Origin of the sequence: Vibrio penaeicida, assembly GCF_030689305.1 — a bacterium.
Lineage (GTDB): Bacteria > Pseudomonadota > Gammaproteobacteria > Enterobacterales > Vibrionaceae > Vibrio > Vibrio penaeicida_B.
The window spans coordinates 1-57,671 of sequence record NZ_JAUYVM010000024.1 but is presented as its reverse complement, the minus strand read 5'-3'; the positions used below and the strand labels follow the sequence as shown (position 1 = coordinate 57,671).

General features: G+C 45.7%; 51 protein-coding genes and 1 pseudogene (1 of these 52 running past the window's edge). 22 read left to right on the top strand and 30 right to left on the bottom strand.

From position 1 onward, the window contains the following. From choV to gap, 21 genes are all read right to left on the bottom strand, one after another. Positions 1-562 carry the 5' portion of a choline ABC transporter ATP-binding protein gene (gene choV, locus Q8W40_RS25345; RefSeq protein ID WP_305401239.1) on the bottom strand. The gene continues 659 nt to the left of window position 1, outside the view, so only the first 562 of its 1,221 coding nucleotides appear in the window; its start codon is at positions 560-562; the stop codon falls past the left edge of the window. 2 nt (positions 563-564) lie between these two features. Beyond that, the gene (gene choW, locus Q8W40_RS25340; protein WP_305401238.1) at positions 565-1,407 is read right to left on the bottom strand and encodes a choline ABC transporter permease subunit; all 843 of its coding nucleotides are present in this window, start codon (positions 1,405-1,407) and stop codon (positions 565-567) included. A 101-nt stretch (positions 1,408-1,508) separates the two neighbouring features. Continuing rightward, positions 1,509-2,447: a choline ABC transporter substrate-binding protein gene (locus tag Q8W40_RS25335; protein WP_305401237.1), complete on the bottom strand. Its 939-nt coding sequence runs from the start codon at positions 2,445-2,447 to the stop codon at positions 1,509-1,511. A 44-nt stretch (positions 2,448-2,491) separates the two neighbouring features. Then, positions 2,492-4,192 (bottom strand): choline dehydrogenase, encoded by a 1,701-nt coding sequence (gene betA / locus Q8W40_RS25330; RefSeq protein ID WP_305401260.1) that lies wholly within the window; start codon positions 4,190-4,192, stop codon positions 2,492-2,494. A 25-nt stretch (positions 4,193-4,217) separates the two neighbouring features. Continuing rightward, positions 4,218-5,678, bottom strand: coding sequence for a betaine-aldehyde dehydrogenase (betB, locus tag Q8W40_RS25325; RefSeq protein ID WP_305401236.1), 1,461 nt, complete (start codon positions 5,676-5,678; stop codon positions 4,218-4,220). A gap of 19 nt (positions 5,679-5,697) precedes the next feature. Then, a complete protein-coding gene (gene betI / locus Q8W40_RS25320; RefSeq protein WP_305401235.1) occupies positions 5,698-6,306 on the bottom strand; it encodes a transcriptional regulator BetI in 609 nt (202 codons plus the stop codon). A gap of 586 nt (positions 6,307-6,892) precedes the next feature. Then, positions 6,893-7,252, bottom strand: coding sequence for a hypothetical protein (locus Q8W40_RS25315; protein WP_305401234.1), 360 nt, complete (start codon positions 7,250-7,252; stop codon positions 6,893-6,895). A gap of 220 nt (positions 7,253-7,472) precedes the next feature. Beyond that, entirely contained in the window at positions 7,473-8,426 is a 954-nt protein-coding gene (locus Q8W40_RS25310) for a ChaN family lipoprotein (protein WP_305401233.1), read from the bottom strand. 380 nt (positions 8,427-8,806) lie between these two features. After that, a complete protein-coding gene (fhuB, locus tag Q8W40_RS25305) occupies positions 8,807-10,813 on the bottom strand; it encodes a Fe(3+)-hydroxamate ABC transporter permease FhuB (protein ID WP_305401231.1) in 2,007 nt (668 codons plus the stop codon). Beyond that, positions 10,813-11,724, bottom strand: a complete 912-nt coding sequence (locus tag Q8W40_RS25300) for an iron-siderophore ABC transporter substrate-binding protein (RefSeq protein WP_305401229.1) — start codon at positions 11,722-11,724, stop codon at positions 10,813-10,815. The genes fhuB and Q8W40_RS25300 overlap by 1 nt, the downstream gene beginning before the upstream one ends. Beyond that, on the bottom strand, positions 11,718-12,485 hold the full coding sequence (locus Q8W40_RS25295) for an ABC transporter ATP-binding protein (protein ID WP_305401228.1): 768 nt from the start codon (positions 12,483-12,485) through the stop codon (positions 11,718-11,720). Before Q8W40_RS25295 ends, Q8W40_RS25300 begins: the two co-directional genes overlap by 7 nt. Positions 12,486-12,497: 12 nt before the next feature. Next, positions 12,498-13,214 carry a siderophore ferric iron reductase gene (locus Q8W40_RS25290; RefSeq protein ID WP_305401226.1) on the bottom strand — a complete coding sequence of 239 codons (717 nt, stop codon included), beginning with the start codon at positions 13,212-13,214 and terminating at the stop codon, positions 12,498-12,500. 87 nt (positions 13,215-13,301) lie between these two features. Then, positions 13,302-15,440: a TonB-dependent siderophore receptor gene (locus tag Q8W40_RS25285; protein WP_305401225.1), complete on the bottom strand. Its 2,139-nt coding sequence runs from the start codon at positions 15,438-15,440 to the stop codon at positions 13,302-13,304. A 272-nt stretch (positions 15,441-15,712) separates the two neighbouring features. Then, entirely contained in the window at positions 15,713-16,606 is an 894-nt protein-coding gene (locus Q8W40_RS25280) for an AraC family transcriptional regulator (protein WP_305401223.1), read from the bottom strand. Between the two features lie 80 nt (positions 16,607-16,686). Beyond that, positions 16,687-17,505: a 23S rRNA (guanine(745)-N(1))-methyltransferase gene (gene rlmA / locus Q8W40_RS25275; protein WP_305401222.1), complete on the bottom strand. Its 819-nt coding sequence runs from the start codon at positions 17,503-17,505 to the stop codon at positions 16,687-16,689. A 79-nt stretch (positions 17,506-17,584) separates the two neighbouring features. After that, positions 17,585-17,917 (bottom strand): hypothetical protein, encoded by a 333-nt coding sequence (locus Q8W40_RS25270; protein WP_305401221.1) that lies wholly within the window; start codon positions 17,915-17,917, stop codon positions 17,585-17,587. A gap of 86 nt (positions 17,918-18,003) precedes the next feature. Then, positions 18,004-19,017: a DUF2860 family protein gene (locus tag Q8W40_RS25265; protein ID WP_305401219.1), complete on the bottom strand. Its 1,014-nt coding sequence runs from the start codon at positions 19,015-19,017 to the stop codon at positions 18,004-18,006. 78 nt (positions 19,018-19,095) lie between these two features. After that, a complete protein-coding gene (locus Q8W40_RS25260; protein WP_305401218.1) occupies positions 19,096-20,733 on the bottom strand; it encodes an ATP-binding protein in 1,638 nt (545 codons plus the stop codon). Positions 20,734-20,743: 10 nt separating this feature from the next. Then, positions 20,744-21,454, bottom strand: a complete 711-nt coding sequence (locus Q8W40_RS25255) for a response regulator transcription factor (protein ID WP_305401259.1) — start codon at positions 21,452-21,454, stop codon at positions 20,744-20,746. A 328-nt stretch (positions 21,455-21,782) separates the two neighbouring features. Next, positions 21,783-22,670 (bottom strand): D-hexose-6-phosphate mutarotase, encoded by an 888-nt coding sequence (locus Q8W40_RS25250; RefSeq protein ID WP_305401216.1) that lies wholly within the window; start codon positions 22,668-22,670, stop codon positions 21,783-21,785. A gap of 270 nt (positions 22,671-22,940) precedes the next feature. Further along, positions 22,941-23,936, bottom strand: coding sequence for a type I glyceraldehyde-3-phosphate dehydrogenase (gap, locus tag Q8W40_RS25245; RefSeq protein WP_101112635.1), 996 nt, complete (start codon positions 23,934-23,936; stop codon positions 22,941-22,943). 302 nt (positions 23,937-24,238) lie between these two features. On the opposite strand from gap, the gene msrB (Q8W40_RS25240) reads away from it, so the two are divergent. Next, positions 24,239-24,694 (top strand): peptide-methionine (R)-S-oxide reductase MsrB, encoded by a 456-nt coding sequence (gene msrB, locus Q8W40_RS25240; RefSeq protein ID WP_101112634.1) that lies wholly within the window; start codon positions 24,239-24,241, stop codon positions 24,692-24,694. 38 nt (positions 24,695-24,732) lie between these two features. On the opposite strand, the gene Q8W40_RS25235 is transcribed toward msrB (Q8W40_RS25240), so the two are convergent. After that, positions 24,733-25,563 carry a DUF2989 domain-containing protein gene (locus tag Q8W40_RS25235; protein ID WP_305401214.1) on the bottom strand — a complete coding sequence of 277 codons (831 nt, stop codon included), beginning with the start codon at positions 25,561-25,563 and terminating at the stop codon, positions 24,733-24,735. Between the two features lie 111 nt (positions 25,564-25,674). Between Q8W40_RS25235 and Q8W40_RS25230 the strand changes: the two genes are divergently transcribed. Further along, the gene (locus Q8W40_RS25230; RefSeq protein ID WP_101112632.1) at positions 25,675-25,959 is read left to right on the top strand and encodes a YeaC family protein; all 285 of its coding nucleotides are present in this window, start codon (positions 25,675-25,677) and stop codon (positions 25,957-25,959) included. Positions 25,960-26,067: 108 nt separating this feature from the next. Here Q8W40_RS25230 and ansA read toward each other — a convergent pair whose 3' ends face one another. Both ansA and sppA read right to left on the bottom strand, forming a co-directional pair. Further along, complete coding sequence (gene ansA, locus Q8W40_RS25225) at positions 26,068-27,081, bottom strand: asparaginase (protein WP_305401212.1); 1,014 nt, start codon at positions 27,079-27,081, stop codon at positions 26,068-26,070. 538 nt (positions 27,082-27,619) lie between these two features. Further along, a complete protein-coding gene (gene sppA, locus Q8W40_RS25220) occupies positions 27,620-29,470 on the bottom strand; it encodes a signal peptide peptidase SppA (RefSeq protein ID WP_305401211.1) in 1,851 nt (616 codons plus the stop codon). A 170-nt stretch (positions 29,471-29,640) separates the two neighbouring features. Here sppA and Q8W40_RS25215 point away from each other — a divergent pair, with 170 nt between their 5' ends. From Q8W40_RS25215 to Q8W40_RS25190, 6 genes are all read left to right on the top strand, one after another. Further along, positions 29,641-31,644, top strand: coding sequence for an NADPH-dependent 2,4-dienoyl-CoA reductase (locus tag Q8W40_RS25215; RefSeq protein ID WP_305401210.1), 2,004 nt, complete (start codon positions 29,641-29,643; stop codon positions 31,642-31,644). 83 nt (positions 31,645-31,727) lie between these two features. After that, entirely contained in the window at positions 31,728-32,276 is a 549-nt protein-coding gene (locus Q8W40_RS25210) for an NAD(P)H nitroreductase (RefSeq protein ID WP_101112629.1), read from the top strand. A 114-nt stretch (positions 32,277-32,390) separates the two neighbouring features. Continuing rightward, a complete protein-coding gene (locus Q8W40_RS25205; RefSeq protein WP_305401209.1) occupies positions 32,391-34,370 on the top strand; it encodes a DNA topoisomerase III in 1,980 nt (659 codons plus the stop codon). 170 nt (positions 34,371-34,540) lie between these two features. Beyond that, positions 34,541-36,070, top strand: a complete 1,530-nt coding sequence (norR, locus tag Q8W40_RS25200; RefSeq protein WP_305401207.1) for a nitric oxide reductase transcriptional regulator NorR — start codon at positions 34,541-34,543, stop codon at positions 36,068-36,070. 242 nt (positions 36,071-36,312) lie between these two features. After that, entirely contained in the window at positions 36,313-37,974 is a 1,662-nt protein-coding gene (gene hcp / locus Q8W40_RS25195) for a hydroxylamine reductase (protein ID WP_305401206.1), read from the top strand. Positions 37,975-38,050: 76 nt separating this feature from the next. Next, entirely contained in the window at positions 38,051-39,094 is a 1,044-nt protein-coding gene (locus tag Q8W40_RS25190; protein ID WP_305401204.1) for a hybrid-cluster NAD(P)-dependent oxidoreductase, read from the top strand. A 111-nt stretch (positions 39,095-39,205) separates the two neighbouring features. On the opposite strand, the gene Q8W40_RS25185 is transcribed toward Q8W40_RS25190, so the two are convergent. Further along, positions 39,206-40,102 carry a LysR family transcriptional regulator gene (locus Q8W40_RS25185; RefSeq protein WP_305401203.1) on the bottom strand — a complete coding sequence of 299 codons (897 nt, stop codon included), beginning with the start codon at positions 40,100-40,102 and terminating at the stop codon, positions 39,206-39,208. A gap of 141 nt (positions 40,103-40,243) precedes the next feature. Between Q8W40_RS25185 and accD the strand changes: the two genes are divergently transcribed. The 8 genes from accD (at position 40,244) to Q8W40_RS25145 (ending at position 48,871) form a co-directional block, all read left to right on the top strand. Continuing rightward, on the top strand, positions 40,244-41,131 hold the full coding sequence (accD, locus tag Q8W40_RS25180; RefSeq protein ID WP_305401202.1) for an acetyl-CoA carboxylase, carboxyltransferase subunit beta: 888 nt from the start codon (positions 40,244-40,246) through the stop codon (positions 41,129-41,131). 146 nt (positions 41,132-41,277) lie between these two features. Beyond that, positions 41,278-42,411 (top strand): peptide-methionine (R)-S-oxide reductase MsrB, encoded by a 1,134-nt coding sequence (gene msrB, locus Q8W40_RS25175; protein WP_305401200.1) that lies wholly within the window; start codon positions 41,278-41,280, stop codon positions 42,409-42,411. A 222-nt stretch (positions 42,412-42,633) separates the two neighbouring features. Further along, positions 42,634-43,551, top strand: a complete 918-nt coding sequence (locus Q8W40_RS25170) for an NAD(P)-dependent oxidoreductase (RefSeq protein ID WP_305401198.1) — start codon at positions 42,634-42,636, stop codon at positions 43,549-43,551. Next, entirely contained in the window at positions 43,548-45,086 is a 1,539-nt protein-coding gene (locus Q8W40_RS25165; RefSeq protein ID WP_305401196.1) for an aldehyde dehydrogenase family protein, read from the top strand. The genes Q8W40_RS25170 and Q8W40_RS25165 overlap by 4 nt, the downstream gene beginning before the upstream one ends. A 15-nt stretch (positions 45,087-45,101) precedes the next feature. Further along, the gene (gene epsC, locus Q8W40_RS25160; RefSeq protein ID WP_305401195.1) at positions 45,102-45,866 is read left to right on the top strand and encodes a serine O-acetyltransferase EpsC; all 765 of its coding nucleotides are present in this window, start codon (positions 45,102-45,104) and stop codon (positions 45,864-45,866) included. Beyond that, a complete protein-coding gene (locus Q8W40_RS25155; protein WP_305401193.1) occupies positions 45,866-46,759 on the top strand; it encodes a VOC family protein in 894 nt (297 codons plus the stop codon). The genes epsC and Q8W40_RS25155 overlap by 1 nt, the downstream gene beginning before the upstream one ends. A gap of 2 nt (positions 46,760-46,761) precedes the next feature. Then, positions 46,762-47,967, top strand: coding sequence for a M20 aminoacylase family protein (locus Q8W40_RS25150; RefSeq protein WP_305401191.1), 1,206 nt, complete (start codon positions 46,762-46,764; stop codon positions 47,965-47,967). A 4-nt stretch (positions 47,968-47,971) separates the two neighbouring features. Beyond that, a complete protein-coding gene (locus Q8W40_RS25145; RefSeq protein WP_305401189.1) occupies positions 47,972-48,871 on the top strand; it encodes a LysR family transcriptional regulator in 900 nt (299 codons plus the stop codon). A gap of 1 nt (position 48,872) precedes the next feature. On the opposite strand, the gene Q8W40_RS25140 is transcribed toward Q8W40_RS25145, so the two are convergent. Beyond that, on the bottom strand, positions 48,873-49,604 hold the full coding sequence (locus Q8W40_RS25140) for an SDR family oxidoreductase (protein ID WP_305401187.1): 732 nt from the start codon (positions 49,602-49,604) through the stop codon (positions 48,873-48,875). Between the two features lie 314 nt (positions 49,605-49,918). Between Q8W40_RS25140 and Q8W40_RS25135 the strand changes: the two genes are divergently transcribed. The 3 genes from Q8W40_RS25135 to Q8W40_RS25125 all read left to right on the top strand — a co-directional run bounded on the left by Q8W40_RS25135 (position 49,919) and on the right by Q8W40_RS25125 (position 52,226). Further along, positions 49,919-50,845 (top strand): histone deacetylase family protein, encoded by a 927-nt coding sequence (locus Q8W40_RS25135; protein ID WP_305401185.1) that lies wholly within the window; start codon positions 49,919-49,921, stop codon positions 50,843-50,845. Further along, on the top strand, positions 50,845-51,333 hold the full coding sequence (locus tag Q8W40_RS25130) for an NUDIX domain-containing protein (RefSeq protein WP_305401183.1): 489 nt from the start codon (positions 50,845-50,847) through the stop codon (positions 51,331-51,333). Before Q8W40_RS25135 ends, Q8W40_RS25130 begins: the two co-directional genes overlap by 1 nt. Before the next feature lie 137 nt (positions 51,334-51,470). After that, the gene (locus Q8W40_RS25125) at positions 51,471-52,226 is read left to right on the top strand and encodes an IclR family transcriptional regulator (RefSeq protein WP_305401181.1); all 756 of its coding nucleotides are present in this window, start codon (positions 51,471-51,473) and stop codon (positions 52,224-52,226) included. On the opposite strand, the gene serC is transcribed toward Q8W40_RS25125, so the two are convergent. Further along, complete coding sequence (gene serC, locus Q8W40_RS25120) at positions 52,198-53,340, bottom strand: 3-phosphoserine/phosphohydroxythreonine transaminase (RefSeq protein ID WP_305401180.1); 1,143 nt, start codon at positions 53,338-53,340, stop codon at positions 52,198-52,200. The two genes, Q8W40_RS25125 and serC, sit on opposite strands and share 29 nt — an antisense overlap. A gap of 200 nt (positions 53,341-53,540) precedes the next feature. Here serC and Q8W40_RS25115 point away from each other — a divergent pair, with 200 nt between their 5' ends. Both Q8W40_RS25115 and Q8W40_RS25110 read left to right on the top strand, forming a co-directional pair. Next, on the top strand, positions 53,541-53,783 hold the full coding sequence (locus Q8W40_RS25115) for a hypothetical protein (protein WP_305401179.1): 243 nt from the start codon (positions 53,541-53,543) through the stop codon (positions 53,781-53,783). Positions 53,784-53,825: 42 nt separating this feature from the next. Next, entirely contained in the window at positions 53,826-54,515 is a 690-nt protein-coding gene (locus Q8W40_RS25110) for an MOSC domain-containing protein (RefSeq protein WP_305401177.1), read from the top strand. A gap of 71 nt (positions 54,516-54,586) precedes the next feature. On the opposite strand, the gene Q8W40_RS25105 is transcribed toward Q8W40_RS25110, so the two are convergent. Beyond that, the gene (locus Q8W40_RS25105) at positions 54,587-55,321 is read right to left on the bottom strand and encodes a glutamine amidotransferase-related protein (protein ID WP_305401175.1); all 735 of its coding nucleotides are present in this window, start codon (positions 55,319-55,321) and stop codon (positions 54,587-54,589) included. A gap of 74 nt (positions 55,322-55,395) precedes the next feature. Here Q8W40_RS25105 and Q8W40_RS25100 point away from each other — a divergent pair, with 74 nt between their 5' ends. Next, a complete protein-coding gene (locus Q8W40_RS25100; RefSeq protein ID WP_370693432.1) occupies positions 55,396-56,235 on the top strand; it encodes an AraC family transcriptional regulator in 840 nt (279 codons plus the stop codon). Positions 56,236-56,257: 22 nt separating this feature from the next. On the opposite strand, the gene Q8W40_RS25095 is transcribed toward Q8W40_RS25100, so the two are convergent. Together Q8W40_RS25095 and Q8W40_RS25090 are read right to left on the bottom strand one after the other, a co-directional pair. Beyond that, positions 56,258-56,674 carry a hypothetical protein gene (locus Q8W40_RS25095; protein WP_305401258.1) on the bottom strand — a complete coding sequence of 139 codons (417 nt, stop codon included), beginning with the start codon at positions 56,672-56,674 and terminating at the stop codon, positions 56,258-56,260. Positions 56,675-56,728: 54 nt separating this feature from the next. After that, positions 56,729-57,463 (bottom strand): annotated as a pseudogene (locus tag Q8W40_RS25090) (NUDIX domain-containing protein); the annotation flags it as partial. Between the last annotated feature and the right edge of the window lie 208 nt (positions 57,464-57,671).

Below are 57,671 nucleotides of genomic sequence, written 5' to 3'. Positions count from 1 at the left end.
TGTCGGTATCCATAGCGAATGCTCTCGCGAGCCCAACGCGTTGCTGCATACCGCCAGAAAGTTCATGCGGGTACTTACTTTCCCAATCCGCCAGTTCTACCATTTCAAGTTGTTCTCTGGCTTTTGCTCGGCGCTGCGCTTTTGACATGCCTTGCATTTCGAGCCCAAACGCAACGTTGTCGAGAACCGTTAACCAAGGCATTAAGGCAAACTTTTGGAATACCATCGACACGCGGTGAGTACGAAGCCGCTGCAACGTATTTTCATCGCAGGACGATAGCTCCACTTGATTACCTTCGTCTTTAACTTGAAGCGAACCGCGAGTAATGCTGTTCAAGCCATTCACTGCTCGCAACAGACTGGATTTACCAGATCCAGATAACCCCATAAGAACGCAAATCTCGCCTTCCTTTACGCTCATCGTTACGTTATCGACGCCCACGACTTGCTGGGTCTGATCGATGATCTCTTGGCGCGTTCTACCTTCATCCAGTAAATCCAAGGCAAGTTGAGGCTTATCACCAAAGACAACATCAAGGTTTTGAATCTTAATCGCATCCATGATTACACTTCCTTTTGATTCGGTGATTTGCACAGTCGATCAAGAATGATGGCGACAAGCACAATGGCGAGGCCTGCTTCAAAACCTTGAGAAATATTCACGGTGTTGAGCGCTCGTACCACGGGTTTCCCTAAGCCATCCGCGCCGACCAGCGCAGCGATAACCACCATTGAAAGCGATAACATAATGCACTGAGTGATGCCTGCCATAATGCTTGGTAGTGCTGCTGGCAGCTCGACTTTGAAAAGCAGCTTCATTTTGCTGGCACCAAATGCCTTTCCAGCCTCGATAAGTTCTTCTGGAACCTTTGTAATACCTAGGTACGTTAGGCGAATTGGGGCTGCAATAGCAAAGATAATGGTAGAAATAAGCCCCGGAACAATGCCCAAACCAAACAATACCAGCGTCGGAATCAGGTAAACAAACGTTGGGACAGTTTGCATGAGATCCAATATGGGTCGAAGCAGGGTATAGAGCCATGGTCGGTGTGCTGCCATTACGCCCACTGGAATACCAATTAATACGGAAATCGTTGTCGCAGCAAATACCAAGACAAAGGTTTCCAGCATTTCTTGCCAGTAGCCTAGATTAAGAATGGTTAGCAAGGCCCCGATGATAAATATCACTAGGGGAATACTTCGGTGTAGATACCACGCCATTGCAGCGGTTAGCACAATGGGAATAGCGGGAGGCATCCACTTAAAGATGTCGACAACAAAAAGGATGACGGTTTCAAGAAGGATTGAAATGGCATCAAAAAAGCCAGCACCGTTCATGGTGAGCCAATCAACGCCTGTTTCCATCCACTCACCAACAGGAATTTTGTTGTTAGTTATAAAGTCCACAATAAAACCTTGTTTAAGGATAAAACCCAAGTTAAGAATAAAATCTAAGTTAATAGAGGAAATTAACGCTAATAGGGGGTGCGAACACCCCCAAAATAATATTATGCGTTTGAATTAACGTGGCTATTTACGGCTTTAGCAGCATCGCTACCGGAAAGGGTTTTTACGCCTTTAAGCCAAGCTTCAACTTGTTTTGGGTTCTCTTTCAGCCATTGAAGTGCTGCTTTTGAAGGTTTGACATTCTGGTTAAGAATCGCTTCCATCAATGCATTTTCCATTTCGAGGCTGAACGCTAGGTTCTGCAGAAGTTGACCGACGTTCTTACACTCATTTAGGTAGTTTGCACGCACATTGGTGTAGACATTTGCTCCACCATAGTTAGGACCGAAGAAATCATCACCACCGTCGAGGTATTCCATATCGACGTTGCTGTTCATTGGGTGAGGAGCCCAACCTAAGTAGACGATCCACTGGTTGCGGCGTACAGACCTTGCCACTTGAGAAACCATGCCCGCTTCGCTTGATTCAACGAGGCTGAAGTCTTTCAACCCAAATGCATTGCTATCAATCATCGATTGAATAAGGCGGTTTCCATCATTACCGGGTTCAATGCCGTAAATGCGATCTTTAAATTTGTCAGCGTGTTTTGCTAAATCGGCAAAATTCTTTACGCCCGCATCGTAAACGTATTTAGGAACGGCAAGGGTGTATTTTGCCCCTTCTAAGTTGGCACGAACAGTTTCGACTGTGCCAGCTTCACGGTATTTAGCGATATCTCCCTCCATGGTTGGCATCCAGTTGCCAAGGAAGATATCGATATCACCGTTCGCCATTGAGGAATACGTAACAGGCACAGACAGCAGATCGATTTTGGTTTTATAACCCAGACCTTTCAGAAGTTCAGACGTGACAGCCGTGGTTGCGGTAATGTCTGTCCAGCCCACATCTGAAAAACGTACTGTCTCACATTGGTTGGCATAGGCATTAGCCGCTATCGTGCTAAGTGCAAGTGTCGACAGGGTTTTTGTCATCATAGACATAGTAATTTCCTTGTAATAGTTATAAAGGTCAGCAGACCCTAACTTTAATCAATAGACTTTACGTCTCTTTTTGGTGTCTCTGTTCTTTGGTTCTCTTCCCAATTTGGCGCTATCCAAACGGGTAAATCTTTTCTTGCTAATAATGGGTTGCCCAAAATAATGTCGGCTGCTCTTTCGGCTACCATAATGGTGGGCGCATTCAGGTTGCCGTTTGGAATGGTTGGGAAAATGGAAGAGTCAACTACGCGCAGTCCTTGAATTCCACGCACGCGGCAGGCTTCATCTAATACCGCCATTACATCGTCATCGGCACCCATTTTACAGCTGCATGAAGGGTGATAAGCACTCTCGACATTCTGTTTTACCCATTCATCAATCGCTTCGTCGCTGGTGATGGAAAGCCCTGGTTGAATTTCTTCACCGCGGTAATCATCCATCGCAGGTTGAGACAGAATCTCCCGAGTCAATCGAATGCAGTCTCGCCAGTCTTGCTGATCTTGTGAGGTTGAAATGTAGTTAAACTCGATTTTAGGCTTGTCGAGAGGGTTACTAGATACAATGGCAACGCTGCCACGGCTTTCGGGTTTATTAGGGCCTACATGTACTTGAAAACCGTGATCTTCGAATGCGGCTTGTCCGTCGTAACGCATGGCAGCGGGTAAAAAATGGTATTGAATGTTTGGCCATTTCAACCCTTTTCGTGATCGGATAAACGCGCAAGATTCGAAGTGGTTAGTTGCGCCTAACCCCTTGCGAGTCAAAATCCACTCTGCGCCGATCAACCCTTTGCTTACCAGTCCGAGTTTACTGTTAAGCGTGATGGGTTCTTTACACCGATATTGGAAATAAACCTCTAGATGGTCTTGCAGATTTTCTCCCACACCGGGTAATTCGTGTTTCAGTTCCACACCGGCTTGTTCAAGCACGTGAGATGGACCGATTCCCGACAGCTGCAATAATTGAACGGAGCCGATTGAGCCGGCGCTCGAAATGACTTCTTTGTTCACATAGCATTTGGTTCGCTTGCCTGAACGTTCGAATTCAATACCAATGGCTTTTTTATCTTCCAGCAGAATGTTATGAACGACGACCCCCTTTAACAGTGTTAGGTTTGAGCGTTTAAGCGCACGCCTAAGGTAGGCGTTGGAAGTCGAAGCTCGTACGCCTTTGTCTACCGTCATGTGCATGGGGCCAAAGCCCTCTTGCTGATAACCGTTGTAATCCGAAGTTTCTGGGTAGCCTGCGTCTTTTCCGGCTTCTATAAAGGCTTGATACAACGGGTTCAGAGCCATGTCGTTGCCGTTGCATGTTCCAACGGGACCCTTTCCACCACGGTATTCGTCCGCACCGCCCGACCAAGACTCTGCGCGTTGGAAGTAGGGCAAGCAAGAGGGGTAATCCCACCCTTTAGCGCCTTGTTCTTCCCATTCATTAAAGTCACAAGCGTGACCGCGGACATATACCATACCGTTGATAGAGGAGCTTCCACCTAAAACTCGTCCCCTTGGGCAATGAAGCTTTCTACCATCAAGCCCTTTCTCTTCTACGGTTTCGAATTGCCAGGCGTATTTTTCCGTGTTCATCGGATAAGAAAGAGCTGTGGGCATTTGAATAAAGATACTTTTATCCGTGCCACCTGCTTCAAGCAGCAGAACCTGATGTTCACCGCTTTCAGAGAGCCTATCTGCCAACACACAACCCGCTGAACCGGCACCAACGATAATATAATCGTAGCGTTGCTCCATTTCTTTATCTCCGTTTGGTTGCCGTTTAAGCGTATGGGCTTTCATAATCGCCAAGTTCAATCAACACACTTTTGGTCTGAGTGTAATGACGTAACGTTTCCGGCCCGTTCTCGCGGCCAATACCGGAATGTTTGTAGCCTCCAACTGGCATTTCTGCTGGTGAATCACCCCAAGTGTTTACCCAGCAAATGCCCGCTTGAAGCTGGTGGATGACTCTGTGCGCTCGGGATAGGTCTTGAGTAAATACACCGGCGGCTAGCCCGTAAGTGGTGTCGTTGGCTCTTTTGATAACGTCTTGTTCGTCTGAGAACTTCAGCACTGACATAACTGGGCCAAAAATTTCACTTTGAACGTGTGGCATACCATCTTCACAATCCACAAATACTGTGGGTGCAACAAAGTTACCGTTTTCCAACCCGTTTTCGGTAACCTGATAACCGCCAGTGAGTAGCGTGGCACCACTTTGTTTTGCCGCTTCAATTGCGCTTAACACTTTGCCCAAATGTTCTTTGGAAATCAGAGCACCGATTTGAGTCTGCATTTCGGTTGGGTCACCGACGATCAGTTTTTCAGTTCTTTCTTTTAGCTGGCTAATGAATGCATCGTAAATGGCTTCATGAACGTAAACGCGTGTTCCATGGGTGCAAACCTCACCCTGCGTGTAGAAATTGGCAACCATAGCAGCAGAAACCGCGCCATCGATCTTGGCATCATCAAAGATCACCATTGGTGACTTACCACCCAGTTCCATGGTGACTTGTTTTAAGGTCTTCGCGCTGTCTGCCATGACTTGTTTTCCAGTTCCGGATTCGCCAGTGAAGGAGACTTTGGCAATGTCTGGATGCGCGGTAAGCATTTGGCCGACTCGGTGATCACCTTGCACGACATTAAAGACACCGTCTGGAAGCCCAGCTTGAGTAAAGATTTCAGCCAGCTTTAACACGGATAACGGTGTTTCTTCTGAAGGCTTAAAGATCATTGCGTTTCCAGCAGCCAGAGCAGGAGCAGATTTCCACATAGCAATTTGAATAGGGTAGTTCCATGCTCCAATGCCCGCACAGATGCCTAAAGGCTCGCGACGTGTATAGAAGAATTGGTTTTCACTCAAGGGTTGTTGCTCACCCTGCATACCGGGTGCTAGGCCTGCGAAGTACTCAATCACATCAGCGCCAGTCACAATATCAACATCAATGGCTTCTTGGATGGGTTTACCCGTGTCCGATACTTCCAATTTAGCCAGTTCGTCATTTTGTTCACGTAACAGAGCCACCGCTTTCAGTAAGATCCGGCTGCGCTCGGTTGGAGACATGGCGGACCAAACGCTAAATCCTTGCTTAGCAGATTTAATGGCACGTTCTAGATCTTGTTGGCTAGCCTGACCAATCTCAGCCAATGGCTGTCCTGTCGCTGGGTTATGGGTTGTGAAGCTTTCTTGCGAAGTTGCGTCACATGCGTGACCGTCGATATAAAGTGATTTCATATTCATTTAAAAGTACTGGCTGTCGTTATTTTGTGTTTAGTTGCTGCGTATAGAAAGTCAGTTGTTTGTCTAAGTAATCATTGATTATGAGGCGTGCTTTTTCCGCATCAATCCCTTTAGGGTTCAATGTTCCTCTTATCCAAACACCGTCGATTAAAGCGGCAATACCGTGGGCAATAATTTCTGCCTGTTCCTTCTCAAATAAAGCTTTTAGCTCAATTTTCAAATGCGAGAGAAGGCGTTTTTCGTTTACATGTTGAAGTCGTTTTAGTTCTGGGTCGTGGACTGAATAAGACCAAAATGCTAACCAAGTCTTTGCGACTTTGTTTTCTGCTTGGTAGCCCACAAAGTTGCCATCAATAATGGCGTTGATACGTTGTTGATGAGCGTCTTTAGGCAACTGACTTAATTGTTCAGTAATTGTTGAAGAGAGCTGACGAAGAATCTCTTTCATGGTTTCTTTCAGAAGACCATGTTTACCGCCAAAGTAGTGGTTAATGATCCCACTCGATACACCAGCTTCTTTGCTGATCAGTGAAATGCTTGCAGCATGCAACCCAACTCGATCGATAACGGTCATCGTTGCTTGAACAAGCTGTGGTTTCCTGATTTCTGGCATCCCAACCTTGGGCATGACGGCTTCCTTATTTTTAATTGAACGATCAATTAATAAAAATAATGCCCTAAAAATGCTTAGTACTCAAAACATTTTTTCAAAAACTATCTCTCAAGATTTGGCTAAGAACTGGGGGATTTGAACTTTTTCTGTCTGAGAAATGTTAATTTCCTCACCTTGGGTTACATAGCGGTAAGTGAAATAAACTTTAATTAACTTGCTGTATTTTAAGTTTATTTTGAGATTTTATCTAAGGGCGAGCTCAAGCTTGTAACGAAAGAGCACATATTTAGTACTGTTTAATTACATCGCTCATTTCGGTGGGAATATTTTTTTAGTTTTTAGCTAAATACTTTGCGTATTCAATAAGAATGATAAATGCAAAGTGGTCTAATGAAAGTGAGTGAGCATACTTCGGTATGTTTGTAGGTGCTAAGATAGGTTGTCTAATAGTCTGAGTGGGAAATAGGCAGCCGCAAAAGAATGCCATAACGCAAGAAGCTAGCATTATGGTTGTTGGGCGAAAGTTTCGCGTATTTAGTTAAGCACGTAAGCTATAAGAAGAAGGCAATATCGGTAAAGGCTAACTTATACTGGCTTTAAGCTATACCAACAGTGCCAAGATTCCGCCTATGGTTGCCGCTGCGGACAAATATTGCCCCGCGGAATAGGAAGTATCATCTTCTTCTTTAAACTTGTCAGGGTGATCCATTCCTAATGCTCCATGAGCAAAGGATTCGACTTTGTCACCCACACCTTTATCTTCTGGATTTGCCGCGGCATCTTTTTCAATTTGCTGAAGTGCGGCAAGTAAGGCTTTGCCCTCATTGGACAACGTGACTTTGTTCTGCTCGACTTTGACAGCTGAACCGGGAACGGCATCTTCTACCGCTTTTGATTTTGCGCTGTTTGTCGCTGTGGCTGTAGGGGTAACCCTAACTGGCTCCGCTCCAATCGAAGTCATATTGTTCTCCTCAATATGGTCTGAATACTTTATCGGCAGATCTGCAAATAACTTTGACTATTTTTTTCTGCCTAGTCTGATTATTTTTCCTACCCAATCTGATAGTTTTTTAAGCAAGAATCAGTCCATATACTCAAACCACCTCAAGATGCAGGATTCAGAGATCTACCTTCTGTCCCATTTCATCGTCAAAGAAATAAAGTTCAGAACAAATTGAGGGTTACTCTTTTTCGCAGTTTAAGTCTGAGTTTCGCTTACCTAGTTGATGGTAAGCTTTCATTCTATTTTCTTGTTTTATGTACCTTGGTGGCAGCTCTGCAACCAACACTTGATAGCCTTTTTTGTTTGCAGTGATTTCCGTTACCGGCTCGATAATGGCAATGTTGAGATCTGGGTTTCTACGTTGGATAGACGCAGCAGTTCCAAGCCCGTCCGACACATGAAATTTACCAGCGGTGAGCAAGACTTTTTTATCGGAATTCTTGTTTAGATAGTGAACAATACTTTCCGCCATTGTTTCGTCCCAAGTAACTTGCGCAGCGTATTGGTTAGCGGTTTGTTCTGGTTTTCCGTGGTGCATGGAAGCCATGAATTTTTGTTTGTAGGGTGAATCGCTGGTGTCTATGTTTTCCGCAATAAATCCACGTTCTTCCTTGCTTAGGCTTTGAGTCCACTCGAGTCCTTTTCTACCGATGCACTTAACGGTTTTCTTCGGCGCGTTTGCGGCTATAACATCCAGTTTATTCAAACGTGCATACTCAATCAGAGGGCGATAATCACTGGTGTAATTTGGCCATGCATTACCCTGTTGAATTAGGGTTTGTTCACCTATTTCTCCGTTCAAATAGTCGTTAATAAGACCTTGCTTGTCTCTAGAAAACTGTTCCATCGCAAGTGTGGTTGATAACCCTGATTGGTTCATGGTCGCGAACAAATCCGTTTGAAATTTATGAGTACCAGCATGGCTGTGCCACTCACCGACTAAAATTACATCTGCGTTCTTTAACTCTTTGACTAATTGCTGCAAGGGCAACGCAGTTTCGGAGGAATAGATTTTATAATCGTAAAAGTTGGAAAAAATCGCCGATGTTGGCGAAGTTACGGTTGATTGCGAAGTAGTAACGGCAGAGCAGCCTGCCAAAAGAAGCATGGGTAAAGGAATTATTTTTTTCATAGTCATCTCCGAAAGAGCGGGCAGTGTAGACCAGCCCTTATCATTATTCAACGAGTGAGAATGATTTTCATTAAGGGCTGGTAAGGTGACCCATTCTGATTCGTTTATACCTAGGGTCTGTTGATTTTTCGCGGTTAAATTTTGTTCGAGTTCTATGCATTTTAATCGCGGCGCAAGGTGTGTGGCCTAGTCATTCTAAGTAAATACCTTGCAACAAAGAGTAAAGTGCATAGAAGCGAACCCTTCGTGCAGCATTTGTGGTCTATTTCTACTACGTTATCGCCTATTGATGTAGAGCGACTACACCGAATAAGCTCTGCCTTGTATAAATAACCCACAAATTGCTGTAAAAATCATCTCGAAAGATCAACAGACCCTAATCACCGAGTTGCAAAGCGGTTTAAGTTACTTCTCATCAGAAGCAATAGGAAATAAGCGCCACCAATGATAGAAACGACAATGCCAGCAGAGACTTGTCCCGGATAGACCACATTTTGCCCAAGCCAGTCAGCGAACATCAGCAGCGAAGCGCCTGTGAAGCCTGCGACCCACATTTGATCTTTTGCGCGCTTTGCTCCCAGCATAACCGCGACATGTGGAGCGAGTAAGCCAATAAACGATACCGGCCCCATCGTCGCCGTTACGGCAGAGCAAAGCATCGCAACCAAAATCAGCAGTAGCTTAAACTTAGCCGGAACATTTAACCCTCTTGCTTGCGCAAAACCTCGTCCTCCTGAGATTAGCGTTAGCCATCGATGGAGAGACAGCGCCAGCCCAGAAAGAATCACCGTACAACCAAATAATGCAATGGCGGAACCTGATTCTACGCGATAAGTCGAGCCGGATAGCCAAGTTAGCAACAAATACGCAGTTTCACTGCCTTGTGCTAGCACGAAATGGATCAATGATTCTATTAGAGCTGTGAGTGCTATCCCCGTAAGAATGAGCATTCCGGGCGAGTATTCATGTTTTCTGCCAAGCAGCAGTAACAACCCTAGAACCGCGAGGCAACCGATAAACGCTAATGTGAATTGGAGTTCGAATAAGGTTGTTCCTAACAACATCATCCCCACAACCAAAAACAAACTGGCACCTGCTGAAATGCCAAGAATATCGGGGCTAGCCAACGGGTTATATATGATTCGCTGCAAAATGACACCAGCAATGGCTAGCCCAAATCCTGCGCTAAAGGCTGTGAGCATTCTTGGGTATTGCTGGCTCCAAACAAATTCGGTGGGTACTTGCCATACCCAACCAGAGGCGTCGCCAGTGTTATAGAAAAATACGCCTAGAATGACGAGTATTCCCGTACTGAATACGGCACTGTACAACGTTTTTGGTTGGTAGCGGGTAGTTGAATTGGGTAAAGAAAGGCTCATTTGGTCATGAGCCTTTAACTTACTGCGAGCAAACCAAACCAGTACAGGCGCACCAATGAGGGCTGTTGTGGTGCCAGATGGAATGACGCTAATGGATACATAATTGATAGCGATAGTGAGCGTATCGGTAAACAGCAATAAACACGCGCCCAGCACCATACTCACCCAAAGTTCGCTTTTGGGGGTTCTGGCGCCAGCAAAGCGAGCAATATTCGGTGCGATAAGCCCGATAAAACTAATAATGCCCACACTCGCAATGGCAGAAGAAACCAACCAAAGACCAAGCACTATGAGCCCAAAGAAAGCAGGAACTAGGTTAAGGCCACGCGCCTCAGCATTGGTATGCCCGAGCCTCAACAGTGCAAGGATTCTAGGGGAAATCAATAAGATGACGAGCCCAAGTAACAGTTGAGGGAAGAGCCAATCTACTTGCTGCCAGCCGTTCTGCGCGAGGTCGCCAGCGCCCCACATGAAAATGTCTTTTGCAAATTGGTCGTGAAAAAGAGCAATTCCCGTTGCGATCGCACCAAAGAGTATGTTCACCGCCATCCCTGCAAGTACAACTCGAAGACCAGACAGATCTTTCAAGCCGACAATACACATCACAACTGCCATGCTGACCATTGCGCCAATGAAGGGCACCAATGTGGAAGTAAACGCACTCAATGTTGGTAGCCACACCGTGGCGCACATAAGTGCCAACCATGCTCCGGCAGATGTGCCTAACGTTAGCGGTGAGACTAGGTGATTTTGTGTCAATTGTTGGAGAAGGCTACCAACCAACCCAAGAACAGCACCTGTCATGATAGCCATCAGCAATCGAGGAAGGTGGGCTTCTACAAAAAGTATTTCTTCAAATTCAACAGGTGAAAAATCTAAGCCGTAGAGCTTCGCCATCACCATGTCAGAAACGATCTGCCACTGCTGGTTAAGCGTGAGTTCACTGCCAATATAGCCAGACGCCAGTATAAGGGGGACTAACAATAAACCTATCCGTAGAATCGCCATTACTCACCTGCAATCGGTGCAACCGATCCTAAGCTTTCTGCGAGCGCTTCTGCTACATACAATAGAGACATGGCTCCACCATAGTTCCAAACAGGAGAAACCGAAGCGACTTTGTTGTTTTTAACAAAAGGCATCGCGTTCCACATTACGGATTTCTCCAACTCGGACTCCTGTTTAAACGGCTTAAAGTACAGCGCGACACCATCACCAATGGAGTACAGTTTTTTCAAGCGCTTTTGAGTGACTCCCCACTGAGTGGTTGGCTGTGGTAGGGCAGGTTCAAATCCCAAAAGTTGAAGTGCTTCTTGGGTACTAGAGTTATCGCCGTAAAGGTAGACCGTCGTGGTACTAGCAAAACGAAATGCTGCTACCTTCGGTTTCTGACCGGCATAGGCTTTATCGAGTTTGATCTTTAGCGCATCAATCTTAGAGTACATTTGCTTGAGTCTACGTTCGGCGACATCGGATTTGCCCAGAGCATGAGCAATTTGGCGAAAGTGCTTTATGGAGCGCTCTACATTGCCTGGCTCTTGTTTGTATGTGTGGTAATACAAAACGGGTGCAATTTTTTCTAGGCGCTCGGTTAAGTCAATTTGCGGTGAACCAATAATGATGACGTCGGGTTTTAGCTGTTCTAAGCGAGCGAGGTTTGGTTCCATGCGCGTCCCAATATCTTCAACCGACTCTGGGACTTCAGGCTTAACCACCCAAGCTCTGTATTCAGGAATATTTGGTATGGCGACAGGCGCTACACCGAGTTCTAGAACTTGTTCGGCTATGTCCCAATTGAGAGCAGCAACCCTAACGGGAGTTTTGGGAAGAATCTGTTCGCCACGGCTATCTTCAGCGATGATTTGTGCCTGCAAAGTGAAGCTGAAAAACAATAGGGTAAACAATGCTTTCTTTAACATATTATGGCTACCTTGTGGTCGTTGTTAGGGTGGTCTATCAGTGATACAGGAGTGTTATAGAGACTGGCTAATCGCTCTTCATCAAGCAAAAGTTCACGTTTTCCTTCAAACAGGATATTCCCTTTTTTCAATGCGATAACGTGAGTGGCGTAGCGTAACGCTAAGTTCAAATCGTGAAGAATCACCAAGACACCTCTACCAGAATGTTGATTGAGTTGCTGGAGTAGATCCATCACTTGATATTGATGCTGGACATCCAAAGCGGAGGTGGGCTCATCAAGGATCAAGAAGTTAGATTGCTGAGCTAATAACATGGCGATCCAAGCACGCTGTTTCTCGCCACCAGATAGCTGGTCTGCCAGTTCATTGCTCATTGACTGGACTTCTGTTTGAAGCATGGATGTTTCGATAATTTGATTGTCTTCACTATTCCATTGTCCAAAGACACCACGCCAAGGGTAGCGACCTAATCGAACCAACTCTTTTACATTCAAACCAGCAACTTCGGGCAACTTTTGTGGAAGATAAGCGATTTCCTTAGCCAATGATTTTGCAGAAAACTTTTCGAGTGGCTGCTGACCGAGCTGAATATGACCTTCTTCGGGACTGAATTGTTTAGCGAGTAGGTTTACCAATGTGGATTTTCCCGAGCCGTTGTGACCCAAAACCACGGTAAAACCTTTGGGGTCAATGGAAAGTTCATCGATGTCCAAAATGGTTTTTTCTTCACGAATGACTTTGATTTGATTGAGTTGATACATACGCTTTCGTTCTTAGTTTTGAATCGGGGACGAGTTCTTGAGTCGAGGACAGTCTTCGCAAAGTGTCCCTTCCGCTGTCTTGTATACTAAACAACAGCTTTTTCTCACGTAGGAGAGGGCACCTTGTTTTTCTTCAATTCGACTGATTTGGTCCAGAGGTAATTGAAATGCACTGAGCCACATGGCGGCATTGTTTCTTATGTCATCCAGAGTTAATTGAGGATCAAATTCTTTCAGTTTTAAGCAACAATTTACGATAGCGTCTGCCAGCAAGTGCTTCACAAAACCAGGTCGACAACGATACTGTTGATCGAGTTGGGTTCTGTATTCTTCAAATAATACATTCAGTTGTAATGCTGCTTCTGGGACTAACTCCTGCACTTCACCATGTCGATGTTTTTGGTTTGAAAAGCAAAATCCCGTGACAAAAGAACCCATTTGGGACTGCCCGAAAGAATTGAAATCGGGAAGTGTTTTGAAGCCATATACGCTGATAAAGGCAATATAAAGAGGTTGCCAAGTGGCCAAGTCCCAACATCGAGTTATCCAATAGCCTTTTCCAGCTTTAGGGTGCAAAACTTGCAGTTGATAATACAGCTGATTGAAGAATGCCTCGCCGCTATGGTGCGAACGGAGCATGGTTTCGTCTGGATCCGTTATTTTACCTGATAGGTAAGGCGTAATTTGTTCGCATGCACTGAACAGTTGTTGATGAAATGACTCTTGCACGGCTATTCGCTTTCCATGTTAAATAATCTGAAAACGCCAAAACAGGCGATGCTCTCACACCACCTGTTTTGCGTTTTTTACGGTTGATTAAAATTCAATTTTGACATTTAACTCCACCGTCCTTTCTTGACCGTACCAGCAGTAGCTTTCGTTCCAGCAGGTGTAGTATTCGGTGTTGAAAAGGTTATTTGCCACAACGTTTGCCGCAGCCCCATTTAGGGAATCGCTTAATTGACTTAAATCGTATCCGAGCGACATATCGACGAGCGTGTAACTTTCCACTTTCCCAAGATTCTTATCAGTACTGTCATTTAATACAGCTTCACCAACGTAGCGAACACCGCCGCCTACACGTAACCCTTGCATAGCACCGTCGTTAACGTAGTAGTTCGACCAAAGGTTTGCAGCTTGCTCAGGCACAAATACTGGGACTTGACCGATGTTGGCTGGGTTGTCATCTTTTGTGGTTTCGATATCGGTGTAGGTGTAGTTAGCGATGACATCTAGGTTTTCAGAGAGCAGTGTTCTGGCTTCAAGCTCAAGACCGCGAGATCGTACTTCACCAATTGCGGTGTAAGGTGACGCTCCATCCTTACGAACACCGACATTTTTCTTCTTGATTTCAAACAGGGCAGCCGAAGCGGTAGATAAGCCATCTGCTGACGCATATTTAACACCAACTTCAATTTGCTCACCCACTTCAGGCTCAAGATTGTTGCCATCTTTATCCAGTTTCGCATTAGGTTCGAAACTGGTTGCAAAGTTTAGGAATGGCGAGAATCCATTTTCGAATTGATACATCGCACCAAGACGATATGAGAACTTCGAGTCATTGTTGTCTGCGGTTGTTGTCGGTGGTGCGGCATAGGTCGTGCTAACTTCACTCTTCACATCATCGAAGCGACCACCTGCAATGAACACCCAATCATTCCAAAGAACCTGATCTTGGAAATAAGCGCCAAGTTGCTTCATGGTGACGTTTTGAGTCTGTGTCCAAGTTTTGGCAAAGGCACTTGGGTTTGCTGTGTTATTGTTTGGCGCATACAGATTAATGTCTGAAACATTGGCGAATGACTCGTATAAAGCCGAACCTTCGATTTCTCGGTAATCGACACCAAATAGAAGGTAATGTTCAGACTCACCTACATTCGCAAAGCCGGATAATTGGTTATCAACACTGAACCCTTTTGACTTCTCATCGGTAAGGTAGGCTGTTCTTTTCAATGTCCCTGTTGCAGCATCAAACGCACCACTCGCCGTTCCTTCTTGATAGAACTTTGAGTCCATATAACGGAAGTTTTGCAGGAATGCCCAATCGTTGTTGAATTCGTGGTTAAACTTGTAGCCAGCTAACCAGAAATCACGTTTCATGGTGTTGTAATTTACGTCACCTGCATAAGTTGAACGCGCAATTTTTTTACTTGGGTCCGTTGCTGTAATGCCTTCTAGAGGGATCGTAACATTATGACCAAGGGCTGGGTCGTTTTGATAGTACAGATTAAAATTGACGAACGTTCTGTCGGACACGTACCAGTCAATAGATGGGGCGATCATGTATCGCTCTTCTTTAACATGATCGATCTGAGTATCCGATTTTCGTGCTAGAGCAATAAGACGATAAGCCACGTTGTCACTTAGTGAGCCCATTGTATCCACAGAGGCTTCAAGCAAGCTATTTGAACCCGTCGCTAAGTTAACCTGTGTGCTCTTTTCTCGCTGAGGTGCTTTCGCGATAACATTCACCATCCCACCCGGAGGCATGGTTCCATACAGAACCGATGTTGGTCCCTTAAAAATCTCTAGTCGCTCAATGGCAACAGGATCAATTTGAGGTTGTACATTCCAACCCGGTAGCATTGGAAGCATTAAGCCATCGTAGTAATTGTCCGAAGAACTGAAACCGCGAATGTTTACCCAGTTCGATAAGACGACTGCGCCACCTTTGTTTTCTGTAGAGACACCAGGCGCGTATCGCAAAGCCTGCATAACAGATTTCACGCCTCGTTGCTCAAGCTGTTCGCTTTCAATAACGTTAAGTGTTTGCGGCGTTTCTTCCGGCTCTAATACCGTTTTCGTCGCGGTATTTCGGTAGGCTTTACCAAAGACTTCAATGGTTTCTGTCTCTCCCGAATCCGCATTTACAAAAGGTGCGTAAGAAAAAGTAGCGGCAACAGCCAGTGCAATCACGGAGCGGCGCATTGTCGGGGTGTGGGATGGTTGGTTCATTAATACCTCAGCTATGTCCTTTTTAATCAGCGAGATGTTTACGCTGTAGTGACGTGTTCACGTTGTTTTATCAAGGAGAAGCGAGAGCATAACCATAGTTTACCTTATGGATAGGTTACCTTATGGTGGTTCTCTTTCAGCGGAGCCCGCCGTTTATGCCTTTTTTATTGTGAACACAAATGATAATGATTATCAGGTAGGAATCATATAGCTAATGATGAAGTGAAAATTAACAATTTGGTGCAACTCTCATTTTAATGATTAATTACTCATTAATTTTTAATGACAGGGAACCAGTACTCCATATAAGAGGTATCGCTAGTGGCATTGAACCTGTGATCATAGACCTCAATTTCATAGCCATCTACACCCTGATATCCAGAATCAGGGAGCCAGAATAGAATAAACCATTCCACTAAGTCGGCTAGCTTTTCTATTGGACCATAAACGGGTAACACCGCGTAATCGTGTTCAGGAATGTCTAGAGAGGAAAGTTTTGCTTTCGTCCGCTCACTTAACTGTTCGGCGTTTAGCCCTGACCAATATTCCAAGCCTTCTTCACCCATTACACTATGGGTAGCGTCAATGACACCAAGTTGGGGGGAAAGTCCTCGAACTTCTTTACACTTCGAATGAAGTTCTTCCCAGATTTGAGGAACCTTTTGCTTGAAATTAGGGGTTTGGGCAAACAAGCCTTTTATTGGTTCACGGATACCATATAAGGTCGAGGCTGCTCTGTGCTCTATTCGAATCTGGAAGTAGTCGGTATCGGGTTGATATCTGGGAGCACTAGCGCTCGGACGTACGAGTGGGATTTTGATTCGGTTTCGATTGCCTTGTTGGCGGTATGCTCGGGGACTTAAGCCAAAGTATTGTTTGAATGCACGGCTGAAGCTGATTTCGGAATTGAACCCAAATGCGACCGAGATATCCACCATACGATCGTGAGAAGTAAGAATTTGTTCTGCGGCCAGACTGAGCTTAATTTCTCTGACGTACTGCGCAACGTTAAGACCAGTCTTTGAGTGAAAAACTCTTTGAAGCTGCCAGCGTGACCAACAACTCTGCTTGGAAAGATCTTCCAAAGTAAGTGGCAAATCGACGTTGCTGTGGATATAGGACAGTAATTTTTCTATCCGATTTAATGAAGGGTCAGTAACGCTCAAAATATAGCTCTATCCGATTAACGATATCGTCTTACCATACCATGGTTTGTATTGATTCTAACCCTTCAAAACACGAGGGATTAGACTCTCTGGTAGGCTCTGATGATGAAGTCTGCCTCGCATTCAAACGTAGAAGAATTAGACAAAGATTGCCTGAATTCGTCCGTCGCTTTCCAAGCAAACGGCGTCATTTGAAGCAGGTCTAGTGCTTCGTTTCCATTTAAGGGCATCGTGTAATTCAACTTTTCTTCGCCCAATAAACTGAAGCCATCGATAGTTTCATGGGCTTCGTCATGTAGCCTGACGTCGTCGTATATGCCTTCACGCAGTTGATATAGGTGACGAGCAGCGGGTGTAACTGTAACAACGACGCCTTGGTGGCGAATAACACGCTTGAGTTCATCTGCTTTGCAGGGCGCATAAATTCTCAGTACGGCGTCAAGAGATTGATCCGCAAAAGGCAAGCGATGGCTTGACGCCACACTGAATTGGCAACTTCTGTAACGCTTTGCGGCATACCGGATAGCGACTTTTGAAATATCGAGTCCAAACACCTTGGCGTGGGGGTTCGATGCTCGCAAAGTACTCTCTACTTGGCTGGTGTAATACCCTTCACCACAGCCTATATCGAGCAGTTGCGCTGACGTATTGTCGAGCCACTTTCGACATGTATCCGCAACCGTATCGCGAAGCTTATCGTAGTGACCACTATCGAGAAAACGGCGCCGAGCCTGAGTCATCTCTTTGTTATCACCGGGATCTTTTGAACGCTTATGATGTGCGGGCATAAGGTTAACGTAGCCTTCTTTTGCAACATCAAACTGATGGTTATTCTCACATCGATAATGATGCTGAACGAAATCAAGTTTCGTTTGGCAAAGTGGGCATTGATAAGACATGTTCAACTCGCAGAGACAATTGGGTCGCAAATTTTAGCGGTATAGGTCGACCATTGCAAAGATTCAAACGCGTTGAACATCAATCTCGGTATTCGTCTAATAGGTGTTCCCATCGAGCATATTGTTGATGAGGAGAGGGCAACCGCGCTGTCATGACATACAAACTGATTTTCGTGATGACATTTTTAGCGACAGCTTCCGATAGACTGTCTGACTCTATTGAGTGAAAGCCGCTTTTCTCAATCTGCGTGCTGGCAGAGTTTACTTCTCTGAACAATACCCATTCGCCTGATGGTGTTATTAGCTCTAATGAGGGGAGGGGCATCCATTTCACTATGTCGTTATGAGGAAATCGAGAGCAACCCGACAGAGTGGATAGTGCTGCAATGGCCAAAATGACTGTGATACGCATTGATTTCCTCCTTGAAACTCATATGAATCGAATTAAGTGAGCGATACCCAAGAAACGATGCGCTACTTGGGTATGTGGTAATCATTTTAAAAGAAGTAGTTAACACCTGCTGAAATGTAATTGGATTTAGTGTCATGGAAATTGATGTCTGAATCTTCATTACCAATACCACCAATGACGCTAATACTTGCTCTTTCCCAACCAAATGGTTGCGCATAGGAATAAAGTGCGAACAGGTTGGTTATTGAGGTGTCTTGTTTTTTGTTAAACACAGGATTTTCAGCATCAAATCCACGTTGTGCGATACCAGCGTGAACAATAAAGCTGTGCTTCCCTAACGAATACTGCAGGCCTAAATCACCGCCAAACTCTTTGAAGCTGTGAGCTTTGCCATCGGCATCACGAACGGTGTAGTTCAGAGCAGGCAAAAGTGCCATGTTGTCGGTTAAAGGGAAAACTGTTTCAACAGCCACTCTTTGGTATAGGCTGTTTCTTTCCAGCTTTTTCATATTTTCAGCTGACAAATTTTGCCCTTTACCAGATTTGTCGTTTTCTACGTCGTACTTAACAAAAGCGTAGCGGAACGTTAAAGGCAAAGTGGTTTCGGGTGAATAGGCGATTCGTCCACCTTGAGCATTAGAATTTGTTGTTTTACGGGCAGATCCAATCAAATAGGCATCTTCCCAAACTTCATTGACTCCAGGAATTTTCGGGAAGTACGCAGCGTTAATTAAGCCCACGCCATTCAGGTAGTGGTTCACCCCAATTTCCGCTTGAAACTGTTCGTTAGTTACCTGATCTTCACTTTGACCTAAGTAAAACTGCGTATAGCCACTATCTAATGTGTACTCCACTCGGACAAAAGGGAAGGCTCCAAATCCAGACGTTGATTTTCCGCTGCTTTGTAACGAGTCAGTTGTTTTGTTGTCATCGTGAGTATTCAGTTGGGATTGCTCGGTTCCAACTCCAACGTTTGCTGATAAAACAAATTGCCAGCCTGGATCAAATGGTGTTTCTTGCTCCGCAATTTCTGAGTTTGCGATTAGAGGAGTGCTCATCATTAAGCAAGTGATACCAACCGTTTTGTGTAAATATTTCATCCCTGTACCTTTTTAAATGTTGAGATTGAGTAGCTATTGTGTTCAATAATTGATCGCTACTCCATGCCAAAATAAAGACTAACTGTGACCGTTTGTGACAACTTTCGCTCGGCTTCCCTGTTGATCCTCTTCTGGTTTTGCGTTCCAAGATAGGATGAACTTGGCTCCACCAAGAGAGGACTGCGAAATCAGTACGTCACCTTCATGCCAAATGGCAATTTGTTTAACAATGGCTAAACCCAGCCCATGACCTGTTGTGGTGTCTCTTTCTTCATTGTCTACCTGTGTAAATGGGTCAAATATTGATTCCCATAACTCCTGAGGGATACCAATGCCGTCATCTTCAATGGTGAGCTGCCAAGTTTTTGGGTGGCGTTCAAAGGTGACAACAATGGTGCTTTTCGCAAATCTAGCGGCATTCGAAAGTAAGTTGTTCATTGCGCGGACCATGGCTCTTTGATCGACCATGATTTCTTCTTCCTGAAGTAAGGATGAGCAATTGAATTCGATATGAAGATCGGCGTGTTCCAATTGAAAGTGATGAATTTCAGCGCGCAATATAGGTTCAAGTACGCATGGAACGATTTGTTTCGCATTAGGAACACGGCGAGAATAACGTGAAAGAATTAATGTTTGATTGATGAGATGATCGAGGTCATCAATACTCTTTTCAACGACGTTGTTGTACTTTTCCCTTTGTTCCTTGGTGATGTCACCATTGAGCATTTCAAAAGCAAAGCGCAGGCGGTAAAGAGGGGTTCTTAAATCGTGTGCAATCGCGTTCGTTAGCTCACGATGCCCTAATATCAATTTCTCCACGCTATCAGCCATGTTATTAAACGATGTGCTTAACTGCGCTACCACTGACATTCTGGATGTTTTTGCGCGTGCTTGAAGATCGCCTTTACCGTATTGATTCGTTGTTGCTACTAATCGTTTTAAATCGCGCCAAAGGGGGATAGCCCAAAGCACAATAACGGCGGCAATACAGAGCATGATACCCATGATGATCGCGCCCATGAACTGAATTTGGATAGTGCTCGATTGGCTGTCCATTACGCGTAAAATATCGCTACCTTCAATTTGAGCGAACAAAACAAGCCCTCCTTCTTCACTCAGTTCAGAAGTGATTTCACCGGATAAAAGCAGGCTTACATTTTCTTCCGAGAGTTCGAGTGAATCCAAAGGCTCAATGGTCGCGTACACGGGCATTTGTTGGGTAATCTTTTCCAGTTCGACTTCGCGCTGATCTTTGGGCGTTTTCTTGATTTCTCGCGTCAAAATATACATCGGCCCCTTAGCTTGCATCCTTCCATAATCGTTACTGGCTAAATCTGTAGCAAAATAAATGGCTTGTTCACTTTGATGAATTCGCATGAGTAACGCGGGAGGATCGGAAATCTGGTAAACAATTTCCCCTGCTTTTAGGCTTGATAATAAATCGGCGTCGTTTAATGGGAAGTCCGCGATCTCAACAATCTTTAAGTCCACACCAAAATGCGGTTGCAGCTCTTTTATGTATTGCGACCAGTTTTCCGACGGGATTGCGTCTAAGTCGTCTTGAAGGGTATAGAGCGTCGGACCGTAAATATTTTCATAAAAGTCTTTTGTTAAGATATTACTGATATGGTTGAGTGGGTTCGCAGAGAACGGGCTGAAAAATAATGCAATCGGGATAAGAATTACCAGCCAAAGAACAGAAAATGCCTTAATCATAGAAGCTCCGTTAGCGCTTATCTGCGCAGAGCTGATAGCCCTTACCGCGAACAGTTTTAATGATTTGAGGTTGGTTAGGATCGTCTAAGAGTGTTCTTCTTAGACGAGAAATCCTTCGATCGATTGACCGATCCAGACCATCGTATTCATAACCCCTTATCTGCTGGACAATGTCGTCTCGAGATACGACTTTTCCGGGGTTTTGGGCAAGAAGATGTAAAAGCTCGAATTCGGCCGTGGTTAACTGGATTTCATTGTTGTTTATAGAAACTTGTCGTTTTTGCAAGTCAATCTTTAACGCGCCAAACGTCAGTACTGTTTGAGTATCTGCGGGCGTGTTGGTGCGTTTATTTCTTCGAAGTAATGCGCGAACGCGCGAAAGTAAAAGCCTTGGTTGTACTTGCTTTACAATGTAATCATCGGCACCCAACTCCAACCCCATCATTTGATCAATGTCGTCATCAAGCGCGGTTTGCATCAAAATCATGCCAAGGTAGTCGGTTCTCACTTGTCGGCAAACGTCCATACCCGATTGCCCGGGAAGCATGACATCCAATATGACAATATCAGGTTGCTCTGCCACAATTCGTTGTGCTGCATCTATTCCGTTGCTCACGTGTGTTACGTCGAACTCATGACCTTTTAAATAATCACAGATCAGCTCAGCCAGTTCCATATCATCTTCAACAAGCATTAAGCTGTATTGATTAGTAGGATCCATTAGATACATTTCCTCTCCTTGGGTATTGTGCCAATTTTATTTCAATCTCATTGACTGGACTGTGACGATTTGTGACTAGTAACCTGAACTCTGAATTGTCTCCAGAAAGGTTATTTTGAATCATATCAGTAATGATGCGAACTAAAGATTAACAAATACTAATAGAGTAAGTTATTTAGGAGTTGAATGTGTAAAAAGATGTAAACAGCGGCTAATGAGTTAGCCGCTTGAAAATATGCCAATTGAATTGTGACCAGTTGGAATTTTCTCGCCGAACTTAAACGCGAGCTTCAGTGCACAACAATGGCTTTGAAAGGTCTGTTAACGTTTAAGCTTTGTAAGAGAGCTTGGTAACAAGCTGATGACTTTCACCTGGCTGTAATGTCTTCCCTTCCTCAATAGTAGGGGCATGAAGAGTTGATTCCACACAAAGCATAGTTAGATAACCATCGTCTTGCATGTCTCCCATACCTTCCGCTCCGTCTTTCCATGGATTCCAAAGTACGGCGGAATTGTGACCTTTATTTTCAACAACTAATGAGCGATTTAGGGATGCGTCAGCGACTTTAATTTGTCCTTCAGGCTGAGTGTACACACGATCAATACTTTCAGTGAGTGTCAGTGTGCTACCACCTTGAGTCACTTGATTGCCGTTTAGCCCGTCAATGAATTCTGACCCCATTCCTGTTGTTTCTGCCTCGTGGATGTTGCCAACATTGAGGTAAGTATGAAGAGCACCGGAGAATGTCCATTCAGATGTATCTGTGTTTTTCACATCCAACGTAATAGTAAGATCGTTCGAGATTTCTACATTCAAAATGGCTTCAAACTGATGGTTCCACACCGCGAGTGTTTCGTCGCTTGTTTTCAAGCCAAGACTAACAATAACACCTTCGGCATTTTCTCTATGTTCAACCAATTCCCACTGGCTAGTACGTGCAAAACCATGTGCTGGTGCGGCAATGCGGCCAAACCATGGCCAACAAACTGGTACACCACCACGTAGTGCAGCTTTTCCATCAAAATTCGCTTCTTTACTCATCCAAATAAGGTCTTCTTGACCCGTTGGTTTGAAAGAAACAACGTGTCCGCCATGAAGGGAAATACCCGCGGTAGCTTTTTCATGCATCACACGAACTATTTTAAGGCCTTCATATTCTACGATTGTGACGTTATCTGAAAGTACGGTCAGAGCAGGGAGAGTTTTTAGTTCCATCTTCTTATCCTGATGTTGTTATACCAATCGTAGTAAGTAATCACTCATTCTAGCTTGTTAAAACACTCGATAACTGCGTTAAAAAACTTGATTGTAGAATAACTACTTATCGAAATTTTTTGCCTTGTCCTCAAGCGCTTTTCCTTCGCTATTTATGAACACTTACTTTGATTGGTATTAATCTAATTTTGTTGATCTGCAGATAAAAAAAAAGGCGACACAATGGTCGCCTTTTTTAATCTTTCATCAAAGAAAGTCTTTTACTAATGCTTACTTAGAGATGTGAGCAACTAGGTCAAGAACTTTGTTTGAGTAACCGATTTCGTTGTCGTACCAAGATACAACTTTAACGAAGTTTTCAGTTAGTGCGATACCAGCTTTAGCATCGAATACTGAAGTTTGAACTTCGCCAATGAAGTCTTGAGAAACAACTTGGTCTTCAGTGTAACCTAGAACGCCCTTTAGAGGACCTTCAGAAGCTTCTTTCATAGTTGCACAGATTTGCTCGTATGAAGCGCCTTTCTCTAGGTTAACAGTTAGGTCAACTACAGAAACGTTAGCAGTTGGTACGCGGAAAGCCATACCAGTTAGTTTGCCGTTTAGTTCTGGAAGAACAACGCCTACAGCTTTAGCAGCACCAGTTGATGATGGGATGATGTTCTGAGAAGCACCACGACCACCACGCCAGTCTTTAGCAGAAGGACCGTCAACAGTCTTCTGAGTAGCAGTAGTTGCGTGTACTGTAGTCATAAGACCAGAAACGATACCGAAGTTGTCGTTTAGAACTTTAGCGATAGGCGCTAGACAGTTAGTAGTACAAGAAGCGTTAGAAACGATGTCTTGGCCTGCGTAAGTGTCTTGGTTAACACCCATAACGAACATTGGAGTTGCGTCTTTAGAAGGACCAGTTAGAACAACTTTCTTCGCGCCCGCAGTGATGTGCTTGCGTGCAGTCTCGTCAGTTAGGAAAAGACCAGTTGCTTCAGCAACTACGTCTACACCGATTGCATCCCACTTAAGATCTTCAGGGTTACGCTCAGCAGTTACACGTACAGTTTTGCCGTTAACGATTAGGTTTCCGCCTTCAACTTCAACAGTACCGTTGAAACGGCCGTGAGTTGAGTCGTACTTAAGCATGTAAGCCATGTACTCTACGTCGATAAGGTCATTGATACCTACTACTTCGATGTCTGCACGCTCTTGAGCAGCGCGGAATACGAAACGACCGATACGGCCAAAACCGTTAATACCTACTTTGATAGTCATTATAGTTGCTCCACAACTTAATTTCTGATTAAAGATAACTGGTAGTAAAATTACAGAATCCAGTAAAAATCTGCAACAGATAATCAAGGTTAACTTGTCTAAAGTCAAAAAAAAGCGATGCTTTTTTTAACATATCTTTGCAAATGTATATTTTTTACACATGACTGGGTGGATCTAACGCCAACAATCATGCGTAGAAGTATTCAGTCAATATCTGTGTATCAAAAATGACGCACAAGTCATATTTCGGTTAAGAAGTATGTGCTACAACCCCAGTCTTAGGCAAGACTTTGTTTAATAAAATGAATAAAAAACAAAAAAAATGGAGAAATATAAACGTGAACCAAAAGGCGCAACCAGTTGAAAAAACGGAAAAAGAGTGGAAAGAACAACTAACTGACGAAGAATATCGTGTCTGTAGAGCACACGGAACAGAAGCTCCTTTTTCTGGAAAATTACTTCATAATAAACAAAGCGGCGAATATCAGTGCACCTGTTGTCATACCCCTCTTTTTCACTCGGAAAACAAGTACGATTCTGGGTGTGGCTGGCCAAGTTTTGATGCACCGATTAACGAGGCTGCAGTTCGTTATATTGAGGATCTGAGTCACGGAATGAAGAGGGTAGAAATCCGTTGTTCAGCGTGTGATAGCCATTTGGGTCACGTTTTTCCTGATGGTCCTAAAACCACTGGTGAACGATTTTGCGTTAACTCAGTGTCGTTAATTTTCAACAATACTAAAAAAGGTGATGTATAACACATCACCTTTGAAAATTAATTTCACATATCGAGTATTTACCATTTTCTAAGTGTGTCTATTTCCGGAATCAAAGACGGTTTGTAAAGACCGCTTTTGACGGAATCTGCCACATCATCAGCTAGGTCGTTTAGCTTATCTAGCTTTTCCTCTGGGTATGGATACATTCTTCTAAGGTTTCTATCTGAGGCAATAGGGAGCTCAAATTCTTTGCCTACCATTGCCCATATATAGGCGTATTCCAAATTTCCGAGCGATTGATTAGTACTGGCTAATGATTTAATCACCTCGTTATTCAGCTCACCTTTTTTGGTGAGCGTTAAGGCATTTTCAAGAAGAATGAGTGTTTTATTGCGATCTCGGTTTGCGTAGTAGGTAGCTAACGCATATTGAAGTTTGGCAGTATTGAGTTTCTCCGTTCCTTCCAATTGCAAGAACTCACGTTGGGCGTCGTCATCACCTTGCGTCCAGCGGAAGTACAACGCGTAAGGATCGGTTGACGATTTTAAGTCGTTTAATATGCGTTTTTGTTCATCATAGGTATGAACCAGTGCATTGAATCGGCGCTCTTTAAGATCACTTTGGTCTATGGGTTGTATTTGAGCCGCTAACTCAAGACATTGTTGATATTCATGTAAGATCTCAAATTCTTTCAGTATCTTGTCTACGGTATTGTTTCTCAGCGCGTCATATCGGTGCCAGATGAGATTTGTTCTTGGTATGCGACATTGCCCGTCGCGCATGTTGAGTTTTTCACACCGAAGTGTCGGATTGGCTTCACACAATTCGCCCGTGTTTTGATGTGCTTCAAAACATCCAGAAAGCGTTGCTACAGAAGCGATACAAATAAGAAGTCGAGTTTTTATCATTGGCATCCCGCTTGTGATCTAATGCTCTAATTTGTTGTCCATTACTTGACTAAGCATAGTAGCCGGATATGGTCTTATTCAAAACCTATTTACTTAAAATTAGGAAAGAAAGTGAATGTAGAGCAACTTATTGAAGCAATGACCCCAGAGGTATACGAGCGCTTAAATTATGCTGTAGAAACGGGTAAGTGGCCGGATGGTACTCCGTTAAACCAAGAGCAACGAGACTCCTGTATGCAAGCCGTTATGCTGTATCAATCCAAGCACAATACTGAAGCGCAACATATGTCTGTTGCAGCGGGCGGTGAAATTGAGTTCAAATCCAAAGTTGAGCTGAAGAAAGAATTTTCTAAGGGCGAGGAAGAAATCGCTCGAATAAAAATTGATAAAGAATAAATCAACAGCACATCGATAAAGAACTTCAAATACAAAGAGAGGAGGCATTTGCCTCCTCTCTTGTTTTTTCTAATGAGTAATATCTCTCGCAGTGAGAAATACATCATTCTACAGGCTCATTTCACCACGCAGAATTTTTTGCATCTGGCTTTTTATTTCCTCATAACCGAGGTTTTGGCTCAACAAGTAGTGCAATTTGGCTAGTGCTGCCTCTGGCGTCATATCGTACCCGCTGATAACACCAGCTTCGGCTAAAGCACACCCAGTAGCATAGCCTCCCATGTTTACCTTGCCAGCGAGACATTGCGTTAGGTTCACGACAATTACGCCGCGTTCAGAGGCTTCTTTGAGATGACCCAATAGTTCAGGGTTTTGTGGAGCATTTCCGACACCAAAGGTAAGAAGAATCATTGCGTTCACAGGTTGGCGCAGCGTATTTCGGATGACTTCGTGCGAAATGCCAGGGTACATGGTAATGACGCCTATTGGCTGAGGTGTAATGCTATGCACTTTAAAATCGCCAGCAGGCTTTTTATCCACTTCAATGTAATTGCTTACTTGAATGTTAATTCCCGCTTCCAGTAAAGCTGGTAGGTTAGGGGACGTAAACGCGTTAAACCCATCAGCATGTGATTTGGTACTGCGATTGCCCCTCATCAACTGATTATTGAAAAAGAGCGAGACTTCATTAATCGGGTAATTCGCTGCGATGTGTAATGCATTGAGAAGGTTGGCTTGCCCATCGGATCTCAGCTCTGCTAGAGGGATTTGCGACCCCGTAACGATGACGGGCTTACCAAGGTTTTCGAGCATAAACGAAAGTGCCGAAGCGGTGTAAGCCATGGTGTCGGTGCCATGAAGAATAACGAAACCATCGTAGTTGTCGTAATTGTCACGAATGTCATCGGCAATTTGCTGCCAATCCATAGGCGTCATATCGGATGAATCGATGAGTGGATCATATTCGTGAATGGTGTAATCGGGCATTTCAGAGCGATGAAATTCCGGCATGCTTTGAAGTTGTTTTTCCATAAACCCAGCAACTGGAATGTAACCTTGATCAGATTTTTGCATTCCAATAGTGCCGCCAGTATAAGCGATGTATATGTGTTTTTTTTGCATAGGGCTATGTTTCTATTCGTTACACGTTGTAATTATGGCGGGATTATAGCGAATTCTGCTCAAAACCCCAGAAGGAAATACTGGAAGAGTGCACTCCAATTAACAAAAGTGTATACCCAAGTGACCTCAAGATGCTAGGTTCAGCGAGAGTTAACTGGTTTTCAGACAAGACACCGATTTAAAGATCTAGTCATTCTAAATCAAGAATCGGTAACGCAGTATGAAAGCCAGTTAAACTCGCCCTTGGGAGCCCATATTCTGTTCCATTTCTTCGTCAAAGATCTTGGAAAGGACTCATCATTCCCAGCGTACTTTTCCTTGAACTGAAACAGAATATGAGGCTCTGAATCCTGCATCTAGAGGTCACTTGGGTATAAAAATAAAGCCCCTTCACTGAACAAGACGAGCTTATCTAAACGGTTTCAAAGTTTGAGTTTGTTTATGGATAAGTTGTGTTTACAGATAAGTTTAGCAGCATAAAAAAATAGACGCCGAAGCGTCTATTTAAAAGGTTGTTGCTAACGTTTAAGTGTCAGAACTATTGAACTTGGCAATTTAAGCAAAATGCATAGTGCCCTTTAGGATCGTTAAAGCTCTGCATCACACTTAGGTCTTGCTTAAGTTGGCTGGCAACAGGCTGTAGCGATTGAGGTAACACACTATTCATATCGATGCCTAACTTCACAGAGATATTTTGCATCAACTCCTGAATGATCTGTTCGGTTGAAGATAGAGGCTCTTCTACCCAGTAAATGTTGTATGAATCCAGTTCTGCCAATTCAGCAGCCAGCTTAACGGCATCATCAAAGTCGCCCATTTGGTCGACTAACCCGAATTCCATAGCATCTTTCGCTGTCCAAACACGCCCTTGGGCGACTTTATCAACGTCTGAAATACTCATATCGCGGTTTTCGCCAACGAGACCAATAAAGCGCCGGTAGCCGTGCTCAATACCCAGTTGAATCGCTTCCGATGCTGCAGGAGTCAGCCCACGTGTAACACCGATGCCAGAGAAAGGAGAAGTGCCGATACCATCGTTATAAATACCGAGGTTGTTCAAGCCTTTCTCAAACGTTGTAATCACGCTGAATATGCCAATAGAACCCGTAAGGGTTGTCGGTTGTGCAACGATTTTGTCGGCACTCATCGAAATCCAGTAGCCACCTGAAGCTGCCAAGCTCGACATAGACACAACGACGGGTTTTCCTGCATCACGCAAAGCTTGTACTTCGTTACGAATCACTTCGGAAGCAAAAGCACTGCCGCCTGGGCTATCCACTCGAAGTACAACAGCTTTAATTTTGTCGTCGATTCTAGCGTCGCGCATCAGTGACGCAATCGTATCACCGCCTACCGTTCCGCGAGGTTGGAAACCATCCATAATCGCGCCACTGGCCACAATTACGCCGACATCGTCAGCAGCAAAATTCAACTTCGGAGTCATTGTTGCTAGGTATTCGTAGTATCCGATGTGATTAAAGCTGTCGTTGCCATTACTACCAAACTCTTCAACCAATGCTTTTCTGACTTGTTGTCTGGTCGCCAGCTCATCAACTAAGCCAATGTTTTTGGAAAGCTGTGCTAAATCGCCTTTAGCTTCGTTGAGCAGCTTCAACATGTCAGCTTCGCTAGGTGCAAGAGTAGAGGCTTCAATCTGGCGGTTTAACGCAACATCATGAATGAACGCATCCCAAAGTTGTGTCAGCCAGCGAGACGCCGACTCTTTGGCTTCGTCAGACATGTCGTTACGAGTAAACGGCTCAATCGCAGATTTATAGGTTCCAACTCGGAACACATGCGTATTAACATCCAGCTTCTCTAACATGTCTTTGTAGTAAAGGTTGTATGCGCCGTAGCCTTGCATAAGTACTGCACCATCTGGTGCCAAGTAGACTTTGTCGGCGTAACTGGCCAAGTAATACTGGCTCTGGTTGTAAAAGTCACCAATGGCATAAACAGGTTTGCCGGAGGTTTTAAATTCGTTTAGCGCTTTAGCAATATAGCGAAGTTTGGTGAGATTGGTTTCTGGCATTTCACGCAGCGCTAATACCAAACCTGTCACGTTGTCGTCGTTTTGTGCGTATCGAATTGCCTCAACAATATCAAACAAAACATTCTCTTTTGGCAGTTCACTGCCGAGTAACGATCCAGTGAAAGAATCCATAGGGGCAACGTAGCTGCTTTGTTCAACTATCGGGCCGGACAAATTCATGACAAGCGCTGATTTTTCTTGCACAACAGGCGCGGTGGTATCGGCTTGCGTGTAAACGAAATAGATGATCGCTAAAGAAAACAAAAAGAATAGGTTGATGATGGCAACACGAAGGAAAGAAATCGCTTTCCATATCCACTTAAAAATCAAACCTATAACTCGAAATATCTTTTTCATGTCTTTCCAATACAAGTACTTAGCTAATCGCTCCATCCTACGTGATCTTAGCGAAGAAAAACACAGAAGATTGATCGTTGTTGTAAAAATGTAAACAGGTGTTTGATTTTTTGTTTTATGGCTTTTAGAGTGGTCATACCATTACTATAAAATTAAAGTGAGCTCTCCCTATGTATTCTAATTTGCTTTCGCCGCTGGACTTGGGTTTTACCCAGTTACGCAACCGGGTATTAATGGGTTCCATGCACACCGGTTTAGAAGAAGACAAGCAAGGTCTACACAAACTTGCTGCTTTTTATGCAGAGCGGGCGAAGGGGGGAGTGGGGCTAATAGTAACGGGCGGTTTTTCACCAAATTTACGGGGAAGGCTACATCCGTTCAGTGCAGAGTTTAGTAAAAGTAAACATGCCCAAGCCCACAAAGTCGTCACCGATGCCGTGCATGAACACGGTGGGAAAATTGCGCTTCAATTACTGCATGCGGGTCGATACGCCATGCATCCTTTTTCTCAAAGCGCATCAGAAATCAGAGCCCCAATTGCAAAGTTCACACCCAGTGAAATGAGTGGGCGTCAGATCCGAAAAACCATTGGCGCATTCGCTAATTCTGCTTCCCTCGCACAAGAAGCGGGGTATGACGGTATCGAAATCATGGGTTCGGAAGGGTACTTAATCAACCAGTTCATTTGTAAACGCACTAACATGCGTTACGACGAATGGGGGGGAACCTATGAAAATCGCATGCGTTTTCCTATTGAAACGGTAAAAGCAATCCGTGAAAAAGTGGGCAAAGAATTCATCATCATATTCCGTTTATCCATGTTGGATCTGGTGGAAGAAGGCAGCACATTTGAAGAAGTTGTCTTGCTAGCCAAAGAGCTAGAAAAAGCAGGGGTTACTATCATCAATACCGGTATTGGTTGGCATGAAGCACGAGTCCCGACTATCGCAACACAAGTTCCACGCAGTGCCTTTGCTTGGGTAACGGAAAAAGTGAAGCCGCACCTTAATGTTCCGGTTATCACGTGCAACCGAATCAATACACCGGATGAAGCTGAGAAGATCATAGCCTCTGGTCAGGCAGACATGGTGTCGATGGCGCGCCCTTTCTTGGCCGATCCCGACTTCGTCAATAAAGCCGAAGCACAGCAAAGCCACCTTATTAATACCTGTATTGGCTGTAATCAAGCGTGTTTGGATAACGTGTTCAAAGGCAAACGAGCAAGCTGCCTTGTTAACCCTAGAGCGTGTTACGAATCGGAAATTGTGGTTCAGCCAGCAGTGAAGAAGAAAAAGATTGCTGTTGTCGGCGCAGGACCGGCGGGGTTGTCATTTGCGACCACGGCTTCAGAGCGCGGCCACGATGTGGATTTATATGAACGCAATGATCGTATTGGTGGTCAATTCCGCTTAGCAATGCAAATCCCAGGCAAAGAAGAGTTTCGTGAAACCATCCGCTACTTTGCCAATCGCATTGATACCACGGGCGTTAACCTCAAATTAGAAACAGAAGTCACCTTTGACATGTTGGAGGGGTACGATGAAGTAGTGATGGCTTCTGGGGTGGCTCCTCGTGAAGTAAATATTGAGGGCTTTGATAATGCCGAGAAAGTGGTGGATTACCAAACGCTGATCCGTGATAAGACACCAGTAGGCGAGAAAGTTGCCATTATTGGCGCAGGTGGTATCGGGATTGATGTCGCCACCATGTTAACGGAACCAAATGGTCATGACTTGGATGATTGGCTGCATGAGTGGGGTATCGACAAGAACATTGATCACCCTGGCGGTCTATACCCTTACCCCGATTCGGTGAGCGACAAAACCGTTTGGGTGTTGCAGCGTCGAAATGGACGAGTAGGGAAAGGGCCGGGCAAAACAACGGGCTGGATCCACAAGCGTACGTTAGAAAAGCGCGGGGTAAATTTAATCGGTGGTGTCCAATATCAGCGACTTAATGGAAAAGGCTTGTACATAGAGCATCAAGGTGATGAAAAGCTATTAGATGCCGATACAGTTGTAGTTTGCGCAGGGCAAGAATCAGTAAGACCATTTGAGTCAGATTGGAGCAAGCTTGGCGACAAACTCCATATTATTGGTGGAGCCGACCATGCTGGCGAGCTAGATGCCGTTCGCGCCATTCGCCAAGGTGTGAAGCTGGCTGTAGCGCTGTAAATACAAAATTAGCCCCTAAAATACAGGGGCTAAATTTAGGTAGGTTTGTGCTACATTTGGAAAAAACGAAATAAGGATTTCAAATGGAAGCGTTAGACCTTTTATTGAATCGTCGCTCAATCGCTAAGCTTTCGGCACCCGCGCCAGAAGGGGAAGCACTGCAAAATATCATCAAAGCTGGGCTTCGCGCCCCTGACCATGCTGGGCTAACTCCTTGGCGCTTTGTGATTTCACAAGGTGAAGGGTTGGCAAAACTCGCGGATATTTTGGTATCGGCCGCTGAAGCAGAAAACAGTGAAGAAGCGGTGATAGAAAAACTGAAAAACGCCCCTTTTCGTGCTCCTATGGTGATTACCGTCATTGCCAAAGTCACCGAGCACGAAAAAGTGCCCGCACTGGAACAATACCTTTCTGCCGGATGTGCTGTTCAAGCCATGCAAATGGCCGCTGTCGCGCAAGGTTTCCAAGCGTTTTGGCGCTCAGGAAGCTGGATGTTCCACCCGAAGGTGCACGAGGCATTTGGCTTAGAAGGCAAAGACGAAATCGTCGGCTTCCTTTACGTTGGCACTCCAGGCTGCACACCAATGAAAGTGCCAGAGCGTGATTTAAGCCAGTTTATCGAATTTCTATAGCGGTCTAGATTCGGTATTAACACAAAATGACTGTATAAAAAAACAGTTTCTCTTGCATTCTGAAAGCCACATTAGATAATGTGGCTTTTGTTTTATCTGAATCTTTTCACGTTTATGTCTCGACTCATCATTGCCGAAAAACCCAGCTTAGGGCGCGCGATCGCTGCTGCTCTACCCAAACCTCAAAAAAACGAAAATGGTTTTATTCGTTGCGGGAATGGTGACATCGTTACTTGGTGTATCGGTCACTTGTTGGAACAGGTGGAGCCCGATGTCTACGATGAATGTTACAAAAAATGGAACATGAATGACCTGCCGATTGTTCCAGGCCAATGGCAGCTCAGACCTCGTAAGACGTCAAGCAAACAGCTCACGGTGATCCGTAAGCTGTTAAAGGAAAGCAGCCACCTTGTTCATGCTGGCGACCCGGATCGTGAAGGGCAACTGCTGGTGGACGAAGTGATTGATTACTGCAAAGTCCCTAAAAGCAAAAAAGAGAACATGGAAAGGTTGCTGATCAGTGACTTAAACTTGCCTGCGGTCAAGCGTGCACTTTCTCAGCTTCGCAGTAACCGTGATTTCATTCCCCTTTCTGTCTCAGCTCTCGCTCGTTCCCGAGCCGACTGGCTGTATGGCATGAACATGTCGCGAGCGTATACTCTGCTTGGTCAAAAAGCCGGTTATCAAGGCGTTTTATCGGTAGGGCGTGTTCAAACCCCAGTGCTTGGTTTGGTGGTCCGCCGAGACGAAGAAATCGAGAATTTTGTCCCGCGAGACTATTTTACCCTTCATGCGCTGATCCCATATCAAGATCAAAATGGCAGCTTTGATATTCGTGCTCGCTGGAAACCGAGCGAAGCCTGTAAGCCTTGGCAAGATGAAGAAGGCAGAGTACTCAACCGAAAACTGGTAGAAAACGTCGCCTCACGTATCGCTAATCAGCCCGCTACGGTAACGAAATCGGAACAAAAACAAACCAAGCAAGCCGCGCCTCTCCCTTATTCACTTTCCGCATTGCAAATCGATGCTGCAAAACGTTTTGGTATGAGTGCGCAAGATGTGCTGAATGTTTGTCAATCGCTGTATGAAAAACACAAACTGATTACCTACCCACGTTCAGATAGCCGATATTTACCAGTGGAGCATTTTGGGCAAGCTGCGTCGGTAACCGATGCTATTGGTAATAACGCTAAAGAGCTTGCTCAGGCGGTTCAAGGTGCAGACTTGTCCCGTAAATCGAAAGCGTGGAACGACAGCAAAGTCGATGCCCACCACGCCATCATTCCAACACCCAAAAAAGCGTCGTTAAACGGGCTGTCTGGTAATGAAATGAAGATTTACCAACAGATTGCCCGTCAGTATCTTATGCAATTCTACCCACCAGCCATATTTGCAGAAGCCAAGTTGATCTTTGATATCGCTGGCGGAACATTTGTTGCGTCTGGTAAGCAGTTGATTGATCCTGGATGGAAAATACTGATGGGGAAAGACAAAGCAGAGAAAGAAGAAGGTGTCGATACGGTTCCTCCCTTACCAGAAGGAACGGTACTCACTTGCCGTGAAGGTGAAATCAAAGACAGAAAAACAGAACCGCCCAAGCATTTCACTGAAGCCACATTACTTCAAGCCATGACGGGTATCTCCCGATTTGTGGAAGACAAAGAGCTCAAAAAAATCCTACGTGAAACCGATGGGTTAGGAACAGAAGCCACACGAGCTGGCATTCTAGACACTCTATTCAAGCGCCAATTGCTTACTCGCCAAGGCAAATCTATTTTAAGTTCTCCGGCCGGTAGAGGTTTGATCCATGCTCTGCCGAACGAGTCCACCTACCCAGACATGACCGCCAATTGGGAACATCAACTTCAAGGTATGGCAGAGCGCAACCAAGCTTACCAACCTTTTATGCAAGCATTGGAATCCAAAATTACGGGTTTAATGGAAACAGTAAAACTTGGCCCGGTTCCAGAATCGCTTAGGCACTTACCCAAAGTTGAGCGCCCAGCCTACAAAAAACGTCGCAGCACTGGAAAAAGCACAGCGAAAAAATCAGGGACTACGAGAAAGCGCGGAGCTTCTACCAAAAAGAGTTAATCAAACTCGATAGGGAAATTTCGTTAACCTTCTTAAACAGTCGTGTGTGGGAAGCGGGATCTACGATTCATTTGATCGTCGTCAACGGAACATCATTCTCTGTGACATTTTGATGTTAAAAGGACATCGAGTTGTTAGCATGCCTTCATCCAACAGATCCTAGGCATCTTATGACTCCAACAGCCCACCACGTACTTCTCGATATTGCCCTTAATTTAAGCTCAAATCGCTCACACGAGCAGCAATATCAAAACCTCATTGATGGGGTTGCGCAAATATTCCCGTGTGATGCGAGCTGTTTGTTTATCTTTGATGAGGATGGTTTTCTTACTCCTGTTGCGGTGAAAGGGCTGTCGAAATCAGTATTAGGGCGTCGTTATTTCCCAAAAACGCATCCTCGTCTGGAGGCTATTATTCAAAGCCGAGAACCGGTGCGTTTTGATGCGAACTGCGCGTTGCCTGATCCGTTTGATGGAGTACTGCTTACTGAAAATCAATGCATGGATGTACATGATTGCATGGGTTTTAGCCTTTATGTGGAAGGGCAACTTGTCGGTGCATTGACGATGGATGCGCTGGAAATAGGGGCATTTGATGGTATTGACCCTATCACCGTAGAGACGTTTGCCGCGCTTACTGCGGCAACATTACGAAATATTGCTCAGCTAAAAGCGCTCAAATCCCAAAATCAGAAGCAGAAAAGTGTCACGCAGACCCTTATTCAACAAGCTCGTTCCCAACACGGTGAGATGGTAGGGTTAAGCCCCCAGATTAACCAGCTACGCAACAACATCGCTACTGTCGCTCAGTCGGATTACGCCGTTTTGATTACTGGTGAAACAGGAACCGGTAAAGAACTTGTGGCGCACTCGGTTCACGCGCAGTCTCATCGCAGCGATAAGCCAATGATTTACGTAAACTGCGCCGCTTTGCCAGAGGGATTGGCAGAGAGTGAATTGTTTGGTCATGTAAAAGGCGCATTTACTGGTGCGAATAGTCATCGCGCTGGTAAATTTGAGTTGGCTGATGGTGGAACCATATTTCTTGATGAGGTAGGCGAGCTGTCTTTGATTCTTCAAGCAAAATTATTGCGGGTGATTCAGCAAGGTGAATTGCAAAGAGTGGGGAGTGATCAACATTTAATGGTCAATGTCCGAATCATTGCGGCAACAAATCGGCAGCTAGAAAAAGAGGTGGGATCAGGGGCTTTTCGTGCTGACTTGTTTCATCGCCTGAATGTTTTCCCAATTCAGGTACCGCCACTTCGCTCGCGTGATGGGGATATTCCTGTTTTGGCAGGGTATTTATTAGAAAAAGTACGCCAGCAATTTAATGCACCGAATTTACACGTCCATCCTAAAGTACTGCTGCAATTAGAATCCCTACCTTGGCACGGCAATGTTCGCGAGCTCGAGCACACATTAACTCGCGCAGCGTTACACAGCATACAGCAAGGTGCGAGTACCATTATGCTCAATCATTTCGATACTTCACTTGTACTGGATGATGTAAAAATAACATCCCATTATTTGCCAAATGAAAGCCAGCCAATGCGAGAGTTAGTTGAAAGCTACCAGCGTGACTTAATTGAACACGCTTTGGGGCAAACCAATGGAATTTGGGCACAGGCTGCTGAATTTTTGCAGATGGATCGCGGGAATCTATATCGAATGGGTAAAAAACTTGGGGTAAACCAGTAACACTTTTTTCTAATACGTCTTTTCCTAAAGCCTCTTTTCCAGTAACCGCATTGAGCTCTTCTAAAGAGCTCTTTCTATTTTTGTGTTGTTGTTATGACATCGCGGGCGTTGTCAGATATACATCAACCATTCACTTTAAATTCATTTAAATTCAACAAAATCAATTGGATACATGTTGGCATGTTATCTGCTGTTCAGTGGTAAATAAATCGACTAAAACTATAATCACTGGAGAACCCAATATGTTCTGTATTCAATGTGAACAGACAATTCAAACCCCCACCGTGAAGGGCTGCTCCTTTGCACAAGGAATGTGTGGCAAAACTTCAGAGGTATCCGACTTGCAAGATGTGTTGGTCTACACTCTGCAAGGGGTTTCTTTTTGGGCTGAACACGCGTTTAAATTCAACATTATCAACGATGAAATTAATCAATGGGCACCGAAGGCGTTCTTCTCTACGTTGACCAACGTAAACTTCGATCCAAAACGTATCCTAGAGCTGACTTCTCAGGCTGCATCCTACAAAGCCCTTCTAAAAGAACAGGTCACTTCAGCTGCAATATTGGCAAATGAAAGCCTGAGTAACGTGCCTGAAGTTGCGAACTTTGAACTTCCAAGTAGCGCTGAAGAGATATTGGCGTTTGCCCCTCAAGTTGCTTTAAATCGCGGAAAGGATCAAGTGCACGAAGACGTGATTGGTCTGCGCTTACTATGCCTGTATGGCTTAAAAGGCGCAGCTGCTTATATGGAGCATGCGCGTGTGCTTGAACAGACGAATAATGACATCTTTGCGGAATACCATGAAATCATGGCTTGGCTAGGTACTGACCCTGAAGACTTAGCAGAGCTTTTAGACTGCTCTATGCGCATTGGTCTAATGAATTACAAAGTGATGGAAATGCTCGATCATGGCGAAACGGCGACGTTTGGTCACCCTGAACCAACATCCGTTAACGTGAAGACAAAAAAAGGCAAATGTATTCTGGTATCGGGTCATGACCTTCATGACCTAGAGAAAATCCTTCAGCAAACTGAAGGCAAAGGCATCAACGTATATACCAATGGTGAAATGTTGCCTGCACACGGTTACCCAGAGCTGAAAAAGTATTCTCACTTAGTGGGCAACTATGGCAGTGCGTGGCAAAACCAGCAGAAAGAATTCGCCAACTTTCCTGGTGCCATCGTAATGACATCGAATTGCCTGTTGAATCCAGATATGGGGCAATACGCCGACCGCCTGTTTACTCGCAGTATTGTAGGGTGGCCAGGTGTCGCACACATTGAAGGCGATGATTTTACTCAGGTTGTGGATTGTGCTTTGGCGCAGGCAGGCTTCCAGCATGATGAAATAGAACACAACATCACGGTTGGTTTTGGCCGTAATGCATTGATGAATGCGGCTCCAGCAGTGATAGACCAAGTGAAGCAAGGTAACATCAAACACTTCTTCCTTGTGGGCGGTTGTGATGGCGACAAAGCAGAGCGCAGCTACTACACCGACTTCACGGCAGAAGCGCCAGAAGACACCCTGATCTTAACGTTGGCTTGCGGTAAATTCCGTTTTAACAAAAATACCTTCGGTGATATCAACGGCATTCCGCGTTTGCTCGATGTAGGGCAATGTAACGATGCGTATTCCGCTATTCAGCTTGCCCTAGCATTAGCAAAAGAGTTCGACTGCGACATCAACGAGCTACCACTAACACTGGTTTTGTCTTGGTTCGAACAAAAAGCGATTGTGATTCTACTCACTCTATTTGCGCTGGGTGTCAAAGGTATCTACACCGGTCCAACGGCACCTGCATTCCTAACCCCTAATCTGATTGCGATTATTCAAGAGAAGTTCGATATGCGTAGCATTGGCAATGTTCAGGACGATCTAAAAACTATCCTTGCAGCGTAACCGCAACGCTCATCTCGCGCCTCCTTAATTGGGGGCGCGTTTATCTATCGAGTCTCCAACAATTTTAGAGAATGTTATGTTTTTTGAATGGAAAGACAGTCAACCAGTGACATTACAATGTGTTGACAAATACCATGAAACGGCTGATTCAGTCAGCTTGATACTGGCAGACCTTACTGAATCACTTTTGTTTGAATTTAAAGCGGGTCAGTTCATCAGCCTTGGAGTTGAAGTGGATGGGAAAATGGAATTCCGTGCTTATTCACTCAGTTCACTTTCTGGTGGTGATTACCTGCAACTGACCATCAAACGCGTCGAAGGTGGGAAAGTATCTAACTTCATTATCGACAAACTCCTGATTGGAGATACCGTTCAAGCGCTTCCCCCTACGGGTGATTTTAATAGTATTGACCACCCGCCAATAGAGCATAATGGCAAAAAGAAAGCGCTACTGATCAGTGCTGGATGTGGAATTACCCCTGTGTTTGCAATGGCCAAAGATTGGTTGAGTAATGATCTCGATGTTGACGTTGAATTTTTGCACGTTGCGCGTTCACCCCAAGAAACCATCTATTTTGATTTGCTTGAGACCTACCATGCCGTTTATCCCCACTTTAGCCTCAAGCTACTGCTGAAAAATGGTGGTGAGACTTCACACCCGGTAGGTCGACTGGACGCTGATTGGATACAAAAGTTAGTGCCAGATTTTAACCAACGTACGGTCTATCTTTGCGGTCCGAACCAATTCATGCAAGATGTTAAAGGTTTTCTGGTGGGTTTTGGCTTTAACATGGAAAACTTCCATCAAGAAAGCTTTACGCCAGAACTTCATGAAGAATCAAGTGTGTCAGATGAAGCGGCGGTTGTATCCGTTCCAGACTTTGCTCAAACCATTGAAGCTCAGAAAGGGCAGGTATTGGCAGATGTTTTAGAAGGGGCCGGTTTACCTCTTATTATTGCGTGCCGAAGCGGTATTTGCGGGTCATGTAAGTGTAAAGTGAATAAAGGCAGTGTTTCCTCCACCAGCCAAGAAACGCTAACCGAAGAAGAAATCAAACAAGGCTATGTGCTTGCTTGTTCTTCAACCATTGAATCCGATCTTGAGATGCAAATTGGCTGAATTCGATAAGTGCTCAGAATCAACATATGGCGGTGTGGTCTGGCAAAACGCTATCAGGCGTTTGCCCAAAATAGAACGATCCGCCTACAAAAATATTGCAGCGAGAAAGAGCTAACCCGCTTTTGATTGCTGCAATAGATGTTCAATGAACATGGCGGTTTTCTTTGCCAAATGTTTTCTAGAGGCATAAAACGCATACAGGACCAAATCTTCAGGTTCATATTCAAGTTCAATGGTATTGAGAAGACCTGAATTCATTTCATCACAGCAAAACTCCGCTGGAAGTATGGCAAACCCAAGACCAGCCAACGCCCCTGATTTAGCAAGATGCCCGCTGTTCACCCTAAATGACGAGTTCACTTTCTGTGTGATAAGTTCGCCCTTTTTATTTTTGAAGATCCAAGGAGTGCCATTCAAAACGGAGAAACTGCTAATACAAGGTACATGATTTAAATCGGTAATCCGAAAAGGGGAAGGGTGAACTTGAATGAGTTTCGGTGCCGCCACCACCACACTTGGCCAGCGTTTAATCTCTTTTGCGATCCAATTGCTGTCGGCAAGTTTCCCGCGGTGGAAACTCATAACAACGTCAAACCCATCCAGCAAATCCTCTTTCGGGTGAATGCTGGTATCGCAACACAAGGAAATGGAAGGGTTCTGAGAACAGAAAGATACAACAGCCTCAGCCAATGCAGGAGAATCGGGCATCAGAACCCTAAGTTGTCCCATGGCTTCACTCGTGTGTTGAGTGATGTCTTCAAGCGCATCATTAAGTTTATTGAGCAAAGGTTGTGTGCGAGTGTAAAGCTGCTCGCCGGCTTCCGTTGGGGCTATCTTGCGTGTCGTTCTGTCGAAAAGTCGTGTGCTTAGCTTCTCTTCCAATAACGCAATATGACGACTCACGTTGGAGGTTGGTAAGTTGAGAAATTCAGAAGCTCTTTTAAAACTGTTGTTCTCATAGACACAATGAAAGCTCTTGAGCCATACCTGATCAATCTTCTCTAGCATTCTAACTGTCCCATATTATTGGATTATAAATCCTATTTACGCCACTTTATTACCAAAAGTAGGCTTATACAATGCAATACCATGAAAGGTTTATCTGGAGAGTGCTCACAGATAGGTATGGTATTTGAATAAGGTTACCCAATGAGTTGGTTAGAAAAGCTGTTAGATACAAAGAACATAATCAGAACACGAAAATCCACAATTCCGGATGGGGTCTGGACCCGTTGCCCTTCGTGTGAACACACGCTCTATCGCGCTGCCGTAGCGGAAAACCTAGAGGTCTGCCCTAAGTGCGATTATCACATGAGAATGGCGGCACGACGCAGGTTAGATGTCTTTTTGGACCAAGGAGACCGATGTGAAATTGCGGGCGAACTCCAGCCAAAAGATCTTCTCGGTTTTAGAGACTTAAAGCGCTATCAAGAGCGATTGGCGCTTGCACAAAAAAGCACGGGTGAAAAAGATGCCTTAGTTGCCATGAAAGGTGAACTTTTTGGGTTACCAGTGGTGGCTTGCGCTTTTGAATATTCTTTTATGGTCGGCTCCATGGGATCGGTGGTGGGTGCTCGTTTCGTAAGAGCAGTGGAGGCTGCTATTGATGCAGAATGTGGGCTCGTGTGTTTTTCTGCTTGTGGAGGTGCCCGCATGCAGGAATCTTTAATGTCCCTAATGCAAATGTCCAAAACGAGTGCTGCCCTAAAGCGTTTATCTGATTTGGGTTTGCCTTATATTTCGGTACTAACAGACCAAACCTTTGGTGGCGTGTCGGCAAGTCTAGCGATGCTTGGCGACATAAACATCGGCGAACCTAAGGCACGTATTGGATTTGCAGGGCGACGAGTCATTGAGCAGACGGTTCGCGAAAAACTTCCAGATGAATTTCAGCGAAGCGAGTTTTTATTGGAACATGGCGCGTTAGATATGATCGTAGATAGACGAGAAATACGTAATAAAGTGGGTGGGTTATTGGCGAAGCTGTCCAACAAAAATACGATTAATGAAAATATAACGGTGAAATCAAATCGTTAACCAAAGGAACGGTCATAGGTACGGGTAGGAGATTCCTGCCTGTCGATTCCAAGAGGGAGAGAAATTTTCATTATCGCTGTAACTTTTTTGTGATTACTCCTGTCTTCTTATGTAACTCCATTGATAAAAATGACGTTAAGGAAGTTATGAATACAGTCTCGAAACTATTAGTGGGATTCTCTGTTCCTGTGATGTTCTTCTTGCTCAGTCAAACTGGAACAGCAGATACAATGGAAACCAAAGCTGCATCGGGTAAATCAGAAATAACAACGCTCGCCGGTGGGTGCTTTTGGTGTACCGAATCTGATTTAGAAAAACTGCCAGGCGTGCTGGATGTGGTGTCTGGATATTCTGGCGGGGATCTAGAAAACCCAACCTATCGCCAAGTTGCTTCTGGCGGAACGGGTCATATCGAAGTGATAAGCGTGAAGTTCGATTCTAATGTGGTGAGCTATGAAGAAGTGTTGGACCACTTTTTCCGCCATATCGACCCGACAGACAACAAAGGGTCATTCGTCGATCGCGGTGCACATTACCGTCCTGCTGTGTTCTATCACAATGCGGAGCAGAAACAGATTGCCGAGCAATTTATGATGGAAATTGATAAGGCGATGATTTTCCCGAAACCGTTGAAAACCGAATTGATCGAGTTTGACACGTTTTATCCAGCAGAAGCCTACCATCAGGATTACTACAAGAAGAGTAGCCTGAAATACAACTACTACCGCTTTGCTTCTGGTCGCGATCAGTACCTAGATGAAGTGTTTGGTGATGATCGTAAAGAGAATCCGAAAACGTTGCGCCAATTGATCGACGCGAAACATACCCCCTCAGCGAAGGTGTATGAGAAACCTACGGATAAGGAAATCAAAGCAAAACTCACAGATCTTCAATATTACGTGACGCAAGAAGACGGCACAGAACGCCCATTCAACAACAAGTATTGGGACAACAAAGAAGCGGGTATTTATGTCGATATAGTTACAGGTGAGCCGCTGTTTTCGTCCACAGATAAGTACAAATCGGGTACGGGGTGGCCAAGTTTTACTAAGCCCATTAGCACGAGCTATGTGGTTGAGAAAACCGATTTTAAATTGGTGTTCCCAAGAACCGAGATTCGCAGTAAGTTTGGCGACTCTCACCTCGGTCATGTGTTTACAGATGGGCCCAAGCCAACTGGTCTGCGTTACTGCATGAACTCAGCAGCGATGAAGTTTGTTCCTGTCGAGCAAATGGATAGCCAAGGTTACGGCGACTACCTGTATTTGTTTGAGGCATAGACAGTAAAGCCAAGACCAACATACCTAAGGTCTTTAGACCCCAATCCAAAAGAGGCGCTAACGACGCCTCTTTTTTTATCTATCCATCATTTATAACCGCCTTCAAGATCCACACAATTCTATGTTGCCAAAATTAGAACAATAAAGTCTCTTTGTTGTCATTCTTCAGTTTCTTATCTTTGTCTACTATGACTCTATTGAGTGTTAATGGAATGTGACGAAATGAAAGATCAGCAGACGAAAAATCAAAATACGAAAGCGCAGCAAGCCATCGGTATTGTCGGGTTAGGCAGTATGGGGTATGGCATGGCGATGACACTCCTTCGCGAAGGGTTTACCGTTTATGGGCTGGACCCTTCTTTTGAGCAACAGGAAGCCGCTAAAGCTTTAGGTGTTACGGTGGTACCCGATACCGAATCCCTTTGCCTTTCAGTCGATAACATCCTTCTCTCTCTACCCACAGCAAAACACGTGCAATCCGTTATTGAAGGGGAAGGCGGCATTATCGAGCACGCCAAACCCAACACATTAATTATGGATACCACCACATCGGAGCCCGATGTTACCCGTTGTTTAGCCGAAAAGCTTAACAGGCTTGGGCATCAAATGCTGGACTGCCCACTCAGTGGCGGTGCGGCAGGTGCTTCTGCGGGGACCATGGTGATTTTGGTTGGAGGTGCGCCAGAAGCACTCGAAAGAGCAACGCCATATCTAGACGCTTTGAGCGCGAAAACGGTGCACCTTGGCAAATCGGGTAGTGGGCATGTCGCCAAGCTGGTGAATAACCTCCTGTGTGCTGCGCATTTAGTTACCACGGCAGAAGCCATTACTTTGGGTGTGAAAGCGGGGTTGGATCCGGAACTTCTGATTGATGGGCTCAATGCCGGCTCAGGAAGAAGTGCGATCAGCGAGGTGAATTTCCCGAGATGGATTCTGAATGAAAGCTTCGATTCCGGTTTCACCGCTCAGTTGATGCGAAAAGATTTAGGGTTAGCCAAACAACTCATAGAAGAGTGCCAGCTCTCGCTTCCAGTATCGGAAAATGTCACCCAGATTTGGTCGGACAGTAAAGACACCGTTTCAGGCTCAGAAGACTTTAATCGCATTGTCGATTACGTGCGCAAGGAGGCAAACTCATGAAAGTGAATGTCGAAAACCATGGCGAACAGCAAGTAGAATCATTGTTGAACACGCTTTTAGGCTCAACCACGTTCGGGAGTTGGGTAAATGGCCGTCTAGTTGAAGGCGATGGAGAAGAACTTTTTTTAACCAACCCAGCCACAGCAGGATGTTTTCTTAGCTACAAAGACGCAGGAGAATCGTTGGTGGATCAAGCCGCCGAAGCCGCGGTTGCTGCGCAAAAAAGTTGGTGGAAAATAACAGCACCAGAAAGAGCGCGAGCCATGTGGAAATGTGGCGATGTCATTCGACAATCGGCAGACGATCTCGCTTGGTTAGAATCGATATCAGCAGGAAAACCAATTCGAGACTGTCGCGTTGAGGTGGCGAAGGTCGCTGAAATGTTTGAGTACTATGCAGGTTGGTGCGATAAGCTCACGGGCGACGTGATTCCGGTTCCGACCAGCCATTTAAACTATACGCGTCATGAACCTTATGGCGTTGTGACTCAAATTACCCCTTGGAATGCTCCCATCTTTACAGGCGGTTGGCAGATCGCCCCTGCGATATGTGCAGGAAATGCGGTCCTAATAAAACCGAGCGAGTTAACGCCATTAAGCACAACGGTTCTCGTGAAGTTAATTGAAAATGCAGGCATTCCCAAAGGGTTAGTGAACGTAATTAATGGATTGGGGCGCACAACGGGCGCAGCCGCGATTGCGCACAACGCGACGAAGAAAGTGGTGTTTGTTGGTTCACCCAATACGGGCAGTATTATTGCTTCTGCCGCGGCCCAGCGAGTGATTCCTTGCGTATTAGAACTTGGGGGTAAGTCTGCCAATATTGTGTTTAACGATGCCGACATCGACCGGGCAGTAATAGGGGCACAAGCGGCAGTATTTTCCGCCGCAGGGCAAAGCTGTGTGTCTGGCTCACGTTTATTGGTGCAAAAAGGCATTTATGAGCAAGTGGTAGAAAGGCTGGCATCCGCCACGAAGAAAATCACGCAAGGGTTGCCGTGGGAAGAAAGCACCATGGTCGGTCCCATCAATAATCAGACCCAATTTTCTCATATCCAAAACTTGGTTCAGGCAGGGTTGGTGGATGGTGCGGAAGTCGCCGCTGGTGGCAACCACGCAAAAATTGCAGGCGGAGAGCAAGGATATTTTTATTCTCCGACAATTTTAGCTAATGTAAACAATGATATGTCCGTCGCACAGCAAGAGATATTTGGTCCGGTGGTTTCTGTTATTCCATTTGATGATGAAGAGCAGGCTGTAACCATCGCGAATGACAGCAAGTTTGGCTTAGCGGGGGCAGTGTGGACAAAAGATGTGGGTCTCGCGCACCGCATGGCATCGCACGTTAACGCTGGTACCTTTTGGGTCAACAGTTATAAGGCAATCAATGTGATGTCGCCATTTGGTGGGTTCGGAGAGAGCGGGTATGGACGTTCTAGCGGATACGATGGATTAAAAGAATACACGCAGACCAAAAGCGTGTGGGTTGAAACCGCAAAGGAACCGAGTATGGCATTCGGGTACTCGGTGGAGTAGCAAAGGAGCAAGCAAATGTACGATTACCAAAGAACAGTAGACAAAGCGCGCCTGTGGCAATCCATTCAAGGAGAAGCATTCGAAGTTATGCAGCAAATGCCATTGCTCGCGGGCTTTTATCAAAGACACATCCTTGAAAGACGCAGCTTTAATGACGCACTTTGTTCAGTGTTGGCGGAAAAACTCAAGGATGAGCACAGCGGGGCAGAAAAGTGGCACGACTTCCTGAGTGAGCAGATGTTGCGTTCAGGTGATATCGCCCAATCGGCGATGCAAGATTTACTGTGCCAATTGGAAAGCAACGCCAGCATCAAAGACCACTCCACGCCATTACTTTACTTTGGTGGCTACCAAGCATTGCAATGCTACCGAATTGCCCATTACTGCTGGCACAACGACATGCAGCCTATGGCGCTCTATATTCAAGCGAAAGTGGCCAGCGTATTTGGCATTGATATTCACCCAGCCGCAAAAATTGGCAGTGGTATTTTTCTTGATCACGCAGTGGGTATCGTAATCGGTGAAACGGCGGTAGTTGAAGACGACGTAACCATATTCCAAAGCGTCACCTTGGGTGGCACAGGTAAAGGCCAAGGAGACAGGCACCCTAAAATCCGAAAAGGCGCGTTTATTGGTGCAGGCGCGGTGATATTTGGGAACATCGAAATCGGCGAAAACGCCAAAGTGGCAGGTGGCGCGGTAGTTGTAAAACCTGTTGAGCCCAATACAACGGTAGCGAGTTCGTTCTCCACGCCAATCGGTCATCCAAGGAACCAATAATGAGCAACAATCACCTAGGGATCGATCATCCGCTGGTTGCTGTCAAAGACATGGACAAAGCCTGTGAAGATTTCGCTAGGCTAGGATTCTTCATTAACCCAAGGCATCACCATCCTTGGGGAACAGATAACCACTTGTTGATGTTTCCCGAAAACTTCATTGAAGTGATCAGCATTTACGATCGCAGCACGTTGGACATGAAAAACGAACGCGGTTTTGCGTTTGGTCGATTCATCAGTAATTCGATAGAAAGACGTGAAGGGATCTCTTTGGTTGCCTTGCACAGTGAAGATGCTCGCCAAGATCACCAACTGATGGAAGAACGTGGCGTTGAGAACAACGGAATAGTCGATTTTAGGCGTGTAGCGCATCGCCCCGACGGCTCGGAAGAAGAAGCGATTGTTTCATTGGTCATGCTGATCAATTCTGAAACGCCCTCTATTTCGCATTTCTTCTGTCACCAACACAAGCCAGAGTTGGTGTGGGTAGAAGAATGGATGAACCACCCTAATGGTGCAAATGGCATTACCTGCGTAACGTACATTGCGCATGACCCAAGTGATCTCGAAGCGCGGTTCAGCGGTATTTATGGTGAAGCAGCCACGGATTTACAAGAGGGCTACCTGAAGGTTCAAACCGACAGAGGAATATTTGAAGTCGTGTCTCCGGACATTGCACGCGCTCGATTCTCTGGTATCGATTTGCCCATTGGTGAACAAGAACTCCCCACTGGCGTCGCGATTCGAGTGAGTACTACCTCGATGGAGAAAGCGAAAAAACATTTGAACAAAAATGGGGTGGATTACGTCCAAACAGAAGAAGGCGGGGTCAGAATTCCTGCCCACTACGCTGGCAACACAATCATTGAAATCTACCCAGAAGAGGCGAAGTAAATATGAAGTCAGAATTGCCCATTGGAGAGGATTTACAACAAGACATGCAGGCGTGGAGGCGTGACATACACGCTCACCCTGAAACCGCATACGAAGAACACAGAACGTCAGAAAAAGTCGCCGCATTGCTGGAAAGCTTTGGTCTTGAGGTACACCGCGGTTTAGCGGGAACAGGGGTTGTTGCAACAGTAAAAGGAAAGTTAGCGAGTTCACAAGCGAACGATTCAGGGGTAAATGAATCAAAAGCAATAGGGCTAAGAGCAGACATGGATGCTTTAAACCTAACCGAACTCAATGACGTTGATTATTGCTCAAAGCACAAAGGAAAAATGCATGCCTGCGGTCACGATGGACACACAGCCATGTTACTCGGTGCCGCGAAATACTTATCTGAAAACCGCGACTTCGCGGGCACGGTCGTTTTGATATTTCAGCCAGCAGAAGAAGGGGAAGCGGGCGGTCGAGCCATGGTCGAACAGGGTTTGTTTGAACAGTTTCCCGTGGATGCGGTGTACGGCATGCACAATTGGCCAGGGCTAGAAAAAGGAAAATTTGCCGTCCATAACAGCGCTGTGATGGCTTCCATGGATTTATTCGATATCTCCATTACCGGTAAAGGCTGCCATGCCGCGATGCCACACCTTGGTGTTGATCCTGTGGTGATTGCCGGCCAGCTTATCTCATCACTACAAAGTATTGTCGGACGTACACTTAGCTCGCTAGAGTCTGGGGTCGTTAGCATCACTAAGATGCAAGGGGGCGAAGCCTACAATGTCATTCCCGACAGTGTAACGCTATCTGGCACCTGTCGAGCTTTCTCACCCGAGGTGCAAGAGCTACTGGAATCCCGCATTCGCACTCAAGTTCATCACATTTGTGAAGCCTACGGAGCGAATGGAGAAGTCGACTATCGTCGTATGTATCCACCAACAGTCAATGTGCCGGAGTATGCCGAAAGGTGTTCAAAGGTCGCAGAATCTTTGGTCGGGGCAGAAAACGTGAAGCACTGCATGGCACCTAGCATGGGTGCTGAGGATTTTGCTTTTATGTTGCAGGAAAAGCCAGGCGCGTACATATGGGTAGGTAACGGTGTGGGCGAAGAAAGCGCGGAATTGCACAACCCACATTACGATTTTAATGACGACATCCTTTCGCTTGGGGCAAGCTATTGGGTTGAGCTTGTACACGCTCAATTGAAACCGGAATAACCGTTTGAGCCCAATTAACGAAAAGCGCGTGGCGTATTTTTATGAAGCCGTGATGTTAGGGACGATTCGCGCCGCGGCAGACAAGCTCAATGTCGCTCCTTCTGCGGTGAGCCGTCAGATTTCGATGCTGGAAGAAGAGCTCGGCTGCGTGCTGATAGAGCGCCATCGCAAAGGCGTTGCGACAACCGATGCTGGGGATATTGTCTTAAAATATTACCGCGAATCCATATCAAACCAAGAAGCGTGCCTAACCAGTTTAGAGTCGCTTCATGGTTTGCAAAGCGGTCATATAAAGTTGGCGGTTGGAGAAGGGTTTATCGGCGACTTGATGTCGGGGCCTTTACCTCAATTTCAGGCTCAGTATCCCGAGCTTACCTTTTCAGTTACTTTGGGCGGTTCGAACGATGTGATTCGCAAAGTCGAGCAAGACGAAGTGCACATTGGGTTGTTGTTTCACCCAAGTAAACACCCCAATATACGTTCTCAAAGTATTGTGCTTAAGCCTATTTGTGCGATTGTTCCACCCGATCATCCACTGACAACGTTGGACACTCCCGTCACCTTAGAAACTTTGCTTGAGTACCCAATAGGGCTACAGGATGTGGACTATGGTGTGCGTCAGTTAATTGGTATGGCGGAATTTCAGCAACGAATCCGATTTCACCCCAAACTAACCACCGACTCAATTGCGGTGCTTAAGCACTTCGTGCGTTCTGGAATGGGAGTAACCTTGTTGCCGGAGTTTGTGGTGGCAAGAGAAGTAGCCGACGGTCAGTTGGTTGCGATACCCATCGCGCACCCCATATTACAGCAAGGTGAGGTGCACTTAATTACGCGGCTCGGTCGCCAGCTCTCAGAAGGACCGCAAAAATTGGTTCAGCACTTAAAACGCTGGCTTGGGTAAATCACCAAGGAATCGCATTACCTTGGTAGTCGTAAAACCCACCACTTTTTTCTGCATCAATAGATTCGATCACTTCGTAAAGCCCCTTTGCAGACTCTTCCGTTGAAATAAGCGCATTTGGTCCGCCCATTTCCGTTTGCACCCAACCAGGGTGAAGAGCAACAACATGGAACCCATGTGGGTGAAGATCGTTATGCAGGCTTTTCGCAACAGAGTTCACCGCCGCTTTGGATGAGCGATACAGATAGCCGCCGCCAGAGGTATTTTCAGCCATGCTGCCCACCTTAGATGAAATGCATGCCACGGTTTTTCCCTGACCAGAGTTAAGATTCTCAAAAAATGCTTCTACTAACTTGAGTGGGGCAATACTGTTGATTTCGAACACCTTTCGCCACTCTTCCACATCGGTATTGCCAAACCCATACCCTTTAGGACCGTAGTAACCCGCATTGTTGATCAATAAATCCACGCTTCCTACGTTCTTGGTAAACGAGTTCTGAGCGCAAGAGTTCTTGATAAACGAGCTCTGGGCAAATTGATTCACGGCAGGGTAGTCGGTGACATCGAGTTCAACCGCTGTTAGAGCCGTTTCATTTTGAGCAAGCGCGATAAGTTCTGCGGAATTCTTTGCGTTACGGTAAGTTGCCGTAACAGTCCAGCTTTGGAGTAAGTAATGTTTGACGAGCGCCAGACCGATTCCTCGGTTTGCGCCTGTAATAACGACATGTGGCATGAGTCTATTCCAACGTTTTTCACGAAATAAGAAGAGTAACGGCAAGCCAACTGCTAAAGCAAATCAAAGCGAATAAAATCGTGGCAGCGAGCGCACCAAAGAGTGTGCCTGAAATAAGCATCAGATTTTTGTTCATATCCATTCCATAGAAAGTAACAAGACGTAGACGATAGTGGATTCTTTATTTCTTGTAAATGAGAATTATTATCCTTAATGGGGAGGGCTTATACCGCAAGTTTTGCGTCCACAGAACCTAGTAACTAGAGTGGGCTAAGGTATATACTTCCTCCAAACATCTTCACAACGATTTATTAATGATTCCGGTTATTTATCACCCGATCTACTCAGAGCTCTCTCTTCCACCGAAACATCGATACCCGATCACCAAATACCGCAGGTTGTACGAAAACGTGGTTCAAACGCGTGAACACGATACTCAGTGGCGTGAGACATTAGCGTTTGTGGAGCCACGCGCGCTTAACGCAGACCAAGTGGCGGCGGTGCACGATGAATCGTACATTCAGCTGCTGTTTTCTGGTGAAATGCCCGCAGCAAAAATGCGACGAATCGGGTTTCCGTGGAGTGAACAACTGATCACCCGAACCTTAACCTCGGCAGGGGGCACGGTAGAAACGGCAAAGCAAGCGATTGAACACGGTATCGCGCTGCATTTGAGTGGTGGATACCATCACGCGCACAAAGATTTTGGCAGCGGCTTTTGCCTGATTAACGATTTGGTTTTGGCTGCGCATGAAGCACTGAGCCACGAACACATTGATAAAGTTTTGATTATTGATGCCGACGTTCACCATGGTGATGGCACCGCAACCCTATGTGAAGATAGAAGCGATATCATTACTTTGTCATTCCACTGTGATAAAAATTTCCCAGCCAGAAAGCCAACATCGGATATGGATGTACCACTTGCCCGTGAAATCGGAGACGAGGAATTTCTTTCAAGTTTTAAGCAAGTGGTTGAGATGGCGATCAATATTCACCAGCCGGATTTGATCATTTATGACGCAGGCGTGGATATTCATACCGATGATGAACTAGGCTATTTATTGGTGAGCACAGAAGGCATTTATCAACGTGATCACTATATGTTTTCAATAGCAAAAAATGCCGGTATTCCCATTGCCTCCGTAGTGGGCGGCGGCTACCGAACCGAGCATCAGGACTTGGTACCTATTCACAGGCAGCTGATTCAAGCCGCCATTGATGTATTTAAGGACGATTGATGGAACATAGAATTCGTGCGGCAGGCATTCTTATCGAGGATGAAAAAATTCTCTTGGTGAGAGTGAAAGACCACACTGGGGTGTATTGGATCCCACCTGGTGGAGGAATGGAAAATGAAGATTCCACCACCAAAGACGCGTTGCGCAGAGAGTTTCGAGAAGAGACGAACTTGCGAGTGAAAGTGGGCGATTTGATATGTGTGCGAGAGTTTCAAGAGCAGCACCCATTGCGATATCACGCCGAGTTTTTTTACTTGATAGAGAGTTATGAGGGAGAACCAAGCAAGGAAAACCTGATAGGTCTTAACGATCAGGATTACATTCAAGATGTCGAGTGGGTAAGGCTGGATACCATAAAAAACCTGAGAGTTTACCCAGCGGAGCTGAAAAGTACCTTGATTGAAGATGCCATTAACAAACGCTTCAGCACCCACCTTGGCAGCTATGTTCAAGGGGAAAACGAGTCTAAAAACTGGCTTGAGGCGTAAACCAATGTTCCGGTGCCTCGGTGAATGCCGAGGCTATTGTTTACTCTTGCCTTTACACTCAGCGTTGTAAAACGCCCATCTCACGGTAGTATGTACCTCGTCCAATCCTTCTTTCGAGTACGCCCAGAAGACACACTATGGAAAAGAAAAACCAAGGCATTCAGTCCGTTGAGCAAGCATTCGACATCATTGATTTTTTTGCCGATCAAAAACACGCCATTTCACTGAGCGATGCCGCAGCGCAACTGGACATGTCGAAAAGCAAACTGCACAAATATCTGGCGAGCTTGCTAAGAGTCGGCGTAGTGGTGCAAGACGACGCAGGGAATTACCTTCATGGTTCTAAGTTGCTGGAACTGGGCGCAAAAATCCTTGGCAGAACCGACATCATTCAAACCTGTGAACCGTTTCTTCATGCGCTAAGGCAAAGCAGCCAGCAAGCGGCGGCATTGGCGGTTTGGACACCCCACGGCCCAATGATTGTTCGTTTTCTCGACCACCCTTCGCCTGTGTCGGTGAATTTCAAAATCGGCTTTTATGCCCCTGTCACCAGCAGCGCGGTCGGGCGTTGCTTCGCGGCTAACCTGCCGACATCGGCGTATGAGGTTCTCGCTAAGAAAGAGCTGGGCGACAATTCACAGCGGTGGCAAGCTTTTACCGAAAGCTGCGAGCAGATTAAAGCCGATTTTGTCTCGGTTCGAGAAGAGGTAAACCCTGTGATCCCCGGTGCTAAAGCAGTGGCGGCTCCTATTTTTGACGCAGTCAGGCAAATTGCAGCCAGCCTAATCCTTATCGGTTTTGACAGCTCTGAAACCGTAGAACAAAGCAGCCTAGATTTGATCAGCAATGCAGCGCAAGACATCTCTAAGCAGTTGGGCTATTTACCGAACTAACCGCAGATCGAACTTGCGGCTTATGCTCTCTTTCGAAGGCTTTCATAAACTGGATTAACGCCTCCACACCTTCATAAGGCATCGCGTTATAGATGGAGGCGCGAATGCCTCCGGTCACTTTATGCCCTTTCAATCCTTTCAGCCCCGCCTGATGAGCGCGATCTAAAAAACGTTGTTCCGTTTTAGGGCAGGTAATCCTAAACGTCACATTCATGATTGAACGGTAATCTGTGTGAATGTCATTGATGTACAAGTCGGATTCATCAATACATCGGTATAAGACGCTGGCTTTTGCCTGATTTTGCGCAAACAGTACCGATACACCACCTTGCTGTTCCACCCACTTCAGTACTTCTCCACATAAATACCACGCAAACGTAGGCGGCGTATTTGCCATCGAAAGCTGCTCTACCTGACGGCGATAATCCAGAATTTTAGGAATGTTGTGGCGATCCGCTCGGATTAAATCCTTTCTGACAATGGTGATCGCCAACCCAGAAGGGCCAATGTTCTTCTGAGTACCCGCGTAAATTAAACCGTAACGGGAAACATCGATAGGGCGAGAGAGAATGGAAGATGACATATCTGCCACAATAGGCACGTTCGTTTCAGGCAGTGCGTGATATTCCATACCATTGACGGTTTCATTAGGGCAAACAAACACAAACTGGGCGCTCGGGTCGATGTGCCAGTCTTGCTCTGGTGAAATGGCATGCTTACCTTCTCGAATATAGGTAACATCCAGCTTACGAGGTAGGCAAAACTTTTTCGCCTCTTCGTAAGCACCGCTTGCCCAGTGCCCATACACCAAAAAGTCAGCTCTTTGTTTACTAGCCGATTCACGCTGGTCGATCAAATTCAACGGCACAGCCGAGAACTGGCCGCTGCCACCGCCGTGAGAAAACAGCACATGGTAGTTATCTGGAATCGACATCAATGCCCGCAGCCTCGCTTCGGTCTCTTCCCTAATAGTGGCGAACTCATCACTTTGGTGGCTGAACTCCATTACAGACATGCCCGTATGCTGCCAATCCAACAACTCGCTTTGTGCTTTTACCAACACATCACTTGGCAGCATCGCCGGCCCCGCCGAGAAACTGTATACCTTTCCCATCTCACTTCTACCTCACAAATTCCTGTGTTTCTTATTGGCTAAAAAATGTTCACGCGTTTCCTAAAATCGCTAGTTGTACACTATTGGTGAATAACGTATCCTAATATTAAATATTGAGCAATAACTTACTAAGAGAATTCTTAACCGTCGGCTCCGCCCATAGAGCACAACGGTTTCTTGGTCAGAAATAAGGAGAAGCAATGAGATATCGCGTGGACATTTCCCAAAACAATACAGCGCTTTTTTCCATTCAAATCGAAGCGTTAAGCGAGGCAGGCTGTAAAGAAAAGCTCGCAATAGCGTTGGTGGGATTCCCTATTTCAGAAGGGTTTGAACGGCAGGTATTTGTGTCCGACAGTGAGGAACGCCTGTTAAAAAGCACGAGTTCACGCCTTGAAGTGCTGGCGATAAATCCGGTGTTTCAGCCGCTAGGGTTGATGTAATTCCATTCTGTAGCTCTGGAAAAATGGATGGAGGGAAAAGCCATGCGCAAAGTAGGAACAGTCACATCGTTGTTGATGGGTAAAGTCAGCACAATTGCAGAAGGGGTCAGCAGCGGAATCGACAAACACCCGGTTGAAGGCCGCTACTGGGTGAACGAGTTAGGGATTGAAGGTGACGAACAAGCCGACAAACGTTATCACGGCGGCGTGGAAAAAGCGCTTCACGCCTATGCCAGCGAACATTACGAACGCTGGGTAGCCAAACTCGGTGATGCGCCTAGGTTCCATCAAATTGGGGCATTTGGAGAGAACTTAAGTACCCAAGGGCTGGATGAAGACACCATCTGCTTAGGCGATATTTACCAAATTGGTGAATGCTTGGTGGAAGTTTCCCAAGGAAGAATGCCGTGCTGGAAACTGAATGTCCGTTTCGATCGCCCTGATATGTCTCTTTTGCTGCAAGAAACGTTATGGACAGGTTGGTATTTTCGGATTTTGCGAGGAGGTCATATCGGAGCAGGGGACGACATCTACTTAATGGAACGTCCTTTTCCAGAATGGCCGCTGTCCAAAGTCACTGGTTTGATTTTTACAGGCTGTATGGAAGAAGAAGCCCTTCAGTCACTATTGAATGCCCCTTTGGTGGATTCATGGAGAAAGCTGGTGGAGCGTCGACTCGCCACCGGAGAGCTTGAAGATTGGGGCTATCGGCTTTACGGAGAACCAAGGTAAGAGTGGCAGAAGTACGGGCGCCTCGCACTGCTTTGGTGTCAGGGTGTTACTGTTATGGGCTCAATGAGGGATCAGCCTCGCTGCGCTTTTTTTGCTTGATACATAGCGACAAGCTCATCTAAAAACTGCCCCAGTAAGGCATTCATATGTTGAGTAGGCATGGCTTTGATCTCGCTTGGGGATTGCACAAACGGTTTGCCTTTCAACGTAGTCAGATCTTGTTGGCTGTTTTCAATCAGCGCATCGAACTGTTCCGGCACAAATTCCAGATGGCATTGAAACCCATACACCAAATCGCAATAGCGAACAATTTGCCTCGGGCAACCTTGGCTTGCAGCAAGCACTTTTGCATTGGCAGTCAGCCCCGGCATATCGCCGTGCCAGTGCCCAACTTGTTCTTCTAGGCTAAAGCCAGCCAGCAAAGGGTCTTTAATGCCTTCTGGGGTGAGTTGAATAGGGAAACTGCCGATTTCGGGTTCTGGGCTGGTTTGATGTTTTGCTCCTAACGCTTCGCCAATTAATTGCGCCCCCAAACACACGCCTACCACAGGCTTGCCCGATTCAATAGTGTGCAGGATAAGCGAACGCTCTTTGTTGGCATCAAAATGGGCGCATTCTTGAGTTGTGGTCGCGGGGTTTTGAGGGCCGCCAAGCACCACCAATAAATCAAACGCGTCACTGTTCGTGGGCAGCGCGTCGCCAAGGTAAAGCTTGGAATAATGGGTGGTAAGTTGGTTGTCTTTGGCCCACGTTCCGAAGTAGCCTTCACTTTCAAAATATTCGTGGATGATAAAATGCACGTTCATAGATTGTCTCCTTTAAGTTACAGGACAATCTTAGTGGTGGAAGACCAAAGCCGATAAGGATAGCCAGACACATGATGACGCCAACCCGACAAGACGTTTCCATTAACCAAGTCATAAAGGTTCGGCAGCACAGCGTGGCACTGTTCAAACGCATCTCAATGGAAAAAGGTTACGTGGATGCTTGGCATGGGCACGACTGGCATCAGGTAATTTTTCCGCTAAAAGGCTTACTGCAAACCCAAACCGAACACGCCCGATTTCTGGTTCCGCACACCTCGATTTTGTTTGTGCCAGCAGGGGTAGAGCACGAATCCATAGCGCTCAGCGACACCCAGTTTATTGGTATTTACCTTAATCCTGCGCGGCTAAACCCAGAGCATTCCGATCCAGATATAAAATGCCCAACCGAGGTTCAAGCTGTGTCGCTTTCTCCGTTCTTGCGCCACTTGCTGCTTGAGATAGAGCGTTTTTGTGAGAAACCAGAATCAGACGCCATACTGCGCAATTTAGTCGCGGTATTAAACGACCAGTTTGCCTTAGGGGAGCCTTTTCAGTTTAAAACGATGCTACCAAGAGACAGACGGCTTAAGACTATATTTGAACGCTTAAGCGAAGCGCCAGCGCAAAACCAGACACTGGCAGAGTGGGGGGAAGAAGTAGGTGCGTCGGAAAGAACCTTGTCTCGCTTGTTCGCCAGCGAATTCAGTATGTCGTTTGCCTTATGGCGTCAGCACATCCGAATGGTGCATTCCCTTGCGCTGCTGGATAACGATCTGCCTATCCAAGCAGTAGCGAGTCAAATAGGGTATGAGAACGACTCTTCCTACATCAAAACCTTTAAAAGCATGTTTGGCATTACCCCCAATCAATACAAAAAGCGCGTATTGGATGAAGCCCCGCTATTTGCCGAGTAAGCGCCTGCTATTTCGCCTCGCCTTATTTCACCTGAGCAAACTTAAGATAAGAATGCAGCTCGCCGTTTTTGTGCTCAACCGCAGAATGAATATTGTGGTCTTGATTGCCGACAATGGTGAACTGATAGGTGTTATCGCCCTTGGTAATGCCGACTTCCAATAACCCATGTTTCAGCTGCCATGTGCCTTGGATTTGGAAACGGTCGAACAATCGAAATTCGTCTAACGTGCCGTTTTCATGGAACATCACCTCGGTAATGTAGCCACCCGTGCAGGTTTTTATCCAGCGGGTATTCGCTACATCTTGGTTCGTGAAACCACGCTTGGATTTAAGCCAGTTTTGGAATGGTTCACTGTTCAGATCATCGGTATTGATTTCAGGCTGCTCAACCAGCTCTCCTTGGGCTTCACGGATAAACAGCTGTTGCAAAACGGGCATTAGGTTCAATGCTGGCTCGGAATTCAACGACAGCGGTGAATAAACCGCACTGCTGGTTTGAGCAAAGAAAGTCTCTTGTTTTTTGTGCCTGCCAGTATTGCCTGCCAATTCCACCAGTGCCAATCCATCTTGATTGAGCAGGGCACCGACCATTTGGCGATTAAACGGGTAGCTGATTTCGTCTTGCAAAAACTCACTCACCGGAACCCATTTCGCTTCGGCAATTTCATCGACATCCTGAATGCTGATGGTTTCTTCCGTCGCCGTCAGTTTGCAGACGATGTACATATTGGACTTACCAAACTGAAATGGGTGCTTGGTGGTGATACCCAAAATGGACTCAAATTCTGCTGTCACCCCTGTTTCTTCCCATACTTCTCGCACCACTGATTCACCAATAGGCTCACCCAGTTCCACATGCCCGCCGGGCAATTTGTAACCCTTCATGCCGTGTTCTTTGATCAGCAAAATCTCTTGCTGGTCGTTTTGAATCAGCGCCCCAGCACCCACGGTGTGGGTAGGAATAAACGGCACAAAGGTATCGGGCTTAGGTTTGTGAATCAGGGTGATCGTGCGTTCTTCACAGTTGTGAAAGGTAAAACCCTGCGCTGTGGCTTCTGCAATAAGGTGGGATTGCTCAATGGGTAGGGTTAACCAAATCAGGTTTTTGCGGTTGTCTGTGGCATAACCAAGTACCTCGCGCAACTCACTAGCGAACGCGGCATTACTATTAGGAACAGTTTCGGCAGAAAGGATGATGCCATTGAAGTTATCGAGCTCGAAGTCCAAAGAATTTCCTTATTGAGGCAGACGTTATTATTGATATAACTCTAAAGTGCCTGAAATGAGTGAGAAATCCTAGAGGGTAGGGTGAAAAAGCCGCTGGGGGAGCGGCTTTTTGACTGGGTTTCGATTACTCATTTTTGTCGAGTAGACGACACTTGTTACCAAGTGCCGCCCCTCTAAGAACCGTACGTGCAACTTTCACTGCATACGG

Excerpts from the sequence above, each read along its gene's own strand:
- Q8W40_RS25335 (WP_305401237.1), bottom strand. The coding sequence starts at position 2,447 with ATGTCTATGATGACAAAAACCCTGTCGACACTTGCACTTAGCACGATA.
- betA (WP_305401260.1), bottom strand. The coding sequence starts at position 4,192 with ATGGAGCAACGCTACGATTATATTATCGTTGGTGCCGGTTCAGCGGGT.
- betB (WP_305401236.1), bottom strand. The coding sequence starts at position 5,678 with ATGAATATGAAATCACTTTATATCGACGGTCACGCATGTGACGCAACT.
- betI (WP_305401235.1), bottom strand. The coding sequence starts at position 6,306 with ATGCCCAAGGTTGGGATGCCAGAAATCAGGAAACCACAGCTTGTTCAA.
- Q8W40_RS25315 (WP_305401234.1), bottom strand. The coding sequence starts at position 7,252 with ATGACTTCGATTGGAGCGGAGCCAGTTAGGGTTACCCCTACAGCCACA.
- Q8W40_RS25310 (WP_305401233.1), bottom strand. The coding sequence starts at position 8,426 with ATGAAAAAAATAATTCCTTTACCCATGCTTCTTTTGGCAGGCTGCTCT.
- fhuB (WP_305401231.1), bottom strand. The coding sequence starts at position 10,813 with ATGGCGATTCTACGGATAGGTTTATTGTTAGTCCCCCTTATACTGGCG.
- Q8W40_RS25300 (WP_305401229.1), bottom strand. The coding sequence starts at position 11,724 with ATGTTAAAGAAAGCATTGTTTACCCTATTGTTTTTCAGCTTCACTTTG.
- Q8W40_RS25295 (WP_305401228.1), bottom strand. The coding sequence starts at position 12,485 with ATGTATCAACTCAATCAAATCAAAGTCATTCGTGAAGAAAAAACCATT.
- Q8W40_RS25285 (WP_305401225.1), bottom strand. The coding sequence starts at position 15,440 with ATGAACCAACCATCCCACACCCCGACAATGCGCCGCTCCGTGATTGCA.
- rlmA (WP_305401222.1), bottom strand. The coding sequence starts at position 17,505 with ATGTCTTATCAATGCCCACTTTGCCAAACGAAACTTGATTTCGTTCAG.
- Q8W40_RS25270 (WP_305401221.1), bottom strand. The coding sequence starts at position 17,917 with ATGCGTATCACAGTCATTTTGGCCATTGCAGCACTATCCACTCTGTCG.
- Q8W40_RS25265 (WP_305401219.1), bottom strand. The coding sequence starts at position 19,017 with ATGAAATATTTACACAAAACGGTTGGTATCACTTGCTTAATGATGAGC.
- Q8W40_RS25260 (WP_305401218.1), bottom strand. The coding sequence starts at position 20,733 with ATGATTAAGGCATTTTCTGTTCTTTGGCTGGTAATTCTTATCCCGATT.
- Q8W40_RS25255 (WP_305401259.1), bottom strand. The coding sequence starts at position 21,454 with ATGGATCCTACTAATCAATACAGCTTAATGCTTGTTGAAGATGATATG.
- Q8W40_RS25250 (WP_305401216.1), bottom strand. The coding sequence starts at position 22,670 with ATGGAACTAAAAACTCTCCCTGCTCTGACCGTACTTTCAGATAACGTC.
- gap (WP_101112635.1), bottom strand. The coding sequence starts at position 23,936 with ATGACTATCAAAGTAGGTATTAACGGTTTTGGCCGTATCGGTCGTTTC.
- msrB (WP_101112634.1), top strand. The coding sequence starts at position 24,239 with ATGAATAAAAAACAAAAAAAATGGAGAAATATAAACGTGAACCAAAAG.
- Q8W40_RS25235 (WP_305401214.1), bottom strand. The coding sequence starts at position 25,563 with ATGATAAAAACTCGACTTCTTATTTGTATCGCTTCTGTAGCAACGCTT.
- ansA (WP_305401212.1), bottom strand. The coding sequence starts at position 27,081 with ATGCAAAAAAAACACATATACATCGCTTATACTGGCGGCACTATTGGA.
- sppA (WP_305401211.1), bottom strand. The coding sequence starts at position 29,470 with ATGAAAAAGATATTTCGAGTTATAGGTTTGATTTTTAAGTGGATATGG.
- Q8W40_RS25215 (WP_305401210.1), top strand. The coding sequence starts at position 29,641 with ATGTATTCTAATTTGCTTTCGCCGCTGGACTTGGGTTTTACCCAGTTA.
- Q8W40_RS25210 (WP_101112629.1), top strand. The coding sequence starts at position 31,728 with ATGGAAGCGTTAGACCTTTTATTGAATCGTCGCTCAATCGCTAAGCTT.
- Q8W40_RS25205 (WP_305401209.1), top strand. The coding sequence starts at position 32,391 with ATGTCTCGACTCATCATTGCCGAAAAACCCAGCTTAGGGCGCGCGATC.
- norR (WP_305401207.1), top strand. The coding sequence starts at position 34,541 with ATGACTCCAACAGCCCACCACGTACTTCTCGATATTGCCCTTAATTTA.
- hcp (WP_305401206.1), top strand. The coding sequence starts at position 36,313 with ATGTTCTGTATTCAATGTGAACAGACAATTCAAACCCCCACCGTGAAG.
- Q8W40_RS25190 (WP_305401204.1), top strand. The coding sequence starts at position 38,051 with ATGTTTTTTGAATGGAAAGACAGTCAACCAGTGACATTACAATGTGTT.
- Q8W40_RS25185 (WP_305401203.1), bottom strand. The coding sequence starts at position 40,102 with ATGCTAGAGAAGATTGATCAGGTATGGCTCAAGAGCTTTCATTGTGTC.
- accD (WP_305401202.1), top strand. The coding sequence starts at position 40,244 with ATGAGTTGGTTAGAAAAGCTGTTAGATACAAAGAACATAATCAGAACA.
- msrB (WP_305401200.1), top strand. The coding sequence starts at position 41,278 with ATGAATACAGTCTCGAAACTATTAGTGGGATTCTCTGTTCCTGTGATG.
- Q8W40_RS25170 (WP_305401198.1), top strand. The coding sequence starts at position 42,634 with ATGAAAGATCAGCAGACGAAAAATCAAAATACGAAAGCGCAGCAAGCC.
- Q8W40_RS25165 (WP_305401196.1), top strand. The coding sequence starts at position 43,548 with ATGAAAGTGAATGTCGAAAACCATGGCGAACAGCAAGTAGAATCATTG.
- epsC (WP_305401195.1), top strand. The coding sequence starts at position 45,102 with ATGTACGATTACCAAAGAACAGTAGACAAAGCGCGCCTGTGGCAATCC.
- Q8W40_RS25155 (WP_305401193.1), top strand. The coding sequence starts at position 45,866 with ATGAGCAACAATCACCTAGGGATCGATCATCCGCTGGTTGCTGTCAAA.
- Q8W40_RS25150 (WP_305401191.1), top strand. The coding sequence starts at position 46,762 with ATGAAGTCAGAATTGCCCATTGGAGAGGATTTACAACAAGACATGCAG.
- Q8W40_RS25140 (WP_305401187.1), bottom strand. The coding sequence starts at position 49,604 with ATGCCACATGTCGTTATTACAGGCGCAAACCGAGGAATCGGTCTGGCG.
- Q8W40_RS25135 (WP_305401185.1), top strand. The coding sequence starts at position 49,919 with ATGATTCCGGTTATTTATCACCCGATCTACTCAGAGCTCTCTCTTCCA.
- Q8W40_RS25130 (WP_305401183.1), top strand. The coding sequence starts at position 50,845 with ATGGAACATAGAATTCGTGCGGCAGGCATTCTTATCGAGGATGAAAAA.
- Q8W40_RS25125 (WP_305401181.1), top strand. The coding sequence starts at position 51,471 with ATGGAAAAGAAAAACCAAGGCATTCAGTCCGTTGAGCAAGCATTCGAC.
- serC (WP_305401180.1), bottom strand. The coding sequence starts at position 53,340 with ATGGGAAAGGTATACAGTTTCTCGGCGGGGCCGGCGATGCTGCCAAGT.
- Q8W40_RS25115 (WP_305401179.1), top strand. The coding sequence starts at position 53,541 with ATGAGATATCGCGTGGACATTTCCCAAAACAATACAGCGCTTTTTTCC.
- Q8W40_RS25110 (WP_305401177.1), top strand. The coding sequence starts at position 53,826 with ATGCGCAAAGTAGGAACAGTCACATCGTTGTTGATGGGTAAAGTCAGC.
- Q8W40_RS25105 (WP_305401175.1), bottom strand. The coding sequence starts at position 55,321 with ATGAACGTGCATTTTATCATCCACGAATATTTTGAAAGTGAAGGCTAC.
- Q8W40_RS25100 (WP_370693432.1), top strand. The coding sequence starts at position 55,396 with ATGACGCCAACCCGACAAGACGTTTCCATTAACCAAGTCATAAAGGTT.
- Q8W40_RS25095 (WP_305401258.1), bottom strand. The coding sequence starts at position 56,674 with ATGCCCGTTTTGCAACAGCTGTTTATCCGTGAAGCCCAAGGAGAGCTG.